The following is a 57,671-nucleotide window of genomic DNA, read 5'->3' on the forward strand; positions in this document are numbered from 1 at the left end:
ACAATTTTTCAAGAGTTCCGTCTTTGTAGAGTTCTTGGATACGTTTGTCTACAAATGTTTTCAACTCATCTTGACCTTTAGCAAGAAGTGGGTAAACGTAAGGTTGTTGGTCGCTTGGAAGATCGATGACTTTCAAGTTGTCCAATCCTTGGTTCTTGATGACTGTTTCAACAGTGATTTTATCAAAAATCTTGTAGTCAAACTGACCATCGCTCAAGTGGCCCATGATTTGTTGTAAGTTTGCTTTAGTATAGTTAAGGATAGTTGGGTTATCTGAGTGTTGTTTGTTGTAGTCTTCTAACTGTTTCGCAGATGTTGTTCCTTGAACAACTTCTGTTGATTTTCCACCAACATCATCAAGCGATTTGATGCTAGAATCGTCTTTCTTGACTACAAGAACGTTAGGGTCTTTAACAGTTGGGGCTGCATAAAGGTATTTTTCAGCACGTTCTTTAGTGTAGCTGATGTTGTTAACGGCCATTTGGTAACGGTCAGCGTCAAGTCCTGCAAAGACTCCTGACCACTCTGTCTTCTCAAACTTGACATCATACTTGTCAGAGTCTTTAAAGATAGCGCGAACCACTTCAATTTCATAACCAGTCAATTCGCCATTTTCTTCATAGTTGAATGGTTTTGGTGAAGAATTAGTTGCAACAATAATTTCTTTCTTGCTAGCTGCTTCTCCTTCTTTCTTAGCACCACCTGAGCAAGCTGCTAGCACACTTGCAGCAACAAGCCCTAGGGCAGCAAGAGAGGAGTATTTAACGATTTTTTTCATGTCATTTCCTCCAAAATAGAATACCTTATAATCTTAACAGAAAAAAATCATTTACACCATTATATGATAACTATCTCTGTGATAGGTTTTCTTTATGGCTGATTTAAAAGACCAAACGCAAGACTGCAATCAAGACTACTTCAAAGAGAACCGTTCCGACTAGATTGCGGTAGCGAACTGAAAAATCACCCATCTGAATCAGAATGGATGATTTCAAGAAATTATTTAATATCTGCTTCTGCTGGTAGATAAGTATCGCCGAAGAATTGTTTAGACAGTTTTTCAAGAGTTCCGTCTTTGTAGAGTTCTTGGATGCGTTTGTCCACAAATGTTTTCAACTCATCTTGACCTTTGGCAAGAAGTGGGTAAACGTAAGGTTGTTGGTCGCTTGGAAGTTCAATGACTTTCAAGTTGTCCAATCCTTGGTTCTTGATGACTGTTTCAACACCGATTTTATCAAAAATCTTGTAGTCAAACTGACCATCGCTCAAGCGTCCCATGATTTGTTGGAAGTCTGCTCTAGTGTAGTTAAGGACAGTTGGATTATCTGAATGTTGTTTGTTGTAGTCTTCTAACTGTTTAGCAGATGTTGTCCCTTGAACAACTTCTGTTGATTTTCCACCGATATCATCAAGTGATTTGATGCTAGAGTCGTCCTTCTTCACTACAAGAACGTTAGGGTTTTTAGCAGTTGGGGCTGCGTAAAGGTATTTTTCAGCACGTTCTTTAGTGTAGCTGATGTTGTTAACGGCCATTTGGTAACGGTCAGCATCAAGTCCTGCAAAGACTCCTGACCATTCTGTCTTCTCAAACTTGACATCATACTTGTCAGAGTCTTTAAAGATAGCGCGAACCACTTCAATTTCATAACCAGTCAATTCACCATTTTCTTCATAGTTGAATGGTTTTGGTGAAGCATTGGTTGCAACGATAATTTCTTTCTTGCTAGCCGCTTCTCCTTCTTTCTTAGCACCACCTGAGCAAGCTGCTAGCACACCTGCAGCAACAAGCCCTAGGGCAGCAAGAGATGAGTATTTAACGATTTTTTTCATGTCATTTCCTCCAAAATAAAATACCTTATAATCTTAACAGAAAAAAAACATTTGCGCCATTATATGATATCTATCTCTGTGATAGGTTTTCTTTATGGGTAATTTAAAAGACCAAACGCAAGACTGCAATCAAGACCACTCCAAAGAGAACTGTTCCGACTAGATTGCGGTAGCGAAAGGCTACCCAAGCCGTTGGAAAGACGGCTAAGAAGTCTAGCCATTTAATTTGAGGAAGGCTCCCAACCTTACCTGTCACTACGCTTGAAAGAATCAAGGCAAAGATAATAGAAACGGGCAAGAACTTCAAAAAACGTTCAACAATCGCAGGCAAGCCCTTATACTTGACCAAGATGAAGGGAATCATACGGGGAATCCAGGTCACCAAACCAGAGAAAATAACTGCTAATAAAAGATACTTACTGACCATCTAAAACCACCCCCATTGTACAACCTAGCAAGGTCGCAGACAGAACAGCTAGTGACTGAGACACTACTGTCAAGAGCAAAAAGAAGGACACCGCAACAACTGCTAGGATAATGAGCAGATTGCGGACAGGAATCCGTCTTTGCATAATCTGGAATTGCGAAGCAAAAATTCCGATAAACATCCCAACCAGGGCAAAGTCTAAACCAAAAATTTCTGGATTTGGCAGCAGGCCACCTAGAGCCGTTCCGACAACTGTTCCCACAAACCAAGCCACATAGCTGTTGAGATTATTTCCGTGCATCCACATAGGATTGACCTTGTCTGCATGGGCCAATTCACCCATCAAAACGCCGTAGGTCTCGTCCGTCAAAAGACTAGACATACCGATATTTTGCCAGAGACTGGTATGACGGAAATAAGTTGACGCATGCAAACTCAATAAAAAGAGACGCAAATTAATCAAAAAAACCGTCATAGCAATAGCTGCCACAGGTGCTTGAACCGCAATCAGTGCCAACATGGCAAACTGGGCACTCCCAGCATAAACAAAGAGGCTCATCAATCCCATCTCAACAGGTGTCACATAGGGCGCACCGATAATCCCACAGGCAAGGCCAATACTGACATAACCAAGGGCCGTTGGCATGGCTGCCTGCGCTCCCTCCCAAAATCCTTTTTCTCTCATCTTTCTCCTCATATTGTCTTAATAGGTGGACTGAATCGGTTCCAGCCACAGCATGGACTATTATAACACATTCAGGAAAGAGAAAAAAGTCTGCTGATTGTGGCCATCATAAAAGACTGGCAATCCAGTCTCAAACATATATTATAGAAATTATCCGCTAAATGTTTTCACGAATATCAAAGAACATGAAAAGGCAACTAGAAGAAATAGCAATAAAACAAAGTTAGTAGCAATAGTTACTAAAACTAAGATCATTTTTATGAAAAGGATACCTAAAAATGCGATTACAAACAAATATAAGAGTATTCAGTAAGGAAATAAACTAAATGGGTAGAATACCTAGAACACTCTTCCTAAAATATTACTAAGCAAATGAAATTACAGCAACGGTAAAATTTGACCAATACCATTGTAGACTATATGCAGCCCAATAGGCCAATAAATGGACTTGGTTACTCTAAACAAGACTGCAAATATGAGACCGCCACCCATATAGACGAAAAAGTCTGTCAAGACCCAACCGTGATTACTAATGTGTAAGATTCCAAATAATATAGCTGAGCCAAGCACATCCAGTCCCCATTTCTTTCCTTTTTCCAGAGCTGTCATCACCAATCCACGATAAATCATGTCTTCAAAAATGGGACCTGCAATCACAGGATAGAAAAAATACATCAAAAATGCTGTAGCTCCTGTAAAAGTAGGAACATCCAGTTGATAAGAAATTGCATTTTTGGTAGGCGGAAAAAGAAAAAAGGTGACGAAATTCCAAACAACAAAAGCAAGAAGAGCTAGGAAGGAATAGAAAAGATAGGAACCTTTAAATTTTCTACTGTTAATTTTCTGCCATTTTCCTGACCAAACCATAACAATAAAAGCAAGCAGAACCACAAGAAAATTTAACAGCATATCCGACAAATAATAGGCAAAGTCGGATAAACCAGCAGCAAGATCGCTATGTAAAACTAGAACACTGAACTTCTGGTCAGCAACAACTAGTAGAATAGCTATAATAAAGTAGTAGCGTGAGATTATCTTTTTCATCCTATTTTCTCCTATATTACGAAATAAAGAAAGCCCTAACCCAAACAAAGGCAAGGGCTTTAAATATCAACGACGACGATTAACAGTGGAAGAATCATGGTTAAAATTTTTCTCCCAGAAATTAGTGATTGACCAAGGTGTCCCGAACCCTCCCCATGCACCGCTTGGGATATTGCCAAGATACACAAGATCTCCTCCTCTAACATCTTGCAACTCAGCTTCTGTTAGTTCCATCGTTTCTGCAAATTGTAAATTTAACATCTTTTACACTCCTTTAATTATCTTCATTTGTAAACCACTTCTGCGACCTAGGATTTGCTTTAAGTACTTTACATGGACAGTATAACACAGAAATTGGCTTATTTTAGAAAATCGCATATTTGATATTTTTTCTTATAGAAATTTCAGATTTGCGATTTTGGTAGATTTGATTATTTCACTGGTATAATAAAGTTACTACTAACAAGGAGGGATATAATGATGAAGAAAAGAAAAATCCAACTGATACTCCTGCTTATTTCGGAGTGGGTGATTGTCTTCCCGTTTCTAATTAATCGATAAGTTCTTTGTATTGCTGAAAACGCAATTCGAAGAGGGCTGTTAATTGTGGATTTTCTAATACTTGCAGAGATTGGATAAAGTGTTCAATCTCTTTTTGATTGCTTCCTTTGGTTTGAAGAAAGACACTCATTTTCTTTAAAAATTGCCACGATACTTTCTCAAAAACATCGTACGGACGCAACATGCTCTCCAACTCGGCTTCGAAGATTGGGATGTATGAGAAAAGTTTTCGCTCCATGAGTTCTGATAAGATATTTAAGAGTCCTTGCTTCATATACAATCGATTGTGTATTAACTCTTTAAATTCCTTGGATTTTTCAAGTAAAGAGGTTGATAAAAATATCAAATCTTGATTACTCAAGAAGGGCATGGTATTGCAAAAAAGATAGAGTTCAAACCAGGTCCAAGACTCAATAGCATAGAGATAGATAGTCAAAAACTCGCTATCTTCTTTTACCAATGGATAGTTCTTATCTAAGGAATGGAGTGCGTTTTTAATTACAATAGCATTCAAACGACGATAGGTCTGCGCCATCTGTTCTTGCTCGACTTCCTCCAACAGTTGCTCTAAGCCAGCAATATCTTGATGGGCAAACCGATCCACAACCTTTCTACCAATTCGCATATGTGGAGATTCTTGATAATTGTTGAGCTTATGACCAAACTCATCGAAGGTCACATTGATTCCTTGGATGGCTAAGAGCAGCTTGTCCGCAGATAGCATAGACTGTCCTAGTTCAAACTTAGACAACTGAGAAGCTGTTAGTCCAGCACAAGCCACATCTGACTGCTTGAGCTTTCTTGCCAAGCGCAATTCCTTGTAAAATTCTCCCAATTCCATTCTCTCAATCATCTGACCACCTCCTATTTTTTATATAGTATATCATTATTTACAATCATTTGTCAAAATATTCTGACATTTAAGAGAACAAAAAAGCCAGCCTTAAGCTGACTCCTTATTCCATAGTATCAAAAGCGAGACTTGGCTTGGCATTGAGATCCAAGTCTGCAAAATTTTCTTTGTTCCACTCGCTGACGCTGGCATAGGCAATCATGCCTGCATTGTCTCCACAGAGACGCAGAGGGGGGATGATGACCTTAACATCGGTAATTTCGTCTGCTAGGCTTTCTCTGAGACCTTTATTAGCTGCCACACCACCTGCCACGACAAGGGTTTTAACAGGGTATTTCTCCAAAGCCTTCTTAGTTTTTGCCATAAGAATATCCAAGACAGCTGCTTGGAAGGACGCACACAAGTCCTCTGTAGATAGGCTTTCTCCCTTTTGTTCGGAATTGTGGTGAAGATTGATAAAGGCAGATTTCAAACCTGAGAATGAAAACTCCAGATTATCTTCCTTAATCATGGCACGAGGGAAATCATAAATATCCTGTCCCTGATGAGCTAGCTCGTCAATCTCACGACCTGCAGGATAGGTCAAGCCCATGACACGGCCTACCTTATCATAGGCTTCCCCAACCGCGTCATCTCGCGTTTCCCCAACAATCTTGTAGTCACCAGCCTCAGAAACATAAACCAACTCTGTGTGCCCGCCACTTACTAAAAGTGCTAACAAGGGAAAGTCCAAAGGCTCCACACTTTGAGCTGCCATGAGGTGACCAGCCATGTGGTTAACAGGAATCAGTGGAAGTCCATGTGCCCAAGCAAAGGCCTTGGCAGCTGACAAACCAACTAGCAAGGCTCCAACCAAGCCTGGTCCATAGGTAACAGCCACAGCTGTTACATCGTCTTCGGTAATCCCTGCTTCTGCCAGAGCCTCCTCGATACAGGCTGTAATGACCTCGACATGGTGACGGCTAGCTACTTCTGGTACTACGCCCCCAAAACGTTTGTGGCTCTCAATTTGACTAGCAATGACATTGGACAAGAGCTCATCGTCGTTTTTTAAGATGGCGACACTGGTCTCATCACAGGATGTCTCAAATGCTAAAATATATCTATCCTTCATCTATTTCTCTCTTCATGATAATGGCGTCCTCGACTGGGTCATGGTAGTAGGCCTTTCGCTCAGCGATGACTGCCATCTTTTCTTTCTTGTAAAATGCTTGCGCTCGTTGATTTGACTTTCTGACTTCGAGGAAAATCTCCTTGTCTGTCGGCAATTGAGCAAACAAGGCTGATGCAATTCCCTGACCCTGATAGGTTTGTTTGACAGCGATTTGCAGGACTTCTGCTTCAAAAAGATTCTCCTGCACAGCTAGAAATCCAATCACTTCGTCCCCATCATAAGCCAGAGCATACCAAGTCTGGTCTTGAGCCAGGTCTGCTTGGATTTGTTCCAGCGTCCAAGGACTGACTGAGTAAACAGTTATCATAACAGCGTAGATGGCTTGAGCCAGATCAGATTGCTGTTGAGTTCGTTTGATTTCTATCATAGGCGTTTAATGTAGGACTCACCATACTCGGTGTGGTTCTTGAGCCAGTTTTCCTCAGCCTCGACACGCTTGAGGTAGTTAGGCACAAAGTCGTGCAAGGAGTCTGCTTCCTTGTCCCAAGCCAAAAGAGCAAGATTGGCTGCATTAGGTAAGGTTTCTTTGTAATTAGTCCTTGGCAAGTGTTCTTGAATCTGCTCCACAAAGGGGGCAACTTCTCCGACAAAGGTAACCTGACTAGCACCCTTAACTTTTTCTAACACCTCTTCAAAAGATAGGTGCGCTTCCGGCATGACAGGTTTAGCATTTTCATAAAATCCTGCATAAACATTGTTGCGACGAGCATCCATCAAGGGGATAAACAAACCTTCTTGTTGGTAGGGCACCAGAGCCAAGAGGCTAGACATACCAACTAACTCAATGTTCAGAGTATGAGCCAAAGTCTTGGCAGTTGCTACCGCGATTCGCAAGCCTGTGTAGCTACCTGGCCCTTCAGCCACCACGATTCGATCCAAATCCTTGGGCGTCCAGTCCACACTCGCCATCAAAAAATCGATGGCTGGCATGAGGGTAATACTGTGATTTTTCTTAATATTAATCGTCGTCTCGGCAAGAACCTGCTTATCCTCTAAAATAGCGAGAGAAAGAGCCTTGCTGGACGTATCAAAAGCTAATACTTTCATAACACATTCCTATCTTTTGGTCTGCTTACTATTATACTACAAAAGCTGGCACATGGGAATTTTCTTTACCCCCAAACAAAAAAGCCTACACTTAACTAAAAAACAATTCGCAAATAAAATTCAAAAAAATGCTCACTTTTCTTTTACTTTACGAATATAAAAGTGAACAAGAAAATTGAAAGGATCTTCGTAAAAAGTTTGGTAAGTCATGCTAGATAAAAAACACATTTTTAGAAGAATGAATTTTATTATCTTTATCTCTTACAGTTTCCTCAGCATTCTCAATGATTTAAACATTACTACTATCCCTTTACCATTCGATTTATCTGTTTGTATTGTTTTATTTTTATGCTTCAACTCTATTTTTGAGCAGAGTAATGACCACCATAAAAATAATAAGCTCTGAAAATTCCATTGTCATATCATTTTAGAAAAATGCAAAGACCACCTCATCTTGATAGAAGGGGTGGAATTTTCGTGTCATGAATTTACTATCTTTTGCCCCAAACAAAAAAGCCCCAGCATAAGCAGAGCATCTAAGCATTTAATCCAAAGTAAAAGACAAACCAAACGACATAGGTTACGAGGAGGAGAAAGATCGAGTAGAGAGTCACAAAGGTAATTTTCCACAAGAACTTGGTTTATCGTCGTTCCAGTTTGGCAAATAGAAGATTCCCCGCATAAACGCAAGCAACAAAAACAATAAAAGCTACCAAACGAGCTCCGATAGCAAAAGCAAATAAGTTATACATAGGGCAACCTCCTTGACTTAAAAACTATAGGGAATTGTGACAAGCGATAAATTCCACTTCCATTATCAAGATAGCATATTTTCTTTGTTTTTGCAAACGCTTCCTAACGAGTGACTCTATGACTTTCTCGTTCCCGTCTTTTACTAATTTTTCATTTTGTGGTATAATTGAAATAATTGTAACGAATCAAGGTCAATCTAGACACAAAATGGAATGAAATCAAGCAAATCTCTGCTAAAAGTTTGGAATAAGCTGACCTGTAAATAGAAAGGAACTATATGATTTACAAAGTTTTTTATCAAGAAACAAAAGAACGTAGCCCACGTCGTGAAACTACACGCGCACTTTACCTAGACATCGATGCCAGCTCAGAACTTGAGGGCCGTATCGCTGCTCGCCAACTTGTCGAAGAAAATCGCCCAGAGTACAATATCGAGTATATCGAACTCTTGTCTGACAAATTGCTAGATTACGAAAAAGAAACTGGCGCCTTCGAAATCACGGAGTTCTAATATGGCCTATACTCTTAAACCTGAAGAAGTCGGCGTTTTTGCCATCGGTGGTCTGGGAGAAATCGGGAAAAACACTTACGGAATTGAATACCAAGATGAGATTATCATCGTCGATGCTGGGATTAAATTCCCAGAAGATGACTTGCTTGGTATCGACTATGTCATTCCTGACTACTCTTACATTGTGGACAATATCGACCGCGTCAAGGCTATCTTAATCACACACGGACACGAGGACCACATTGGTGGGATTCCTTTCCTGCTCAAGCAAGCAAATGTCCCTATCTATGCTGGACCGCTTGCCTTGGCTTTGATCCGTGGTAAACTCGAAGAACACGGCCTCTTGCGCAACGCCAAACTTTACGAAATCAACCACAACACTGAGTTGACCTTTAAAAATCTCAAGGCCACTTTCTTTAGAACGACTCACTCTATTCCAGAGCCTTTGGGGATTGTCATTCATACTCCTCAAGGGAAAATTGTCTGTACAGGTGACTTCAAGTTCGACTTTACTCCAGTCGGAGAACCTGCGGACTTGCACCGTATGGCTGCGCTTGGTGAAGAAGGTGTTCTCTGTCTTCTCTCTGACTCAACAAATGCGGAAGTGCCAACCTTTACCAACTCTGAAAAAGTCGTTGGTCAGTCCATCATGAAGATTATCCAAGGCATTGAAGGACGTATCATCTTTGCATCCTTTGCCTCAAATATCTTCCGTCTCCAGCAAGCAACAGATGCTGCTGTTAAGACTGGACGTAAGATTGCGGTCTTTGGTCGCTCTATGGAAAAGGCCATTGTCAACGGAATCGAGCTTGGCTACATCAAAGCTCCTAAGGGAACCTTTATCGAGCCAAATGAAATCAAAGACTACCCTGCAGGCGAGGTTCTGATCCTCTGTACAGGTAGTCAGGGTGAGCCGATGGCGGCCCTCTCTCGTATCGCAAACGGAACCCACCGTCAAGTGCAACTCCAACCTGGCGATACGGTTATCTTCTCTTCAAGCCCAATCCCTGGAAACACTACTAGCGTCAACAAGCTGATTAACATCATTTCTGAAGCTGGTGTCGAAGTTATCCACGGTAAGGTTAACAATATCCATACATCTGGACACGGTGGTCAGCAAGAGCAAAAACTTATGCTCCGCTTGATTAAACCAAAATACTTCATGCCTGTCCACGGTGAATACCGCATGCAAAAAGTCCATGCTGGACTTGCGGTGGATACTGGTGTTGAGAAGGACAATATCTTTATCATGAGCAACGGTGATGTGCTTGCCCTTACTGCAAACTCTGCCCGTATCGCAGGTCATTTCAATGCTCAGGATATCTACGTCGATGGAAATCGTATCGGCGAAATCGGTGCAGCTGTGCTCAAAGATCGTCGCGATCTATCTGAAGATGGTGTTGTACTAGCTGTCGCAACCGTTGACTTCAAGTCTCAGATGATCCTATCTGGACCAGATATTCTCAGCCGTGGATTTGTCTACATGAGAGAGTCTGGCGACTTGATTCGCCAAAGCCAACGCATCCTTTTCAATGCTATTCGTATCGCTTTGAAAAACAAAGATGCCAGCGTCCAATCTGTCAATGGTGCCATTGTCAACGCTATTCGCCCCTTCCTTTATGAAAATACAGAACGTGAACCGATTATCATCCCGATGATCCTCACACCAGATGAAGAATAATACTCTTCGAAAATCTCTTCAAACCACGTCAGCTTCGCCTTGCCGTATATATGTTACTGACTTCGTCAGTTCTATCTACAACCTCAAAGCAGTGCTTTGAGCAACCTACGGCTAGCTTCCTAGTTTGCTCTTTGATTTTCATTGAATACAAGTCAACAAAACAGCCCCGATTTTTCGGAGCTGTTTTTCTCTATGCTTTCTTTTGAGATTCAAACTCAATAAAAATCAAAATCAGACTAGAAGGCTAGGCGAAAGCATAACTTGAGTTAGCTCCCATAGTTCGGGGAACTATGGGAGGCTGGAGATGAATCAAAGCCAAGCTTTGAACTCATTCGTAAGAAGCCGACGACGTATTATTTTGATTTTTGAAGAGTTTTAGAAATACTACGATTTTTACCTTCAAGATACACCATCAAAATAGAAATATCTGCTGGGTTTACTCCTGAGATACGGCTGGCTTGGCCGATGGTTTCTGGATTGATCAGTTTGAACTTCTGACGGGCTTCTGTTGCAATAGAATCAATATCATCCCAATCAATATTGGCTGGAATGCGTTTTTCTTCCATGCGTTTCATCTTGGCTACCTGATCCATAGCTTTGGAAATATAGCCTTCGTACTTGATTTCTGTTTCAATCAATTCGATAATCTTATCATCCAAGTCCTCTGCAGCTGGTCCGATGAAGGCTACCACATCTTGATAAGAGACTTCTGGACGGCGAAGGAATTCCTTGGCTGTCACTGCATCTGTCAACGGCTTGAAGCCCATCTCCTCAACCTTAGCATTAGTTTCCTTGACTGGCTTAAGTTTGATGCTGTCTAGGCGCTTCATCTCATTGTCAAATTGATTTTTCTTGATTTCAAAGCGAGCCCAGCGTTCATCGTCCACAAGTCCAATCTCGCGTCCCATCTCTGTCAAACGCATATCAGCATTGTCATGGCGGAGAATGAGGCGGTATTCAGCACGACTGGTCAAGAGACGATAGGGTTCAATAGTTCCCTTGGTCACCAAGTCATCAATCATGACCCCGATATAACCGTCACTGCGCTTCAAAATCAATTCAGGCTTGCCTTGGATTTTCAGAGCCGCATTGATCCCAGCGATAATCCCTTGGCCTGCTGCCTCTTCGTAACCTGACGTTCCATTTGTCTGACCAGCAGTGAAAAGACCTGAGATTTTCTTGGTTTCCAGAGTCGCACGCAACTGATGAGGCAAGACCATATCATACTCAATGGCATAACCTGTTCGCATCATCTCTGCATTTTCCAAACCTTTGATGGAATGAACCAAATCACGCTGGACATCCTCAGGCAGACTGGTTGAAAGTCCTTGAACATAGACTTCCTCAGTATTGCGCCCTTCTGGCTCAAGGAAGAGTTGGTGACGTTCCTTGTCCGCAAAGCGCACAATCTTATCCTCAATCGACGGGCAGTAACGAGGTCCCACTCCCTTGACCACACCTGTAAACATAGGCGCACGGTGGAGGTTATTTTGGATAATTTCATGACTGGTACCATTGGTATAGGTCAACCAGCATGGCACCTGATCCTTGACATAATCCTCATCACGTGAAGTATAAGAGAAGTGATTAGGCGCTTCGTCTCCTGGCTGAATCTCTGTCACATCGTAATTGATAGAAGAAGCCTTGACACGTGGAGGTGTTCCTGTCTTGAAACGACCGATTTCGAGGCCCAATTCCTTAAGATTATCAGCAAGGTTAATAGAAGCTAGGCTGTGGTTAGGACCTGATGAATACTTAAGGTCTCCAATGATAATTTCCCCACGGAGGGCCGTCCCTGTCGTCACGATAACAGCCTTAGCAGCATACTCTTGATGGGTCGCTGTACGAACACCGACAACCTTACCATCTTCCACTAAAATCTCATCAATCATGGTCTGACGAAGGGTCAGATTCTCTTGATTTTCAACCGTCTTGCGCATCTCCTTAGAGTAAAGCTCCTTGTCAGCCTGCGCACGAAGGGCACGGACAGCTGGCCCCTTCCCTGTGTTGAGCATCTTCATCTGGATGTAAGTCTTGTCAATGGTTTTGGCCATCTCGCCACCGAGGGCATCGACTTCACGCACAACAATCCCTTTGGCAGAACCACCGATAGAGGGGTTACAAGGCATGAAAGCCAGCATTTCAATGTTGATAGTCGCAAGTAAGACCTTACAGCCCATACGGCTAGCGGCCAAGGAAGCCTCGACCCCAGCGTGTCCTGCACCAATTACAATAATATCGTATTCTTCAGTAAAATTATATGTCATCTCTTAACCTTTCAAAAATTTCTCGCAAATAAGGAACTAACTTCTCCTCCTCTAGAGCTTGATCCATAGTAACCCATTTAAAGTGTGTATGCTCTTCAGGATCTAATCTGATAATTGGCTTCTCCCCAACCCACTCTGCTTTATAAACTAAGCGAGTAAAGACAGTATCCTTAGAGGTATCCAGTTGACTATCTTCGTGAAGAAGTTTGAGCGAACTGCTATCTAGCCTAACTCCCGCTTCTTCAATGCATTCTCTAAGAGCTCCATCTCGCGGAAGTTCACCCTTTTCAACCCCGCCACCAGGAATATCCCAGTAAGTTGGATAAACATTGGAGAAGCCTCTTTTTATCTCAGAACGTTTAAGGAGTAAATAGTCATCTCCACTCTGAATAAGCACATGGGCAATGAGCCTGACCGTCATGTTTTTCTCCTATTCCTCAAGATGGATGTGTCTTAGTTGGCCGTCCCAATCTGGCAGGGCTGTTTTTAAAAAGGCTGGAACTAGATTGATACCCTCAAGCTTGTCTATGTCAATCCATTCACAGGGTTGCCTTTTCTCATCTTCCTGCATGGTCAATGGGGCATCTTCAAGCAAATCCACCAGATAATGAAACTCGATGTTGTGATAGGAAATACCGTCCTGTTCAAAACGATTTTCAACTATGAAAGCTAGCTGCCCAGCTTGAGCTTTGACACCCAGTTCTTCCCTCACTTCACGGACTACCGCGTCTTCCGTGCTTTCATTGACTTGAATCGCACCGCCAATAGTGTAATACTTACCCTTATCTTTGGTGACTAGAAGCTTGCGATTTTGAAGAATCAAGGCTGTCGCCCGAACACCAAAAACCGTATTGTCTACTTTTGTCCGAAAGTCTTGTTGAGTCATTTTTATCCTTTCCCTTAAACGACACAAAAACAGTCAAAACTCCAAAGAAGTGCAGGACAAAAAAGCCTGCAACATCCATGAGCTTTGACCATCATTTCTATTGCTTTTATTATTGTAGCAAATTGAGAAAATTTGTCAATCTAAATGTACTGACAAACTTGTCCATCACGGTAAGCATTGTCAATCAAACCGCCACCTAGACACTCATCGCCATCATAAAAGACAACTGCTTGTCCTGGTGTGATTGCCCGCTGTGCCTCTGCAAAGATGACCTCTGCCTTGTCTCCTTTAACATGGACGGTTACTTTAGAATCAGGCTGACGGTAGCGGAATTTGGCTGTGCATTCTAGCGTGAATTCCTCTGGCATGTCACGAGTAAAGTGGACTTGGCTAGCCTCTAGGCTGGTTGACATGAGCGAGTCATGGTAGAAACCTTGGCCAACATAGAGGATATTCTTGCTTAGGTCTTTTCCGACAACAAACCAAGGGGCATTGTCACCGCCGTGTTGCCCACCGATACCGAGACCACCACGCTGACCAATCGTATAATACATGAGACCTGCATGCTCACCCATATCGCGACCATCCACAGTCATCATGCGACCAGGCTGAGCTGGCAGATAGTTACTGAGAAAATTTTTAAAGTTCTTTTCTCCAATAAAGCAAATCCCTGTCGAGTCTTTCTTCTTAGCAGTGGCAAGCCCTGCTTCTTCTGCTAGTCTGCGAACTTCAGGCTTTTCCAAATGTCCCAATGGGAACATGGTTTTTTGAAGTTGTTCTTGCGAAAGTTGGCTGAGGAAGTAGGTCTGGTCCTTGCCATTGTCCACGCCACGAAGCATGTGAACTGTTCCATCCTCATCACGCGCTACACGGGCATAGTGCCCAGTCGCTACATAGTCTGCCCCCAAGGTCATGGCATAGTCCAAAAAAGCCTTGAACTTGATTTCCTTGTTGCACATAACATCTGGATTTGGCGTACGTCCTGCACGGTATTCCGCTAGGAAATACTCGAAAACGCGGTCCCAGTACTCTTTTTCAAAGTTGACAGAGTAGTAGGGAATGCCAATCTGATCTGCCACCGCAGCCACATCCTTGTAATCTTCGGTCGCCGTACAGACGCCGTTTTCATCTGTGTCATCCCAGTTCTTCATGAAGATACCGATCACATCGTAACCCTGCTCCTTGAGAAGAAGAGCCGTCACCGACGAATCAACACCACCACTCATCCCCACAACAACACGTGTTTTAGAGTTCTCACTCATGGTAAGTCTCCCATCTATTCGTTTATTCACGATTGAAGGTCGTGTGTGCTTTAACGATTGAAGGTCGCTTGAGCAGTATTCATTATAACACGCTTGGTTGGAGAAGACAAGAAAGAGGCTGATAATCTGCAAGCCTCTCTGTAAATACATATATAATTGTTTAAAAAGAGTGTAATTTATAGCTTAATCCCTCTACTGCTTATTATCTTATTTATAAAATAAACTAAAAATGATATACTGTAATGAGGAGGAATACGTACATGATCTCTTAAAGATACTACCATCCATGTACGTAGAACGATTGTGAAAAACTACAAAGATATTCTAAAATCAAAAAACACCATTTTTACTATTATCATTGTCGCAAGTCTTGGACTTTTAATAGGTTTAGTCATTCATCAAGAAAACATCTTAACAGAAAGAGGCAATATTGCTTTCATCAAACGGCAAAAAAATGAACAAGATGTCGAACAAGTAAAAAAAGCCATCAAAGATTTTAATATCGATTCTGAAACGATTATAGAGGATTGGAAAAAAATTCGAGAATTAAAACCAACCACTGACGAAGGCAAGCAAACATTAGCAGACTTTCTTGCTACTACTGCCGATAAAATCACCAATCATTATAGCGAAAAAGCTTTAAAATTAGATGTAAAGGAATCTGATAGCCAGTTTGAAGATAAACAAACACTTGAAACAGCCATCACTTCCTTACAAAAAATACTAGAGATTATTAAAAGTGTCAATTCCACAAGCAAACAAGCCACTATTGATGAAAAAATAAAACCAATTCAAGAACTGATTTCTAAATTCCAAAAGCAAGTTGAAGTCTTGACCAAAAAAGAAGGACAAAGGAACGACAAAAAAGAAACAGGAACGACTAGTAGCGAAGGGGAAAGGGAAACCTATTCTTCAGAAGGAGGGAGCTACACTCCAACCTATACTGAGTCAAATAGGAGCAGATACAGTTCACAAGCGCCTGCAAGCGAACAACCTTCATCTGATAGTGCTGGCAGCAGCGGAAATGATGTGGCAAATACACAAAATCAAACAACTAATACTTCAGAAGCTCGAGCAGAGACTAATACCAATAGTAACAATGCTGAAGTTCCCACAATAAATAGTGATGATCTCGCTAGTTTAGGTGGCGGAGTTACATCATTCGGTCAGCGTTAATCCTTAGCCAAAAAAGCTTTGAAATCAGAAAAACGCATAGTATCAGGTAGGCAAAAACCTTGATAATATGCGTTTTATTGTGGAAAGATTTACTTCATTTCTTCTGAAATTGAGTTTATATCCATCCTACATAGTAGACAAAAAATCATTACAAAACGGATAAAAATCACAAAATAAAGGCTCACACTGCCTTATTATGAAAATAAGCTTGCGCCTTTATTTTTACTGCTTATCAACTTTTTAAATCTTTATTCGCTTTCTTAGCGACTGCAATTTGGTATTTCACTTGGTCAAATCCTGTACCTCCCAAGGAATTTCGTCTTTGAACCGCAGTTTTAGGTTGCAAGTAGACATAAATATCCTCGGAAATAAGAGAATGATAGGCTTGCAATTCCTCCAAAGTCCAATCTTGAATATTTTTAGCACACTTGATAGAGTCTAGCACTAATCTTCCTACAACCTCATGAGCTTCTCTAAATGGCAAGCCTTTCCCTGCCAAATAATCTGCCAACTCAGTCGCATTTGAAAAGTCCTTCTCTGTTGATTCTTGCATTTTTTCCTTGTTTACCTGCAAACTAGATAACATACCTGCCAATACATCGAGGGAATTTAAAATCGTTTCGACCGTATCAAACATCCCTTCCTTATCCTCTTGCAAATCCTTATTATAAGCTAAAGGCAAGGACTTCATGACTGTCAATAGTCCAAACAGATTCCCATAAACTCGACCAGTCTTTCCTCGAATCAACTCAGCCATATCTGGATTTTTCTTTTGGGGCATAATAGAGGAACCTGTTGTAAACGTATCTGACAAGGTAATAAATTGGTACTCAAAGCTACACCAATTGATTATTTCTTCACAAAAACGGCTCATATGCATCATGAGTATGCTGGCATTGGACAGAAATTCTAAGATAAAATCGCGGTCACTAACAGCATCCAAAGAATTTGTATAAGGTTGCTTAAACTTCAGCAAATCGCTGGACAACTGACGATCAATGGGGAAAGTCGTCCCTGCCAAAGCTGCCGCACCTAGAGGGCATAGGTCTGTATGCTGCTGGTTAAATTCAAAACGTTCACTGTCTCTTTGAAACATATTGTAGTAAGCCATCAGGTGGTGGGCAAAACTAATAGGCTGGGCATGTTGCAGATGGGTATAGCCCGGCATGATCGTCTTCACATGATTTTCCGCCAAGTCTAATAAAACACCCTTGAGATGAGCCAGTTTACCTAGGACATGGTCTAGCTGTTCCTTGAGATATAAGTGTATATCTGTCGCAACTTGGTCATTTCGAGAACGAGCCGTATGTAACTTCCCTGCAAGGGGACCAATTTTTTCTGTCAGCAACACTTCCATATTCATATGAATATCTTCGTTTGCGATATCAAAGTCAAGTTGGCCTGCCTCTAGCTCTTCTAAAAGCTCTTTCAAGCCTGCTTGAATCTTTTCTGACTCCTTCAAACTCAAAATGCCCGTCTGACCCAACATCTGAACGTGGGCTAAAGAACCAATCAAATCAAATTTAGCTAATTTCTGGTCAAAAGATATACTCGCACCAAAGCGCTCTACCCAGTCTTCGACAGTACCTTCAAAGCGACCACCCCATAATTTTGTATTCTTAGCCATATCACATCCACCTCTCTATCCAATCGCCCTATTTGGCGATTTTTTGAACCTCAGAATGAACCTTGGTTGGAAGTCCCCACAACTTAATAAAGCCAACAGCCGCATCTTGGTCAAAGGTATCTGCACTAGTATACGTCGCCAAATTTTCATCGTAAAGTGAATTTGGTGATTTCCTAGCCACGACCTGAGCGCTCCCCTTATATAGTTTAACTTTTGCAGTCCCATTGACAACTTTTTGAGTCTCTTTAATATAAGCAATCAAGGCTTGTGTAGCTGGACTAAACCACAAAGCATTATAAATGAGATTTGATAATTCATTTTCTATGATTGGTTTAAAATGAGCCACTTCTCTCACAAGCGTCAAGTCCTCAATTTCCTTATGAGCTGTCAGCAAGGTCACTGCACCTGGACACTCATAGATTTCTCTTGATTTAATCCCAACCAAACGATTTTCCACGTGGTCAATCCGTCCGACCCCATGTTTTCCAGCTATTTCATTGAGTTTTTGAATCAAATCTGCCAATTTTAACCCTTCTCCATTGAGGGAAACTGGAACACCTTCACTAAACTCAATATCAATGTATTCTGGTATATCTGGAGCTTGCTCTGGAGAAGTTGTGATGCCAAAGGCTTCTTCTGGAGCCTGATTCCATGGATTTTCCAAAATACCACACTCATTGGCACGTCCCCAAAGATTTTGGTCAACAGAGTAGGGATTGTCAAGATCAGCAGGAACAGGCACCCCATTTTCCTTAGCATAATGAATTTCTTCCTCCCGAGACCATTTCCATTCACGAACTGGCGCAATCACTTTTAAATTGGGATCCAAGGCTGCAATCGATACTTCAAAACGTACTTGGTCATTCCCCTTACCGGTACAACCATGAGCAATTGTAGTCGCTCCTGTCTGATGCGCTATTTCAACCAATTTTTTAGAAATAAGAGGGCGGCTCAAGGCAGATACCAAGGGATACTTTTGTTCATAATAAGCATGTGACTGAAGAGCCACTAGCACATAATCTGTAGCAAATTCGTCCTTAACATCAATGACATAAGATTCGACTGCCCCAACCTTGAGAGCCTTATCATGGATGAAATCTAAGTCTTTCCCTTCACCCACATCCATACAAACTGCAACAACATCATAGTCTTTCTTCAGCCAGGTAATAGCAACTGATGTGTCTAAACCGCCAGAATAGGCCAAAATTACTTTTTCTTTACTCATGTTCTTTTCCTTCTTTCTATTTTTCAATGGACGCTTTAAATGCATCCTCAATGAGTTTGTCTAATTCTCCAGAATCCTTCAACTTTTGAATGGTTCTATCGACTGCCTCTTTCAATTCCTTGCTATCTTTTTTCATGGCGACCGCATAAGAATCATCTTGCTCTTTTTCAAAATTGAGTTCTGCGATTGCTAAATCAGGATTATTTTCCACAAATCCCTTGGCAACAGGTTCTTCAAAGATAACGGCATCCACTTGTCCTGATTTTAAATCTGTAATTAAATTCCCATTTTTAGGCAGAGATACGAGGGAAGAATTTTGTAGCAAATCTTTCGCCATCGTTTCTTGAATCGAACCTTTCTGCGCTCCGACCTTCTTCTGCGCCAGGTCGTTTACAGACTGATAAGTGGCCAAGTCAGATTTTTTGACAATAAGCTTATTTTTTGAAGTATAGTAAGGAATTGAAAAGTCAAACACCTTGCTCCGTTCATCTGTCTTAGAAACACCAGATATGGCAAGGTCAGCTTTTCCTGATTGAACACTAGCCAGTACATTGTCAAAACTCATGGGAGATAGTTCCAATTCGACACCTAGTTCTGTTGCGATAGCCTTGGCTAATTCGATATCTGAACCCACAATCTGATTTTTTCCATCAACCACTTTTTGGTATTCAAATGGAGCAAAATCTGGATTGAGGGCTACAACCAATTTTCCTTTGGACTTGATAGCTTCAATTCCAGCCGATTGATTGTTACTACAAGCAAATAGTAGGGGGAGCATCACTAAACCAAACATCGTCATCAACACCTTCTTCATCTTATTCATAACAAAGCCTCCTTTATGTTTATTCTTTTTGGTTGTATAAATAATACTCCTATACTCATCGTTTGTCAAGCCTAAATTGAAAAAATTTTCAATTTGAAACAAAAAAACCTAGAAATACTACATAAAAATGTCATTCTTAGGCGTATTTATGCTATTCTCTCTGGAAAACATGAGTATTCAGTCATTCAAAAGGAGCTAAACGAACTCATTCCCCCTCTCCCAATTCAATGATTCGATGACATTGTTGGGCTACATAAGCATCGTGGATCATAATTAGGAAAAACTAACTTCTAAATAAAACCACACTGTCATTCCAATCTTGAACACAATCAAATTGAAAGGGATACTGTGTGGTTTTTGAATGTTTAGAGATTCATTTTTGGATAATTGTCAATCAGAATGTTCTTTTATCTGTCAATAACCCTAGAAAATCTTGTCGTTTCAAGTCTGAGAAGTGTTTGGTAGAAAGACTTCCTTTTTGAAGTCCATCATCTCTAACCTGTAAATAATAGCTGTTGGTTTGTTTTGATTGTCAAAAAATCGCCCAATACAAAAATTTTTTTCCAGTTACGAATCTCAAATTCTTTCATCTCTGATTTTGGAATGCGGATAAGTCCTTGCCGCAAATCGCGATGGTGCTCACTTGTGAAAGTCATCCCATTTCCAAGATTTCTTATCAGCAGTTCATCTGGAGTCACCATCACCAGCGCTATTTTAGTTAAGAAAACTTCAACTGTTGGAGGTAAAATAGCCAAATTAAACCAAGGATGTAGGTAGCGATAAGCTAAGAAATAGTGAGACTCCTCACCCAAGCCTAGTTGTTTATACAAGTTCTTGACCTCACTATCTAACCTCGCTTCAAAAGACACATCCGAATGCTCTGCTTCCTTCTTCTGATTAAAATAACTCATCCAAACTAGGAAGCCTATAAAGACTATGATAAATATTCCTGATAAGATATATTTTAAATTGTAGTTCATCACTTAACCTCCTGATTCACTACTCCGCCTAAAGCAGAGGCTTATCTATTTTGAAAATAGTTCCATAACAACTTTAAATAAGACGGGTGTCATTAAAATGAGGATAATTCCTATCACAAATATCATGACTACTCGAAAAAGTTCCTTATTTTTAAACATTTTTCCACCCCTTTTCTAGCTACATCATAGTACTCGTTAAACCCATTTTAAAATTACACCAAGCTTATTTTAGTTTTCTTTTCTACTTTTTATATTACTATGATACAATATTTTTAATAGGATTTTATTATTTGTTAACTTTTTTCACGAAAAGGAGTCAATCATGCGTTATGATTTTGGAAAGGTCTATAAAGAAATACGTGAGTCAAAAGGATTGACTCAAGAAGAGGTCTGCGGAGATGTCCTTTCAAGAACTAGCCTATCAAAGATTGAAAGTGGCAAGGTAACTCCCAAATATGAAAACATGGAATTTCTTCTCCGACAGATTAATATGAGTTTTGAAGAATTTGACTACATCTGCCATCTCTATCAGCCGAGCCAACGGACAGAAATCATGCAAACTTATCTCAATATGAATTCCATTATTGGTAGTAATAGTCTAGTTCATTTTTTTGAAACATGCCAAAACTATCTCAAGACCCATCACGACCTGCCTATAGAAGAAATCCGGGATATGCTTGAAGTTGTCATTCATATCCGTCAGCATGGTGCAGAGCAACTGTCAGACCAAGTGAAACAGACTATCCAAAAGCTGTGGGAAAAAATTGAAAAACAAGATACATGGTATGAAAGTGACCTAAAAATCCTCAATACTATTCTTTTCAGCTTTCCAATTGAGCACCTCCATCTCATCACTGGAAAAATCTTGCAACGCTTAGAAGTCTATAAAAACTATCAACATTTATATGACTTGCGAATGACAATCCTACTCAACCTTTCCACCATTTACTTATACCATCAAGACAAAAACATGTGTCAACAAATCTGCTATACTTTACTAGAGGATGCCAAGAACAAGAAAAGCTACGATATGCTTGCTATCTGCTATGTCCGTATTGGGATTTGTAGGAATGATGCTAAACTTATCCAAAAAGGGTTCTCCCTTCTAGAGCTGACCGAGGAAACTTCTATGCTGTCTCATCTCAAAAAAGAAGTGGAGACCTATTATCAACCGAAGAAAATATAAAAAAGCCGAGGGGTTTCCTCGACTTTTCATATTATTCTGTTCGTTATTTCTTAATACCAACCATTGTTAAGCCAGAAGTTTTTAGCAGCTGACCATGAACCGTAACGTCCTGCAACGTAGGCATCTGCTACACGTTCTTGGTTAGCAGCTGAGTAGTCACCGTTCAAGTATGAATCTGTCAATTGGTAACGTCCGATGTATTGGCCGTTTGTAGCTGTGTAGCTACCACCTGATTCTTTTTGAGCAATCCATTCTTTAGCTTCTGCTTCAGATCCGCTTACAGTTGCAGCTGGTACTGGCGCTGAAGTTTCTGTTGTAGCAACAGTTTCTTCTGCTACAGATGCGCTTGCCACTGGAGCTGTTTCTTCTGTTACTTCTTTAGTTTCTGCTGCTGGGGCTAAAACAGTTTCATCCTGAGCTGCTGGTGCCGCATAAGTAGTTGGTGCTGGTGTTGCGACAGGCGCTACAGGGCCATCGATAACCAACTCTTGACCGACATAAATCATATGGACGTTGTCAATGTGGTTGTTTTCTGCCAATTTCTCAACAGTTGTGTTGTGAGTTTCAGCGATTTCTGAAAGTGTGTCACCTTCTTTAACAGTGTAAGTTGATGATTCTTGAGCAGATACAAATGATGGAGCAAATACTGCAAACAAGGCAGCTACTCCTGCAAGAGTTGTTTTAATCTTTTTAGTTGTTGATTTCATATTTGAAAATTCTCCTTCTTTCTATAGTTCTATGATACCCTTTAAATATTACCGTTTCTTGACGCTTTTATGTAGAAATATTACAAAATTATTTTTTATTTCCCTAAATAAGCTATTTTTTGTTACAAAAGATGCTTTTTTATGCTATTTGTAGCATTAAAAAGGTTTTCATCCACAATTAAAGCCAAGCCCCTCATTCTTTGATATAATAGAGATAAGAATTTTTATAAGGGGAAACTGATGAAATCACTTCGTTTTCAATCTGTCTTTGATATCATCGGACCAGTTATGATTGGCCCATCTAGTAGTCATACCGCTGGTGCTGTTCGTATTGGGAAGATTGTCTCTTCCATTTTTGATGATACTCCGACAGAAGTCGAATTCCAACTATTTAACTCATTTGCCAAGACCTATCGTGGTCACGGAACAGACCTAGCCCTTGTTGCAGGTATTTTGGGCATGGATACAGATGATCCTGAAATCCCAAACAGTCTGGAAATTGCCCACAAGCGTGGTATCAAGATTGTCTGGACCATTCAGAAAGACAGCAATGCTCCTCACCCAAACACTACTAAAATTACCGTTAAAAATGCCCATAAAACCATCAGCGTAACTGGTATTTCTATCGGTGGAGGAAATATTCAGGTCACCGAACTCAATGGCTTTGCCGTCTCTCTCAATATGAATACACCAACTATCATCATTGTTCATCAAGATATTCCAGGTATGATTGCCCTCGTAACAGAGGCTCTTTCACGCTATGGTATCAATATCGCCCAGATGAATGTCACTCGTGAAAAAGCTGGTGAAAAAGCCATTATGATTATCGAAGTTGACAGTCGCAACTGTGATGAGGCCATCGAAGAAATTCGAAAAATCCCTCATCTCCACAATGTCAATTTCTTTAAATAGGAGGAAGCATGTTTTATTCTATCAAAGAATTGGTCGAGCAAGCAGATCTGGACTTTCAAGGAAATGTCGCAGAACTCATGATTACAACAGAGTTTGAATTGACCGGTCGCGAACGTGAAGAAGTCTTCCTTCTCATGGAACGTAATCTGGAAGTCATGAAAGCCTCTGTCCAACTCGGCCTCAATGAAAATAAATCTCGTAGTGGCCTGACAGGTGGAGATGCTGCCAAATTGGATCACTACATCAAAAACGGAAAAACTCTATCAGATTACACAATTCTCTCTGCTGCCCGAAATGCCATCGCAGTCAATGAACACAATGCCAAAATGGGCTTGGTTTGTGCCACTCCGACCGCAGGAAGTGCCGGCTGTCTCCCTTCTGTTCTCACTGCTGCTATTGAAAAATTAGACCTCAGCCACGAGCAACAACTGGATTTCCTCTTTGCTGCGGGTGCCTTTGGACTAGTCATCGCAAACAATGCCTCTATCTCAGGTGCTGAGGGCGGTTGCCAAGCTGAGGTTGGTTCAGCATCTGCTATGAGCGCTGCCGCCTTGACTCTAGCTGCAGGCGGAACACCTTATCAGGCCAGTCAGGCCATTGCCTTTGTCATTAAAAATATGCTAGGCCTCATCTGTGACCCTGTTGCCGGCTTGGTCGAAGTTCCCTGTGTCAAACGCAATGCCATGGGAGCCAGCTTTGCCTTCATCGCAGCAGACATGGCCTTGGCAGGTATCGAATCTAAAATTCCTGTGGATGAAGTTATCGATGCCATGTACCAAGTAGGAGCAAGCATGCCAACTGCCTTTCGTGAAACAGCTGAAGGTGGACTCGCTGCCACCCCTACTGGTCGTCGCCTCCAAAAAGAAATTTTCGGAGAATAAGTTTATCAAATAGGAGAAACCATGACCTCTATCACAGCGATTTTTTTCGATCTGGATGGAACCCTCGTCGACAGTTCTATCGGGATTCACAATGCCTTTACCCATACCTTTAAGGAGCTGGGGGTGCCTAGCCCTGATGCCAAAACTATTCGTGGTTTTATGGGGCCGCCCCTCGAAAGTAGTTTTGCGACTTGCCTTCCCAAAGACCAAATCTCTGACGCCGTGCAGATATACCGTTCGTACTATAAGGAGAAAGGCATCCATGAAGCTCAGCTCTTCCCTCAGATTGTAGAATTACTTCAAGAACTATCCAAGAATTATCCTCTCTACATCACCACTACAAAGAATACACCTACTGCTCAAGACATGACTAAAAACTTGGGAATCCATCATTTCTTTGATGGCATTTATGGTTCCAGCCCTGAAGCACCCCATAAGGCAGATGTCATTCGCCAAGCCTTACAGACACATCAACTAGCACCAGAACAAGCCATCATCATCGGAGATACCAAGTTTGATATGCTTGGAGCTCAAGAAACAGGCATTCAGAAATTGGCCGTCACTTGGGGATTTGGAGAACAAGCAGATCTACTAAACTATCAGCCTGATTATATCGCTCACAAACCCATAGAAGTTTTGAGGTATTTTCAATAACATAGACTGGGCGACAACTCTATTTCAGAAGAAAATGAAGTAAGTCTCTACATAACAAAACGCATATTACCAAGGTTCTTTGAACTGATAATATGCGTTTTTCTTTTTTATTCAACGTGGGTTGTTTGATTGGCAAAGGCGATAATGGCTTGCTTCAACTCATCTCCACTAAGAGTGCGGAACTCTTCAATTTTTTGATCGATGGCTTCTAGAGGCATGATATTAACCTTACCAACGAAAATCTTATCCATAACCTGATTATCAACCAGTTCGGTTGATACCAAGAGTTCTTCGTAAAGTTTTTCGCCTGGGCGGATTCCAACTTCAACGATTGGAATTTCGCTTTCGGTGTGTCCACTTAGAAGGACCATTTTCTTGGCCAAGTCATAAATCTTGACTGGTTTGCCCATATCAAGGATAAAGACTTCTCCATCCTTGGCATAGGCACCAGCATGGATAACCAAACGGCTAGCTTCTGGAATGGTCATAAAGTAACGGGTCATGCGGAAGTCTGTGACCGTCACAGGCCCTCCTTCAGCAATCTGACGCTCAAAGACTGGAATCACACTACCACGACTACCAAGAACATTTCCAAAACGAACTGCACAGTAGGTTGATTGGCTACGTTGGTTAAAGCCAGTGACAATCAACTCAGCCACGCGCTTGGTTGCTCCCATAACATTTGGTGGATTAACCGCCTTATCCGTCGAAATCATAACCATCTTAGGTACTTTAGCTTCATCAACAGCCTTAGCAACGTTGTAAGTTCCACGGATATTGTTTTTGAAGGCTTCTTTTGGATTGCGCTCCATCATAGGAACGTGCTTGTGGGCAGCCGCATGATAAACAATAGCTGGCTTGTACTGCTCAAAGACTTGCAACAAACGGTCATAGTCTTGAATATCGGCAATAACTGGTACATAATCAATCCCTTGGAACTTGCGAATCAATTCATGATAAACAAGGTAGATTGAATTTTCCCCATGACCGAGCAAAACGATGCGTTCAGGATTGAAACGACTAACTTGGCGACAGATTTCAGAACCGATTGAGCCACCAGCACCTGTAACCAAGATTGTCTTACCTGTCAGTTCTGCGCCCAGACGCGATTCATCAAGACGAATTTCCTGACGTCCCAAAAGGTCTGTGATATCAATCTTCTGGAATCCTCCACCTGCTTGGTGAAGTCCCTGAACAACGGTTTCAACCTTAGGCATCTTGTAACATTTGACACCCAACTTATTACACATCTGCAAGATACGTTCATATTCTGACGGGTCAAGCGATGGAATCGCAACGATGACACGCTCGATTTGATGGCGTTTGGCTAATTCAGGCAGATCATCATATGAACCCAAAACAGGAATTCCACCAAGTTTTTGGCCCTTTTTCTTAGAATCCTTGTCCAAAATACCGACAAGTTCTAATTCACTAGTTGGATGTTGGTAACTATCCATAAAGAGAGCTCCACCATCACCGGCACCAATCAAGAAAGTCCGACGGTGTTCTCCATCACCACTTCCCTTTTTGCGTTTAGAGTAGATTAACTGCCAAGTAATCCGTGGCAATAAAATCAAGAAAGTACTCAACAAGATAAAGAGCACGATAAAACGGATAGAGAAGAGAGGCAAGAAGGCATAGCAGATACTATATGACAAGATACTGCTAGCAGTCACACCAAAAAAGATTTTCATGAAATCCGTAATCTTGCTGTAACGACTAATACTAGCGTTCAACCCCCAAAATCCAATCATCAATTGATAGAACAGGAAGGCCAAACTCGTATAGATAATGTAGTCAACAGGTGCTGGATTAATCAAGCCGTAGAATAAAATATAAGATACAATGATGGAAACCACCATACTCAAAATATCAAATATTCCCCAGAAAACCTGTTTTTGTTGTTTATTTAAAATTTCCACCAGATCAATCACATAATCTGTGAGTTTTTTATTCATAGAAATTTACTCCTCCTTAAAAGAGCTGGATATTTATATTGTTATTATAACACTTTTTATCCAGTTTACGATTTGCTACAATCTTTTAATTGCTTTTTCTTAACAGTTTCATAAAAATAAACTGTCGGACAAATCCGGGACAAAGGGCAACAATCATCTGAATGGCAACACTCTTGGCATACTCCATGTAAGAAATTTGCCCTCTCTTCAGCATGCGCTGACGAGCCTGACGATAGAGTTTAAGGTAACGCAGTCCCCCACGACGCTCAAACATCCCTGCTCCGACACGAACCTTACACAAGATTTGATCCAGATTTCCAGTCTTGGCTCCTGCAGCGATCATATTGAGCCAGAGGAGGTCATCCTCCATATAGAGGCCATCCTCATAGTTGCCTGCCTTGAGAACCATGTCCTTCTTGAACATGACAGTCATGTGGTTAAAGGCACTTCTCATCCTTTGATAAGCTACAATATCTGCATGCTGGGTTGGAACACGACGGTAAGAAACAATCTCATCAGGATTGTCAATAAACTCTGCAATATGTCCACCTAATAGGTCGAGCTTGTCCTTCTCCATTAGCTGAACCTGTTTCTCAAAACGGTCTGGAACAGCTATATCATCCGTATCCATACGGGCAATAATATCATACTGACACTGCAAAACACCCTGTCGAAGAGCCAGACCCAAACCTTGATTCTGCTCAAGAGGATAGCGTTTCACTGGAATATCAGACTCAGCTTCAAGCTGGTCTAATACCTGATAGAGCTCAGGTGTCAAAGGCCCATCCTCAACCAGAACCAATTCGCTCGGTTTCAGAGTCTGATTTTGAACACTCTCAATAGCATCCTTTAAAAATGTCGGATTTTCCTTAATATAGACCGACATCAATACGCTGATTTTTTGCTTTTCAGACACAGTTTTTCTCCAATGTATAGATTTCCTTCCACTATTTTATCATAATTTTCAAGACTTTCCCATTTTTATCTTGAAAGCCCAAAACCTTACTTGACATTATAAGGAAAAAACCTTAAAATAAGCTGTTATTAAAATCAGCTAGAAGAGGTAATATATGAAAAAGCAATCACTCTTTTTTGTTCCAGGTATTATCCTGATTGGTGTTTCCTTGCGGACTCCTTTTACTGTTTTACCCATTATATTGGGAGATATTTCGCAAGGGTTGGGAGTAGAAGTTAGTTCGCTTGGTGTCTTGACTAGCCTTCCTCTCCTCATGTTTACCCTCTTCTCACTCTTTTCTACCCGACTGGCTCAGAAAATCGGCTTGGAGCATCTCTTCACCTACAGCCTTTTCTTCTTGACCATCGGTTCTCTCATTCGACTAATCAATCTGCCCCTGCTCTATCTAGGAACCTTGATGGTTGGTGCAAGTATCGCAGTCATCAATGTTCTGCTTCCTAGTCTCATCCAAGCCAATCAACCAAAGAAAATTGGTTTTCTGACCACCTTATATGTAACCTCTATGGGAATTGCGACGGCTCTGGCCTCCTATCTAGCCGTGCCTATTACACAAGCCAGTTCTTGGAAAGGGCTTATCATCCTCCTCACCCTGCTCTGTCTAGCAACTTTTTTGGTCTGGCTACCTAATCACCGCTATAATCACAGACTGGCTCCACAAACCAAACAAAAAAGCAAAGCAAAGGTCATGCATAATAAACAGGTCTGGGCAGTGATTGTCTTTGCAGGTTTTCAATCCTTGCTCTTTTACACCGCTATGACCTGGCTACCTACCATGGCTATCCATGCAGGCCTATCCAGTCACGAAGCTGGCTTACTGACTTCTATCTTCTCTCTGATTAGCATTCCTTTTTCAATGACCATCCCAAGCCTGACAACCAGCTTGTCTACTCGCAACCGTCAGCTTATGCTCACTTTGGTTTCAATAGCTGGTGTTATCGGCATTTCCATGCTCTTTTTCCCTGTTAGTAATTTCTTTTACTGGCTTGCCATCCATCTTCTCATCGGAACTGCGACCAGCGCCCTCTTCCCTTATCTCATGGTCAACTTTTCACTCAAGACCAGCGCCCCTGAAAAGACTGCCCAATTGTCTGGTTTATCTCAAACAGGAGGCTATATCCTAGCAGCCTTTGGACCAACCCTCTTTGGTTACAGTTTTGACCTTTTCCACTCTTGGGTACCAGCTGTAGCTGCCCTCTTACTCGTCGATATCCTGATGACTGTGGCCCTCTTTACAGTGGACAGAGCTGATAAAATCCTCTAAACTTCTAGTTTCTCCTAGAAGTTTTTTATATATAAAAATTTTACACATTTCTCTTGACAGGGCTTTCTTTTAGATGTACAATGTATGTGTAGAAAAATTATATATAAAAATCTTACACATTAGAAAAGGAGGTTCCCCATGTACTTTCCAACATCCTCTGCCTTGATTGAATTTCTCATCTTGGCCGTACTGGAGCAGGATGATTCTTATGGTTATGAGATTAGCCAAACCATTAAGCTGATCGCTAATATCAAAGAATCTACACTCTATCCTATCCTAAAAAAATTGGAAGGCAATAGCTTTCTGACAACCTATTCTAGAGAGTTCCAAGGTCGCATGCGCAAATACTACTCCTTGACAAATGGTGGTATAGAACAGCTCGTGACCCTAAAAGATGAATGGGCACTCTATACAGACACCATCAATGGCATCATAGAAGGGAGTATCCGCCATGACAAGAACTGAATACCTGACTCAGCTAGAACTTTATCTCAAAAAACTACCTCAGGCTGACCAAATTGAAGCCATGGACTATTTCAGGGAACTCTTTGACGATGCTGGAGTCGAGGGAGAAAAAGAACTCATCGCTAGCTTGGGAACTCCTAAGGAAGCAGCCCACGAAGTCCTCTCCAATCTCCTCGATAAAAAAATCAATGAGGCACCCGCTCAAAAGAATAACCGACAAATTTTGCATATCGCCTTGTTAGCCCTACTTGCAGCACCCATCGGTATTCCTTTAGGAATCGCCATTCTCTTGGCTCTTTTCGCAATCCTTGTGGCCGCTTCGAGCGTCATCTTGGCTTTCTTTGTAGTTTCCATACTTGGTATCATCGGCGGATTCCTATTTTTAGTTGAAAGTTTCACTGTCCTAGCCCAAGCTAAATCAGCCTTTATCTTGATTTTCGGTTCTGGTTTACTAGCCATCGGTGCTTCTTCACTAGTCTTACTAGGTATCTCCTATGTAGCTCGTTTCTTCGGTCTACTCATTGTTCGCCTGGTACAATTTGTTCTCAAAAAAGGAAAGAGAGGTGACCAGCATGCGTAAATTGACAAAAGGATTTCTCATTTTTGGTGTGGTGACTACCGTTATCGGATTTATCCTGCTCTTTGTAGGTATCCAATCTGACGGAATCAAGAGCCTACTTGCCATGTCCAAGGAGCCGGTCTATGATAGTCGGATGGAAGAGCTAACCTATGGCAAGGAAGTCGAAAACATAGAAATTACTCTCCACCAACACGCGCTCACCATCACCGACTCTTTGGATGATCAAATCCATATTTCTTATCATCCATCTATTTCTGCTAACCAAGATCTTATCACAAATCAAAACGACAAAACTCTAAGCCTCATTGATAAGAAACTGTCTGAAACTCCATTTCTCTCTTCTGGAATTGGCGGGATTCTCCATATCGCAAGTAGCTACTCTAGTCGTTTTAATGAAGTTATTCTCCAAGTTCCAAAGGGAAGAAGTCTAAAAGGGATCAACATCTCAGCAAATCGCGGTCAAACCAGTATCACCAATGCCAGTCTTGAAAATGCGACCATCAATACCAATAATAGCTATCTCCTCCGAATTGAAGGAAGTCGTATCAAAAACAGTAAACTCACAACACCAAATATTATCAATATCTTTGATACAGACCTTACAGATAGTCAGCTAGAGTCAACAAAACATCACATCCACGCTGAAAACATCCAAGTACACGGTAAGCTGGAATTGGTAGCGAAAACAGACCTAAAACTGCTACTTTCTGAAGAAGAAAAACAAAGAATCAACTTAGATCTTTCAACAAAACATGGTTCTATTCTTCATTTTTTAAGAGAAGGAAGACATTCATTTAACAACAAAGAAAACAAAGATGAACGATTAAGCAATCCTTATAAAACAGAAAAAGCAGATGCAAAAGATCAACTCATGGCAAGAGCAGAACAGGATATCTATCTACTCAAATCAGAGGAACACGAGTCTTCTTCTAGAAATCATTGACAAAAGCGCTTACATCTGCTACTATGGAAGCATATTTATCTAACTAAAAAGGAGGTTCTACCATGAAACAAGAATGGTTTGAAAGTAATGATTTTGTAAAAACAACAAGTAAGAACAAGCCTGATGAACAAGCCCAAGATGTTGCAAACAAGGCTGAAGAAACGATAACCGATCTCGATACGCCAATTGAAGAAAATACTCAGTTAGAGGAGGAAGTCTCTCAAGCTGAAGTCGAACTGGAGAGCCAACAAGAAGAGAAAATTGAAACTCCTGAAGACAGTGAAGCGAAAACAGAAATAGAAGAAAAGAAAGCATTAGATTCTACTGAAGAAGAGCAAGACCTTTCTAAAGAAACAGAAAAAGTCACTATAGCTGAAGAGAGTCAAGAAGCACTTCCTCAGCAAAAAACAATCTTGAAAGAGACACTTCTTATCAGTCAATCCTTAGAAAGTCCCTATATCCCCGACCAAGTTCCAAAATCTACGGATAAATGGAAAGAGCAAGCGCTTGATTTTTGGTCTTGGCTAGTGGAAGCAATCAAATCTCCTACGAGCAATCTTGAAACAAGTAGCACACACAGTTATACAGCCTTCCTCTTGCTCATTCTGTTTTCTGCATCTTCCTTTTTCTTTAGTATCTACCACATCAAACATGCTTACTATGGACATATAGCAAATATGCATAATCACTTCCCTGAACAATTTGCTTCATTAAATCTCTTTTCGATTATCTCTATCCTAGTAGCAACAACACTCTTCTTCTTTTCATTCCTCTTGGGTAGTTTCGTTGTGAGACGATTTATCCACCAGGAAAAAGACTGGACGCTAGAAAAGGTTGTCCAACAATATAGTCAACTCTTAGCAATTCCAATCTTCCTCACTGCCATTGCTAGTTTCTTTGCCTTCTTTGACAGCCTGCGATTTACAGCCCTCTTGTGTGTGATTAGCATTGGAATCATTCTGCTTGCTAGTCTCCATATCATTACAAGACCTAGTCAAGCAAGTGAAACCGACTCCTTCTATCAATTATTCTTATCTGTCCTTGTGAACGGAGTTATTATCCTCCTCTTCTTTGTAGCTGAAATGGCACTGATTGGAGATTATCTCCGTATCTTGGCCTTTCTTTAAACTTCATACTCTTCGAAAATCTCTTCAAACCAAGTCAGCTTCGCCTTACCGTAGATATATGTTCCTGACTTTGTCAGTCTTATCTACAACCTCAAAACAGTGTTTTGAGCAGCCTGCGGCTAGCTTCCTAGTTTGCTCTTTGATTTTCATTGAGTAGCAATCCTGTCTTCCATGGCAGGATTTTTTATATGCCAAAAAGCAAGTCGATTGACCTGCTTCTGCTTTACTCTTCTTGTGCTAATATTTTAAAATCTTTGTCTAAGATGGGTTGTACTTCTAATTGATTGGCGTCTAGTTGGTGGTAAGATACTGATGGTAATACCTCTAGGAATTTTGCATAGTCCAAGCGGGCAATGGCTTCATAGTCTTCTGGTTTAGAGCCATCTCCTGTGATTTGAACCAAGTCAATCTCCCACTGAACTTCCTTATCCACCAATTGCTCAATATAGGAAGCAGGTACAAATGGTTCTATCGGTAAAACAGTCTTGACTCCTTGAGCCAGATGGTAAATACCGTGAACTTGGCCTTCTCCATCCTGATAGAAGGAAACTCTTGCAAAGTAGGCATCTGTCTCTTGAACTGCACGTACACGCGCTTCAAACTGAGCCAAACCATCTTCCTCTAAAAAGCTTTTCAAATCTTCATGACTAAAGAAAACAGGATTAAAAATTCCTTGGCAAATCGTAAAACGAGTTGCAGTGTCTGCCAGATAGGCTTGAATACTTGCTTGGAAATAGGCTTCAAAGTCAAAACTATTGAGCCCTTCAATCTCAGTTCCTGTATAAGCAAGCAGGGCATCTAAAAATGCTTTGATAATCTGCCAGTCTGTCTTCGTGAGTAGGTCAGGAAGATCGACACGGTAAGCCTTTTGACCATCAACATAACTGACCTTAAAGAGAAATTGCGATTGCCCCACTATCGCACACTCGATATACTCAAGACGGTTAAGAGGCTGACGGAGATAGACTGCATCATAGCTATGTGACTCCAAACCATCTACCAAGGTCAAGATAGACTTGGCAGTCAAAATTTCCTGTTCTCCTAAAATGCTCTGTTTATTTGGAATAAAAAATGTTTTCGTCATAACTAGACTCCTTTGAAATCGTTTACATATAGTATACCCTATTTTTCTGAAAGATACAAAAACAAACTTTATACTCTTCGAAAATCAAATTCAAACCGCGTCAGCTTCGCCTTGCCGTACTCAAGTACAGCCTGCGGCTAGCTTCCTAGTTCGCTCTTTGATTTTCATTGAGTATTAGATTTTTGAGTAAAAAGCATAGAAAAAACAGCCCCTAAGGACTGTTTAATCTTATACAGTAGCTGCTTGATCCAAGCTTTCACCGATAGCGGCTAGGCGCTCGACAACTTCAGCTTGTGTCAATTCATGTTCTGAAACATAGCGGTTACGTGGGTGAACACGGCACTCGTGTGAGCATCCACGAAGGTACTTGTCTTCATTTTCTTCTGATGTCAAGATACGACGGTTACAGAATGGATTTCCACAGTTGACATAACGTTCACATGGTGTTCCATCAAACCAGTCTTTCCCTACGATAGTTGGGTTAACATGGTTGACATCAACGGCGATACGCTCGTCAAAGACATACATTTTTCCATCCCAAAGCTCACCTTGAACTTCTGGGTCTTTACCGTAAGTTGCAATTCCTCCGTGCAATTGGCCGACATCTTTGTAGCCTTCACGGACCATCCAGCCTGAGAATTTCTCACAGCGAACGCCACCTGTACAGTAAACCACGACACGCTTGTCCATGAATTTTTCCTTGTTATCACGAACCCATTGTGGCAACTCACGGAAGTTGCGGATATCTGGACGGATAGCCCCACGGAAATGTCCTAGGTCGTACTCGTAATCGTTACGTGTATCAAGGACAACGGTATCTTCGTCAAGAAGGGCTTCTTTGAACTCTTTTGGAGACAAGTAAGCACCTGTTGTTTCAAGTGGGTTGATGTCATTGTCAAAGTCGTTGTCTTCCAAACCAAGGTGGACAATCTCTTTCTTGTAGCGAACAAACATCTTCTTGAAGGCTTGTTCACTTTCTTCGTCAATCTTGAACCAGAGATCTTCCATGCCTGGGAGGCTGTGAACGTAGTCCATGTATTTTTGAGTTGTTTCATAATCCCCTGAAACTGTTCCGTTAATTCCCTCGTCAGCGACTAGGATACGGCCTTTAAGACCGATTGATTTACAGAAAGCCAAGTGGTCTGCAGCAAATTGCTCTGCATTTTCAATTGGAGTGTAAAGGTAGTAAAGTAAGACACGAATATCTTTTGCCATAAGATTTGTTCTCTTTTCTATTCTTAAATTTTCAGAATTTTTCATCTAACTATACTAGTATACCTGCTTGAGAAAGCGAATGCAATTTATTTGACTGGAAATTGTAGAAAGGTGCTTATCCCTGCACTTCATCAGTAACCATAGCGAATCGCAGATAGTTCTCTCAATTTTTTGATCTGCTCAGCTTGACTTTCTGACAAACTTAGCTTGTTATCAATCAATACGCGCGCAAGGTCAACGTTCATTTGACTCAGAATAAATGGAGTAGAGGTCCCATCGTCCTCTAATCGTCTTTTATAACTCACTAACTGATTTTTCAAGGGAGTCAGTTGAGGCGTATCCTTTATATCTTCCAATAGATGATTTATGATAGTCATGGCTTCACAACGTCTTTCGCTTCCTCCAGCAAACCATTTTAATGGTGTCATACTTATTTTCCTCCTTAAGTTGCAAAGCTATCATTCCTAACTCTCGCGCCAGTATTTACCCAAACACCCTCTGTAAAAAAGTCAGCAAAAATGGTAATGTTGCGAAAATATTATTAATCACATGCACCGCATAGGATGGATAAATGCTCTTGGTATAGCGGGTCAAACTAGCAAAGATGATGCCAGATGTTGCAAAGACGAAGATATCTAACAAACTAGGCAGGCTTGAAAAATGAGGAAGAGCAAATAAAATTGACGGAAGAAGCAAATCAAGGCCAAATCTCGAATGCTTAAAAAAGGCGTGTTGCAGTAATCCTCTATAGATTAGCTCTTCCATAAGTGGAGTCAGGAAAAACAAAGTTATATAGATACCTAGCTCAGCAAAGTTGGTCCCACTATAACCGATCAATACAGCCCAACCTTCAGCAGTTGACTGAACATGTTTAGCTGTCTGAACGTTAAAAGAGATCTGGAGCACTACCACTAATACTGTCAAAATCGAATACCAAAGCCATTTTTTTCTTGGAATGCGAAAGAGATAGCCATGGCCTGTCTTAACCAGAATCCAAATCATGACTCCGCTAAATAGCAAACTCAAGAGATTTTGAATCCAGACGAAATTGCCAATCTGGGAAGAAAATTGCCAATAATTTTGAACAATAAGCGTCAGCTGAGAAAGACCAAATACGAAAAATAGGTAAGAGAAAACTGCACTAATTTTGAATAGAAGTTGATACTTCTTCATATGAACTCTCCTTTGTAAACTCGAGACATCTCTAATATAAGCTATATTTTCCTAAATCCTTACTCTAAATCCTAAATAGTGCTTGAGATTTCCTGAATGGTTACAATAAGGGAAATGAGAAAACAGGAATATCTATGTCTTTATTTCAAAAAATCACTGCCTCCCCCAGATAAGCCTGAGGAAAACAGTGATTCAGTTTTTAGGAATTAGGAATGAATACACGAAATAAATTGATCTTATGATTTTTTGTTTTTTAAGAATTCATCGTATTGTTTTTGCATTTCGTTCAATACTTTATCGTAGGCACCTTCAGATTTCAATTTTTCCATCAATTCTGGAATAGCTTTGTCTGGGTCTACAGTACCAGTGTTGATAGCTGTATCGAATTGTTGCATTGTGTTAGAGATTGCTGAGATTTCAGATTTCACATTGTCAGTGTTAAAGATGAATCCAAGTGCTGGAGATTCTTTAGCTTCTGCCAATTGTTTCTTAGAATCTTCGATTTGTTGGTCTGTAACGTTTTCGTTGATGTAAAGGATCCAGTTGTTACCTGTATTCCATCCACCCATGTGAGTGTTTCCTTTATAGCCATCAAGGACTTTAACACGGTTTTCTTTACCTGCAATTTTTTCCCAGTTCTTGCCTTCTGGGCCATAAACAAGACCGTTCAAGAGTTCTGGGTTAGTATTCAAGAGGTTCAACACTTCCATTGATTTTTCTTTGTTCTTAGAGTTGTTTGAGATTACAAAGTTAGCAACTTGTGTTGTTTGGTTTTTCTTAATGAAGTTAGTGATTGGTTTGATTTGGATATCTTTATTCGCAACACGTGAAAGCAAGCTGTTACCATAGTCAGCTGGTCCTACTGTTTCTTCACGAACGAACCAAGTATCTTGTTGAAGGTCAAATGAAGTATCGCTTGTTGCTACGTCTTTTGGAATGTATCCAGCTTCATAGAATTTGTGAAGAGTCTTCAAGTGTTCTTTGAAACGAGGCACTTCGTAACGGTTTACGATCTTAGTAGTGTCCCCTTCAAGGTCGATAACGAATGGAAGTCCATTTGGAACTGGGTAGTCAAAGTTATCAGACGGGATGAAGTTCTTAGTAACCGCAAATGGCACTACATCTGGAGCTTTTTCTTTGATTTGTTTCAAGACTGGTTCAAGTGTTTCATATGAAGTGACACCTGAAATATCGATACCGTATTTAGCAAGAAGAGTTCCGTTGAAGGCGAAGTTTTGAGATGATGCAACGTTGGCTGCAACTGGAACTGCGTAAATTTTACCGTTAATGCTGTTACCTTTGATGTAAGCTGGGTCAAGTGCTTTATAAAGCTCTGCCCCTTCTTTCTTATACAAGTCAGTCAAGTCAGCATAGGCACCTTTTTGAGCATTTACAACATAGTTAGATGCAAAGGCGATATCGTAGTTTTCACCAGATGATGTGATAACTGACATTTTCTTATCATAGTCACCCCATCCAAGATATTGGATATCCAATTTAGCACCAACTTTTTCACCGATGATTTTGTTGGCATTTTCTAGCAATTCATCCAAGTTATCTGGTTTGTCACCGATTTGGTACATTTTGATAACAGTTTTTTCACCTGAAGCTGAGTCAGCAGCTTTTTTGTTACCTGAAAGGTTTCCACAAGCAGCAAGACCAGCAGCCAAAGCGACTACGCTAGCAGATGCAAAAGCATATTTTTTCCAGTTTTTCATGACAAAAACTCCTTTTTTTATTTTAAACTTATAAACAATGTAATGATCTTAACTTCACGCAAGGGAAGTTTGGAAATGAGAAATGATTTTTCTCGACAAGTACTATTCTTTCACACCACCGATAGTCAAACCTTTTACAAAGTAGCGTTGGAAGAATGGATACAGAATCGCGATTGGAAGGGTTGCGACCACAACCATGGCCATACGACCTGTTTCTTTTGGAAGAGCAACTCCCAGTTGACCAGATAGGCCGACTGCTTTGGCGATGTAGTCCATATTTTGCTGGATTTGCATGAGCAAATATTGCAATGGATACAAGTTGTCACTCTTGATATAAAGAAGGGCGTTGAACCAGTCATTCCAGAAACCAAGAGCTGTTAAGAGCGTGATGGTTGCGATACCTGGTAGTGACAATGGCAAACAGATTTGGAAGAAGATCCGGGCCTCACTAGCACCATCGATACGAGCGGATTCTAGAATAGCTTCTGGAATGGTCTTCTTGAAGAAGGAACGCATCAGGATGATGTTAAATGGTGAGAGAAGCATTGGAACAATCAAGGCCCAAACTGTATCACCAAGTTGAAGTAAACGAGTTACCACGATATAGCCCGGTACCAAACCCGCGTTAAACAACATACTAAGAAGGGCAAAGATCGTAAAGAATCTGCGATACTTAAAGGTTGTCCGTGAAATAGCGTAGGCATAAGTTGTTGTGATAAAAACGTTTGTGATAGTCCCCACCACTGTTACAAAGACTGAGATGAAGAGGGCTTGGAGAATTTTATCCTTAAACTGTGCCAAAAACTCAAAACCGTCTAATCCAAATTGGGATGGGAAGAAGCTATATCCATTTTGGAGGATACTCTTTTCATCTGTCACCGAAATAACGATAACGAATACAAAGGGTAGGATACAAGAGAGGGCAACCAAACCAGAAATGGTACTGAAGAAGATATCTGCTTTCTTACTGAAGGAGTGAATGCCGACATTATCAATTTTTTCTTTTTAATTTTCTTTTCTGCCATATTCTCCTCCTTTCTAGAACAAGGCTGAGTTTGGATCAACTCGTCTTGCAAGTAAGTTTGATAGGATAACCAGAATCAAGCCGACAACTGATTGGTAGAGACCTGCCGCTGAAGCCATCCCGATATCCGCTGTCTGAGTCAAACCGTTATAAACATATACGTCCAAGACGTTGGTTACATTATAAAGCTGACCAGCATTGTGGGGGATTTGGTAGAAGAGACCAAAGTCTGCACGGAAGATGTTTCCGACTGCAAGGATGGTCAATACAGTTACCAATGGTGTCAACTGCGGAATAGTTACATTGCGAATTCGTTGCCATTTGCTAGCCCCATCCACTGTTGCTGCTTCGTAGTAGGTTGGATCAATTCCCATGATTGTCGCATAGTACATGACACTGCTATATCCAAAGCCTTTCCAAATACCAAGGAAAAGTAGGAGATAAGGCCAGATACCCAAGTCAGCGTAGAAGTTGATTTCCTTCATTCCGATAGACTCTAGGAAATGGTTGAAGACCCCTTTGTCAATGTTTAGGAAGGCATCTGTAAAGAAACTGATGATAACCCAAGACAAGAAGTAAGGGAACAACATGGAAGTTTGGAAAATCTTAACCATTCTCTTAGAACGGAGTTCACTGAGGATGATAGCAATCCCTACTGATACAATCAAACCGATAAAGATAAAGCCTAGATTGTAGAGGACAGTATTTCGTGTGATAATAAAGGCGTCTTTTGAACTAAACAAGAATCTGAAATTATCGAGTCCGACCCATTTACTATTCACGATACTATCTATAAATCCATTACTGGTCATGTGGTAGTCTTTAAAGGCAACCACGTTCCCAAATACTGGAATGTAGAAGAATAGAATCAACCAGAGTGCCCCTGGCAAAACCATTAAGAGAAAGATCCAGTTGTCTCTCAAGGTTTTTGAAAACTTATTCATAATTTCCTCCCTTTTTTATTTTGATATCCATCTAAAAATTCCTTTTTAGACTTTTGATAACGATTACATTATTAGTATACTCCTATTTGCAGGTTAGGTTAAACTACTAATTATAGAAAAAACTCCACAAATTATTTTATGTGGAGTACTTTTGAAGAAAGGGATGTTTCACGAGAAACACCCTGCTCAAGGCAAGGTGTTCTTGTTTTTAGGTCGTGTAGATGGTTGAAGCTGTCGCAATAGTATGCCACTGGTTGGCTGTTGTGGCTGCGAAGTCCTTATCTGCGTAGAAGTCTGTAAATGGCAGAATTTCTACTTCCAGCTCGTCGATGCGGTCAAGCTGACCAGCTAGATAAGCCTCGATGCGGCTTTCTGCTCGTTTGATGCGTTGCAAGAGTCCGCCCATACGGATATCAACTGTATCCAAGCCAAAGACCTTGTTTTCTCTCATCCATTGGTGGCTAAAGAGAGCATGGAAGTCTTCAATTCGGCTTCTGAGTTTTGGTAATTCTTGTCTGGCGATTTCTTGCAGGCTTTCTTTATCACCTTCTTGGTAAGCCTGACGAATGCGTCGTCCCACGTCCACTTTGCTACTTAAAATCTGGTTCAACTGGGTCTGCGTTTCAAAGAGGTAGGCATAGTTACCAGCTTTTTCTTTAATGTCAGCAAGAATCTCAGCTGCCTGAGCGAAGTGCGGTTTGTCCTGTTCAGGTGTCATGTGTCGGTCAAGGAGCGGACAGAGAATATCCTGATAAAAGACATAGCGGTTAGGATTGATCCCGCTGAGATTGCCTGGTAGGTCTGGCAAGAGGTTAGCAAGGTCAATCTGCATGAAATCCTCAACTGATAGGCCTGTATTGGTCTGGAAATGAGCAGACAAACGGTCTAGGTCATTGCGGTAGCTGAGTTCTGCCCAGATTTGCAAGCTTGGGAGAATAGAAAACTGAGCTGTTTCCCCACCATTGTCCCCCCAACCCGTCACGATGACCTCTTTGATGTCATTGGCACGACAGGCCTTATTGGCTTCAAGAGCGATAAGACGACTAAAATGGTTATTGGGTGTGAAACCAATCCACTTCCAAGCACCACCTGCAAAGGCAAGGTCATGGCTAATCTTGTGATGGTTGCGGAAATTGCGATTGTATTTTTCCTCGCTATCCTGATAATAGTCCCAGTAAACCAAGGTCACACGGTCTTTGAGACGATCTAGGTAGACACGCGTTTCCTCTGGAATTTCCACATCACGGTCGTACTGGCCATCTGCTGACATAAGTTTAAAGAACATATCGCTCCACATTTGGCAGTGGAAACCATATTTATCAGCAATATCCAGCACGCGCTCCAAGTGTTGGCACATGAGGAGACTACGGTCCACAACACCGTTCAGAATCAAGTAGCGTCCTAAACCAACCAAGTGGGCTTCGTCCATCCCGATATTGACCTTGCGAGTCTGCAGTTTAGATAGCGTCGCAAACATGCCATCAATCAGGTCGTAAACCTTTTCTTCGCCGATAAGGAGGATATCCTCCACATCACGGAGCTCCTGGACTTCTTTGACACCCCATTTGACGAAGGCTGACAAGTGGGCCAAGGTCTGAATACAAGGCACAAAGGTCATGTCAAACTGCTGGGCATAGGCTTCGATTTCCTGCAATTCCTTAGCTGAGTAGGCTCCACGGAAATAGCCAAAGTAAGGCTGCCCTTCAATCTGGTAGGTATCTTCCATGTAGAGCTCAAAGGTTGAGTAGCCCATGAGAGCCAAGACCTCAATCATCTGCTTGGCAGAAGCCACATTCAGCACCGCATTTCGAGAACAGTCTGCCATATAGGCTAAATCTTCATAAGCTGCTTGTTCCTCAATCTCTACCTTGTCACCTTCTGCTAGGGATGTTGCCAACAGGGACAAGGCACGATAAAGTTGGTGGAGTTTGCGGTAAGTTAATTGATAGTGGCCACCCTCACCCTTGATAGAGATAGAGGCTTGGTCAGACTGAGCGACAGCTACCTCTACATCTGGTAGAGAAATGTGCTTTGTCAGCAAGTCGATTGCCTGAGTTTGTTTGGAACTAAGTCCTGTAAATCTTACCATTGGTTTTCCTCCTGCAACCAGTTGACAAGGGCACCATAGAGATTGGCATCTGCATGATAGGTACAAGCTTGGATAACTGGTGCGACCGTGTATTCTTCGTAGGTTTCGACAAAAGCATCAACAGCTTTTTTGATGCCTTGGATGAAATCTGGATTTTGACTGATAGAGCCTCCCAGACTAATGACATCTGGATCGATAAGATATTGGATATTGAGCAAGCCTTGAGCCAGATTACGGTTCATGCGCTCAATGGCTTCTTGGCAAAGGGTATTTCCTGCTGCGGCCTCTTGGTAAATCTTGCGACCGTCCCAATCAGTCTGACCAGATTTTTCAATCACGTAGCGTACCATATTTCCAGTTGACGCTAGTTGCGACCAGTTGTTGAGCTTTTCAGCAGGGGCAAGGGTGGTCATGTAGCCAAATTCTCCACCCAGGCCGTGGCGACCTCGATGAAGTCTACCATTGATAATCATGGCTCCGCCAATCCCTGTCCCAATCACGACACAGGCTGCATTTTCAAGTTCTGGATGGGCCAGTAATTCACTGAGTCCAACGCAGTTGGCATCATTTTCCAGATGGACAGGAATCTGATAAGAGCTAAGCGCCTCATACCAAGAAAATCCGTGAATGTAGGGCACCGCACTGAAGCCATCAATCACACCTGTCTCTTGATTGACCGCACCTGGAACGCTCATAGCAATCCCGCTATAATCCTCTTCTGACAAGCGTTGGTCTAGCCAAGCTAGTAAATCTTCCAAGTTTTCTGGTGTTGGGATACTTGTCTTATCTAGTATTTTCCCATCAGGAGTCAGACTGGCAAACTTAATCCCAGTCCCTCCGATATCAATCGTTGCAATAGTCATTGTTTTTACCATAAAAGGGGCGAATCAGCAGTTAGTTCTTACCTTTTCGCCTCTCCTTTCTCTTTTATGTTTACTTTTTGAAATTAAATTCCTTCTTTTTGATGAATTCTGTACGAATCTCTTGTGGTAAAATGAGGTCTCTATGAACTGGGTATGGTCGTTCCAGTAGGTCCAGGAAGAGATGTTGACTTTCCGGTACACGCACATTTTCACTACACATATTGTAGTAACGAAGGACATAGCCTTCTTCATTTTCAGCTACCTTAAAGGCTGTTGGACAGATTTGCGGTATGCTGAGAACGGAATGGCTCAAGAGGCTACCAGTCGCAGCCACGCTTCCTTCCTGTCTAGCAAGCTGAAGGCTGGTAAACGGTGTCTGCAAAGCTTTAGCACGACGATAGGCTGAGAAGCGTTCTTGAGCTTGGTGGCATTCAAGCGCAAACTCGACTTCAAACTCACGCAAGCATTGTGCTTCTGGTGTTGGGAAGTAACCCCAGTCACCTAACTCACCTGACGCACGCAAAATAGTCACTGCAATAGTGTCGTCTCCAAGGATTTCGTATTCATTCAATCCCTTGTTGGATACAGTCACACCTTTTTCATCGTCATACAGACTAACAAAGGCTTGTTGGTGTTGAGGATTTTCAGGATTTTCCCATGAAGCTGCTGGTTTGTTTGGTCGTGTCACCACCTCATAGATGCTTTCAGAATCATTGCTTGGACGAGTATTATGAGTCTTGACCAAGAGACGGATACGGTGGTCTTTGGCAGTGTTAGTAAAGCGAGTCTTAAATCGGATTTGTGGATTATCAACAAAGACAGTCAACTCAGTTTCCAGAGGAATGCTTGTCAACTCTTCTGAACGTCCAGCTTCACGCTTCATAAACTCGATGATGCCTTTTTGCTCTTCTTCTAGCTTTTCATCTGCACTGACAGGCACTGTCAATTCATGTTTGAGCAAAATCTTAGCGTAGCGAGCTGTGTTTTCCAAGACCTCGTAGCCCTTAAGCTCTGCATAGATTGGCTCTGTGCCTTTTGGTTGGAAATAGATATACTCGTTTCCGATGTCACCACGGTCTTCGAAGCGGATAAAATCTTCATAGGCTTCATGAGTTGTCTTATCATAGACTGTGATGTTGTCATCCACACTCACCGTTACAAATGGCGTATCAATCATTCCGTTTTGGTAAATACCCTCACGGTGTTCTTGCTCTCCTTCCAGCAATTGGAAGGTTGTCCAAGAAAGTGGTGCTAGGTGAACTGGAATGGTCACGCGCACTTGGCGAGCGATACGAGCTTGGCGGAACTTGTCTTTTGGTAAATCATACTCAAAATTAGCCCCAAGGTCTTCGATTTTAGCCTCTACAGGACGCCCATCCAAGTCCTCCACACGGTAACTTGGCAAGGTAAGAGCAACCATCTTCTTGTAGCCTTCTGTTGGGTGCAATTCCTTGAATTCACAAGTCGCAACATCAATTACTGTGCTGACAGTATCGACCTTATCATGCAAACCTGTGTTAATGACAGTAAAGAGACAGTCACTTTGAGCCTTAGCTGTAGCGATTTTTCCCTTCCACTCATTCAGAAGATTACTCTTAACAAAGTTTCCTACTTGATGGACCTTAGCAAAACGTGTCTCCATCTCACGGTGAACTTCGTCCACGCTACAGCCACAGATGCTATCATGCGGCGCGTTCTGCAAGAGTGTTTTCCAAGCATAGGTCAACTGATCCTTGTGGTTGTGCCCCCCAGTGATAATCGTCAAGGGTTCTACAACTTGCTCTAGGAGGTTGCTATTTTCTTGGAAGGCTTGTTTGAGATAAATACGAGATGAAGAAGTGTTGGCAAGTGTGTACCAGCCATCTGTTTCCTGACTGGTCAACTCACCTGTAACTGTTGATAATTGCTCAGGAAGGGCACCTTCCACAGCTTGAACATATTCATCAAAAGAACTATGAACAAAGGTCATATCTGGGAAGAGTTCATTTGCCACACGAATGGCTTCGCTTAGATTTTTCTGAACAGGCTGATGGTCACAGCCATTCATCATCAACCATTGGTTGGTCGAAGCATAGGCACGCACATCTGACAATTTTTGTTTCCAGAAGGTCAAGGCCTCATCTTTGTCAACTGGGATTTCATTCCCGTTACTATACCAGTTGGCAAAGAGAATACCCAAAACACGACTACCATCCGCACCCTGCCAGTACATTTCTGAAAACTGGGATGTAAACTGCTCATCTTCAAGGACTTGGTTATCAAATCCAATCGGCTTCACACCACGACCAAAGGCTGCCACGTGAATGCCTGATTTTTGAAGAATTTGAGGCGCTTGTCCCATATTTCCAAAGGTATCTGGGAAGTAACCAATTTGAGTAGATTTGCCCCATTTGGCAGCTTCTTGCTGACCAATAAGAGTATTGCGGACATTGGCTTCACTTGAAATCAAGTAATCATCCTGCAAAATGTAAAAGGGACCAATTTTCAATTTTCCTTCGTCAATGTAGCGTTGAACTTTGTCACGATTTTCAGGGCGAATTTGCAAGTAGTCGTCAAGGACAATAGTTTGTCCATCCAAGTGGAAACTCTTGAACTCAGGGTCATTTTCAAAGAGATCAAAGAGATTGTCAAACAATTCCACCAACTGCATACGGTGGCTTTCAAAAGGCAAGTACCACTCACGGTCCCAGTGACTATGTGAGATAATATGTACGACAACATTTTCCATGAAGTAAAACCTCATTCTAAATTTAAATTTTTATTGTTAACGTTAAATGTAAATTTGTGATTCTTTCCAAGAATCAGTTGCGCTAAAGCGTATTCCTTATACTCAATGAAAATCAAAGAGCAAACTAGGAAGCTAGCCGCAGGTTGCTCAAAGCACAGCTTTGAGGTTGCAGATAAAGCTGACGTGGTTTGAAGAGATTTTCGAAGAGTATTAGCGGATATCCAAGTAATCCAAGACCAATTCACAGAACATCATGTTGGCCCAAGAGAACCATTCACGAGAATAAAGAGTTGGGTCATCCACGTGGAAGCTTTCGTGCATGACACCTGTACCACCATCGCAAGCAACCAGCTGATCCAGCAAGAATTTTTTCTCAGCTTTATCTGTAGCTGTCAAGCCTTGGATAGATAGGGCAATGGGCCAGATGTAGCGATAGAAGGTATGAGAACTTCCGAGACCGCTAGCGTATTCTCCTTGGTAGAAGTATGGATTTTCAGGGCTCAGAATGGTACGACGAGTTGCTTGATAAACTTCATCATCGACCGAACAGTAACCCAGATAAGGTGCAGCCAGCAGACTTGGTACGTTTGGATCATCCATGATGCTGGCATTTCCCAAACCGTCTACTTCAAAGGCATAAATCTTTTCGCCCTTGCTGTTGGTGGTGTAAGCATAGTTTTCGATTCCTTCTTTGATTTCAGCCTGAAGACGCTTAGCGTCTGTGATAACACTCTGGCTATCAGCTAGATTTAATGCTGCGAAGATCTCTTGCACATAACCCAAAACTACTACAGCAAACATATTGGACGGAATCAAGTAACTATACTGACAGCAATCATCACTCGGACGAAAGGCTGACCAAGTCATACCTGTCACTGCAAAATCAGGTCCAAAGCCATCATTTACCAAGGTGTCTTCCTTACGGTCCGTATCTCGGACAAAACGATAAGGAGAGTTCTTGTGGTCTTGTTCCACTGTCCAAAGATGGAGAATTTCCTTAGTCGCTGCGACAAAAGTCTCATCAAACTGGCTAGTCTCGCCAGTCTCTTTCCAGAGGAGATAAGCCAACTGCAAAGGATAGCAAAGCGAGTCTACCTCGTACTTGCGTTCCCAAATCCAGCCGTTAAGGTCGGTGTGGTCGGTCTCGTGATGCCCCTTCCAGTTTTCCTCAATGTTGAAGGAGTTGGCATAAGGATCCTTGAGCACCAAGGTCATCTGACGTTTGACCAAACCTGCAATGGTCTGGCGCAGGAGGGCATCTCTTTTAGCCACCTGCAGGTAGGGTCTGAGTTGGGCTGTCGAATCTCGAAGCCACATAGCAGGAATATCTCCTGTGAGCACAAAGGTTGAACCATCTTCTAGGATTTCAACCGTATTGTCCAAGGTGTCTGTGTAGCAACGCTCGAAAACATCCACCCACTCTGGATGGTCCTTAGCCCGCTCTGCCACTTCATCTAGCCATTCTCTAACAATTTCTTTTGAATAAATCATCGTGCAGTATCCTCTTTCAAACAAGTTTCATTTTCAGTATATAGCTTTTGAGACAGAAAATACATACACAAATGATAGTCATTTTTCTACAAAATTACTTTCTTTTGAACCCCATATCTAAAGTCCCTGTTTTTCTGATATAATGTAGAAAAACAGCTAAAGGAAAGACTATGAAACCACTACTTGAAACCATCGATACCCGATTTGGAACTGCCAGCAAGCATGCCTTTTCTTGGGGAAATACCCTGCCATACACAGGCGTTCCTTTTGGGATGAATTACTTTGTACCCCAGACCAGTGACCAGGATGGATCTTGGTTTTTTGATCCACATCTGCCTATCTTTCAGGGGATTCGTTTAACCCACCAGCCCAGCCCTTGGATTGGCGACTACTCTTGGCTCCTCCTGACACCTGTCACAGGCCAGCTAGGTGGAGACAGCCTCTTTCACCGTCAGTCTTCCTATGATATGGATAAAGCCTCTTTCCAACCTCATTATCTGAAAATTTTCTCCCTGCGCTATCAGATTGAAAGCCAGCTCACACCGACTCGCTACGGTGCTTCTATTCGTTTGGAACAAAAGCAAGGCAAAGCCCTCTCCCTCTATCTTCACGCGGCAGATGAACTGACAATAGAGCAAGTAGATAAGAGAAATCTTGCCCTGCGACAAGAAGGAAAAACTGAGACCAACAAAAATCCACTAACTATGTTCACTGCTCTGCAAATGAATACGGATATTCTTGCTATCAGCCAAGAAGGTGGAGACTGGCGAATCGACTTAGCAAGTAGCCATGCTGAAATTCAGCTAGCGACTTCTTTCATCTCTCCTTCTCAAGCACTGCTTAATCTACCTCAAGAAGATTTTGATAGCTGTAAATCGAATGCACAAGCGGACTGGGAAAATCTCCTCCATCGTTTTGATGTTATAGAGACAGGAGAGGCTGACCGGACCTTCTTTGATCACTGCCTTTACAGACTCTTCCTCTTCCCACAGACTTTTTATGAGGTTGATGAATCAGGGCAAGCCATCCACAAAGATCTGGCTACTGGAACTGTCAAGCCTGGTGTCCTCTTCAGCAACAATGGTTTCTGGGATACCTTCCGTACCACCTTCCCCCTCTTTGCCCTTATCATACCTGAACACTATCACCGCTTTTTAGAAGGTTTCCTCAATAACTACCGCGATACTGGTTTTCTTCCAAAATGGCTGGCTCCAGATGAACGGGGTATGATGCCAGGTACACTTTTAGACGGTATTATCGCCGATAGCGCCTGCAAGGACATGGCCCCCGACCTAGAAGAAGAACTCCTCCAAGCCATGCTTGAAACAGCCAGCAAGTCCGACCCTCTCGGTATCAATGGTCGTCACGGACTAGCCCAATACCAAGAACTAGGCTACCTCTCTACCGACCACCACGAAAGCGTCAGCCACACCCTAGACTATGCCTATAGTGACTTTTGTATCGCTAACTGTGCTGAAAAACTAGGGAAAATAGAAATCGCTGAAACCTACAAGGCCGCATCACAAAATTACCGCCATCTATTTGACGCTAAGACAGGTTATATGCGAGCGCGTGATAGTCAAGGCAACTTCCGTCCTGACTTCTCTCCTTATAGTTGGGGACGCGACTATGCCGAATGCTCTGCCATCCAAGCAACTTTAGGCGTCCTCCACGACATTCCAGACTTAATCCAGCTTATGGGTGGAAAAGAAGCCTTTAGCAACTATCTTTTGAAGACCTGTCAGGAGGCCCCCCTCTTTGAGACAACAGGTTATGGTTACGAGATTCACGAAATGAGCGAGATGGCTACTGCTCCTTTTGGACAACTCGCCATTTCCAACCAGCCAAGCTTCCACATTCCTTATCTCTTCCGCTACAGCAACTACCCTGACTACACTGCCCTTCTCATCAAGACTCTCCGTCAGAAGGCCTTTCACCCAAGTTGGGAAGCCTATCCTGGCGATGAAGACAATGGCAGTCTCTCAGCCTGGTACATCTGGTCAGCTCTCGGATTTTATCCGACCTGTCCAGGCAAACCAAACTATGACCTCGGAATTCCTCTCTTTGACCATCTCCGAGTCTATCTTGCCAAAGAAGATAAATGGCTAGATATTCATGCTGAGCAAAACCACAGCCATTTCAACTTTGTAAAAAAATGCCGACTGGATAAAACACTCGTATCAACTATTCAACACCAAAACCTCTTAAAAGCTGAACAACTAACCTTCACCCTCAGCTGGTTACCAAGTCACTAGCTAGTAGACAGAAGAACCTTTGTATCGTGCAAAGGCTCTTTTATTTTATGAAACTTGTACTTGAAGTTGATCAACAAGTTGTCCATCAACAGTCAGAGTCAGATAGAAATCCAAAGTCTTGTCAGCAGCAAAGTGCAGGGTTGGTAGATGCAAATCTTTTTTGCATTCCCCAGCTTGGAATTGAAGGACTTGAATTTCGTCCTGATAGGCGACACCATGGACACCTGTCCCCGGTTGAATCGAAATCTTAGCCTCTAAAGGAGTATTACTTTCGCTACGTTCAATCCTAAAATGAAGAGTCTCTCCCTTTGTCACAGCTAGACTTTTTTCTGCAAATGCTAGTCCCTGAACAACTTCTTTTTGTAATAAGCTAGGAGTTTTATAAAGGGAAATCTTGGTCAATACAGGTAAATCCTGTGACTCTGTAATCATCACGCACACCTTCTGTGCCTCTACTAGCGAACCTCGCAAGAGGCGCTTATAACCAACTGTAAAGCCTGTACCAAATTCTTGCCAGACACCATCCACCTCTACTTGCACATGAAAAGCAGCGATTCGTTGCCCTAGCTTCAAATCTTCTCTTAACTCAATTACATCAAAAGTTTTAGGTGACCCTAAGTCGAGTTCTAGCTGGATGGGCAAGCCCGCATCGCTTGCCCAAGAGCTACTTTCAAGGCCATCTGTCAGATGGTGACAGGCAAAGTCTGCGGAAAGAGCAGGACCAGATACCTTAGCTCCCAGAGCCAAATCCTCTTTATAGAGCTCATTGCGATAGGCCGTAAATTCATAGAGCCGTTTGATATCCTTCTCATCAAAGAGACCATCTTGATTCGGCGGAATATTAAGTAGGAGCGGGGTTCCTCTCCCCACTGAGTGAAAATAGATTTCGACCAACTCCTCAAGAGACTTAGGATCCTGCTCTTCATGGTAAAACCAGCCCGGCCGAATAGAGACATCTGCCTCACCGATTGAAAAAATAGTGCCTGAAGAATCTCCATGCTGAAGATAATCCAGCGCTGCTTCTGTTCCTAGCTTGTCAGGATTCACCTTTTGCCATAGGGGATCACCTGCATACCCTCGTTCATTGCCAATCCAGCGTATACTGGTGCCTTCTGTTGAAAAAATTAAGCAATCTCCCTGCAGTTCATGAATGGTTTCAAACCATTTTTCAAATTCATAATTGACCTTTTGAGCGCCCTCTCCTCTGGCACCATCCATCCAAACCTCAGCAAATTTCCCTTCATTTCCATAGGCGGGATTTGATAAGATTTCCTTCAACTGTGCCAGATAATAAGCATTATAGTCCGCTTCTCGCTCCACATGATAGAGAGGACTGTGAGCATCCCAAGGCGATAGGTAGACCCCCATATCCATATCAAACTCTGTGGCAGCTTGGGATACTTCAAGGAGCAAATCCCCCTCTCCATTCCTCCAAGGACTGGACTTGACCGAATAATCCGTGTGAACTGTCGGATAAAGGACAAAGCCATCGTGGTGCTTGACCACCAAAATCAACTTTTTGAAGCTCGTTTCCTTGAGCACACGAACCCACTCACGCGCATCTAACCTTATCGGATTAAAGCGTTCAGAATCCTCCTGACCTGTCCCCCATTCCTGATCATAAAAGGTATTGGGACCAAAATGAATAAAGGCTGCTAGTTCATCCTCTAAATACGCTAGCTGGGCCTGACTAGGCAAGGGGCCATGCGGTTTTATTTCTCTTACCATACTACTTCCTATCTACATTTTTCTTTACTTTTTTGGCATGTACTTGCAATTCTGTTAACGCTAGTGGATTTTCCAAGTTTTCAAATCGAAGACGAAGGGCATAGGTTTCCACCTTGTCAAATTCAAAACGAAGCTCCTCATCCTTGTCGCTTGACACTTTTCGGATAACTGATACAGGGCGCCAATTCTGCTCTTGTTTGAGCAGAGAATCCTTATCCAAATGATTTGGAGTCCGAGGTAAGCTAGGCTCATTCCCTATGTAATAATCAATAAAGGTCGGATCAACAGCCACATATTCTTGATTCTCAACATAATACAAGGTCACGTTATCCACAAATCGCGGTTTTAAAATCCCTGCATCTCCAAAAAGAATGCCCACGCTGGCTTGCTCGGACTTAGCAATCCAAGTATTTGCTGTCGATTTCTTTCGAGCAATGACCTTGTCATTGAGGTAAGAGGCTGGGTGATTCAGCTCTGAGTGAGAAGCAAAAACCAGAGGCAGGTTGGACCCTGTCCACTGATTAGAAATAACTTCCCCATCTACACTGACATCTGTCACATGAATGGTGACTGTTGCTGGCAACTCACAGCCCGCTACTTGTCCTGTGAGCACACTTTCTCCTACCTGAGCATAGACTTGAGGATCGAGTTCATCCCAAGTCACCTTGGCCGTATCTCGTCTACTATCTGATAAGACTAGCTTGACTCGGTCTGGTAAGTGTGGGGCTTCCTTGACAAGCGTCCAAACCTTTTCAGGCTCAATAGCGCAAATTCCTTGGACACAAACCTGAGCAGAAGCCTTTAAATCCAACCCCTCTAGCTGACCAGATACCGTAAATGTATGAAAGCTTGCTATATCTTCTTCGGATATTGCCTCCCAAACAACCTTGACTCGTTTTGCACTACCGGACTCATAGTCCACCAAAACTGAAGATGGCAGCTGTGGATAAGTTCCCTTAGCTGTATACAAGCGAAGTGGTCGTACAGAAACTGCCTTCCCTAGTGAGGTATTTTCTGCGACCTGCAAGTGAGTTTGATAGGTCTTACCTTGATACATGTCTCGGATAGCCAAGTCCCCTGCAGACAAGCAGTGAAGCACTCCCTGATTGATAATGGCGTGGGCACCACCACTCGTCTCCCAAATCACTTCACTATTCCCCACCTTGTTCACAGGGTTATCCACAATTTGTGGATAAAGTCCAATAGCTGGGGAATCTCCTTCTTGTAATCCGGCCTGATTGTCCACTCGAATCTCAAATAAGCGCTGATTTTTCACTGGATGGCAATCAAAAACCTCTCCCACTAAGAGATCAAAACTTGCTGGCTCTAGCCCTCTAGCACTAGCTTTTACTCTGACTAGACCTGCCTGCTCCAAGCTCTGAACTAAGAGGACACCTCTGCCATGAAAGGCTTTCCTCTTAAAACGACCATTTTTCTGAGCCTTGTAACGTTCACGACTGGCCTGCCTACCATTATCCACACCCACAATGCAAGCAGGGCCCTCAATTTTAAAATGAAGCTGATTGGAAGCAGTCGGCACCCAATTTCCATCCTTGTCCAATACATCAAAATAGAGATAGAGGAGATCTTGCCCATCTGGCTCCAGTTGTGTTTTCTCGGCATGTAACCCGATTTTGGCTGGCTTACCTGCAGTCACCACCCTATCTTCTGCCACAAGCTGACCTTGACAGTCATAGGCCACAGCACGCAATTCTCCCGGTTGATAAGCCAAACACCATTCGAGATAGAGTTGGTCAGAACCTTGTCCCTCTTGGTATTTTCTACCGCCTGAAATCCATTTTTCCTGAAAGGTCTTCCTACCTTGGGATTTTCCATTGAGAAATAGCTCTACAGAACGGGCATTTGAATACACTCTAACAGGGATATCCCCATACTTATCCACAACTTGTTGATAACTCTTGTGAATTTCCCAATTCCAGTGGGGCAGTATATGAACTATGGGATGCTGATCTAGGTCCACCCACTGACTTTGATAGAGATAATAGTCATTTTTAGGAATCCCTGCTGTGTCCACAATCCCAAAATAGGAACTCTTTACAGGCGTGTCATTTTGATTGTGCCAAGGAGTCGGCTCACCGATATAGTCCACTCCTGTCCAGATAAATTGACCTGCATAGTCTAGCCGATTTCTATCTGCTATCCAAGAAGCCGTCGCTGTCTTCCCCCAAGGAACTCGATCATTGCCATAGTCTGACTGTTCAAAATTCCGCACGCGGCGATTATCCCCAACCCATTCCTTAGCTGGGCGAAAATAGCTATCACGCGTCCGTGTAGCCGATGAGGTTTCAGATCCGTAAAGTCGCCACTTGGGATGTCTTTTACGAATCGCGTCAATATTGTCTTCTGAGTAATTCAAGCCCACCACATCCAGCAAATCAGCAATCTTTTCATGACCTCCAGAACCATCTCCAAAGCGGAACTGATCCATTCCCATGGTCATAAAACGACTATCATCAACCTCCTTGACCCTTCCCAGCAAGCGTTTGATAGTCTTCAATGAATGAGCATCGCCATTTGCTTCGCTGACTTCATTTCCCAAGGACCACATAAAAATCGCTGGATTGTTCTTACCACGCTCAATCATAGTGCGCAAATCATAATCTGACCAGAAATCGCCTGCTTTCGCTTCTGGATGAGTCGCTTCTTCCTCAAAAAAGCGACCATAATCATATTCTTTCTTGCCTCCATACCAGGTATCAAAGGCTTCTTCTTGGATGAGTAAACCCATTTTGGCAGCCACATCCAGCAAAATACTACTGGCTGGATTATGGGTGATTCGGATTGCATTGACCCCCATTTCCTTCATCTGGCGCAATCGTCTCTCGGCAGCTGACCTGTTTTCCACAGCTCCCAGCGCTCCATAGTCATGGTGCAGACAAACCCCATGAATCTTCAACCAGCGACCATTGAGAAAGAAGCCCTTATCCGCTTGCCAATTCATATAGCGGTAACCAAAAGTCTCCTCTTCTTCATCAACCAAAATACCATTTTTGTAAAGGCGAGTCTTCAATTGGTAAAGGTGAGGATAATCAATATCCCAAAGCAAGGGTTGAAAAATTGATATGGCTTGTTGGAAAGAATATTTGTCCCCAGCTTCAATCATTACAGAATCTGTCGCCTGCCAGTCTGACAGTTGCTGCCCTTCATACCAGATACTCTGTTCCAAATATACTGACACAGACTGAGGACCATCATTTGAAACCTTACTTGTAAGCTGAGTTTCCACCCATCCATCTCTTTGCTCCTTGAGCTTGGGACTTTTTATCTTACTCCCATACAAATCCAGATGTACCGAATCCGTAATCAACAATTTCACTTCTCGGTAAATACCGCTACCAGAGTACCAACGACTGCTAGGTTGCTGATTTTCCACAAAAACCGCAAGCTGGTTGGCCGTCCCATCATTTCTTAGATAAGGCGTAATATCATAAGAAAAGGGTGTGTAGCCATTGGGATAATAACCCAGCACTTGCCCGTTGATATAAACTTGGGCATTCATGTAAACACCGTCAAAGAGCAAACGCACCGATACAAGACTGGCATCTTCTTCCAAGTAAAACTGCGTCCGGTACCAAGCCTGACCCCCGTTTAACTGGCCACCCTCATTTTGCGCTGGCGAATACTGGTCAAAATCATTGTAAATACTCCAGTCATGTGGCACTTGAATGGCCTGCCAATTTCCCCTCTGAAAATCCGATGCCAAGGCCTCTTCTTTCCCCACCTCCTGGCTAAAAAACCAGTAATTTCGTAAAACTTCTTCTCTTCTCATGCAAGCATTCCTCGTTAAACAAGTCTATTGACTTGACTATAGCACAAAACAAAAGCGCCTTCAAGACTTCCTCCATCATTCCCTAAATACTCAGAAAAGATTCTATAATTTGTGGAGGAGGATTTAGTCCTCAAAGCTACAAGGGTAATACAAAAAGAGCCTGTTGCCAAGCTCTTTAATCTATTATTTCTTCTCAGCGCGAAGGGCTGACAAGATTTGTGTACGGATATCATCCACACCATTTGGAGTATTTGGTAAAAAGATAGTTTGGTTTCCTTTAGAGGCAAAGGTATTCAAGGTATCCAAATACTGGTTGGTCAAGAGGATAGACATGATTTGTTCTTCTGTCATGCCAACATTGGCTTCCTTGAGTTCTGTGATAGACTCTGCCAATCCATCCACAATCGCCTTACGTTGTTGGGCAATCCCCACACCATGGAGGCGGTCTTTTTCTGCTTCGGCTTCAGCTGCAGTGACGATTTTAATCTTGTCGGCTTCCGCCAATTCTTGCGCTGCGACCCGCTTGCGTTGCGCCGCATTGATTTCATTCATGGATTGCTTAACTTCTGCATCTGGTTCGACCTTGGTAATCAAGGTTTTCACGATAATATAGCCGTAAGTTGTCATTTCTTCTGCTACTTGATGTTGAACCTCGAGGGCAATCTCATCTTTTTTCTCAAACAATTCATCCAAGGTTAATTTTGGAACAGAAGAGCGAAGGGCGTCTTCGATATAAGATTTAATCTGAGATTCTGGACGCATGAGTTTATAATAGGCATCTGTCACGCTCTGCTCATTGACACGGTACTGGGTTGCCACATTCATCATAACGAACACATTGTCCTTGGTCTTAGTCTCAACCACAATATCGCTTTGCAACAAGCGTAACTGGATTCGTGCTGCAATCGAGTCAATCCCAAAAGGCAATCGAATATGAATACCGCTATTGGCAACCTTTTGGTATTTCCCAAAGCGTTCAATAATCGCCACCGACTGCTGACGAACCACATAAACTGTACTCAGTGTGACTATCACCAATAGGAGCACACAAACCACCACAAAAATCATCAAAAATGTTGTTATCATCGCGACGACCTCCATCATTATTTTTTCCTGTATTATAGCACATTTAAAGAAGGCTGTGCAGTTTTTACTGCGATTTTTCCTGAAATGTCAATAATTAGAGGTGAAACTACATTTCAAGTTAATAATCGTTTTTTTTTATTACATTATCTTCATCCATATTCAGGGAATAGCTTGCCTTAACTTTTCCCTCGTGATATACTATTTATTGAAATGAATAAATAGGAGATATTTCATGAAAACAGCAAAAACTACTGTTACAATCCTTTCTACACTTGCTTCTGTCGTCTTATTGGCTAGTTGTACAACAAAGTCTACAGAAACACAGACAAGCAATAATAGCTCATCTGATAATCAGATTACAATGACATATGACCAACTACGGTCGAGAGAAAACACTATGTCAACCCTTTGGTATCAAAAATCAGCTGAAACCAAAGCTTTATACATACAGGGTTATAACGTTGCAACAAATCACCTAAAGGAATTGCTCAAAACAGAATCAGACAAACCTTACTCTATCGTTTTAGACTTGGATGAAACTGTCCTAGATAATAGCCCTTATCAAGTACAAAATGTCAAAGACGGTACAGCATTCACACCCGAAAATTGGGATGTTTGGGTTCAAAAAGCTTCAGCAAAAGCTGTCCCAGGTGCCAAAGATTTTCTTCAGTTTGCTGATCAAAACGGTGTCCAAATCTACTATATTTCTGACCGCTCAGCTAATCAAGTAGATGCTACCATTAAAAATCTTGAAAGTGAAGGAATTCCTGTTCAAGGACGTGATCATCTCATGTTCTTAGAAAGCGGTGTAAAATCCAAAGAAGGTCGTCGCCAAAAAGTTCAAGAAAAAACAAACCTTATCTTATTATTTGGTGATAACCTCGTAGACTTTGCAGATTTTTCTAAGACTTCTGAATCTGACCGTGATAAACAACTTGAAGAATTGCAAAAAGAATTCGGTGAAAAATTCATCATCTTCCCAAATCCAATGTACGGATCATGGGAATCAGCTGTATACGCTGGTAATAAACTAGATGCTAAAGGTCAAGTAGAAGAACGCCAAAAAGCCTTGCAAGGTTTTGACAAATAAGCTGATTCTATATAAAATAAAGCTAACTTACAATCTTCAAAAAGTGGATAGGAAGGAATTCTGATAATCAGAAAACTTTCCTATCCACTTTTATGATTGATATAACATCAAGATTTTATAAATCTGATACTATACGTTTTCTGATTTTAAAGACTTTTTGCCTATCCCCGATATCTCAAGAATTTTATTCATTGTTCAAAGTTCCTTAGGTATCTGAAAGGTCTATAATGAAGCTAGCTATCTAGTATCCAAAAACCGACTAGCTCCTATGATCTAGTCGGTTTCTCATCAATGCGCCAACATTTCTTGGGCGATTTCTTGGCCAGATAGATTTTCTGGGTAGTAGGTTGGCCAGTTATCCATTTCTTTAAAGAGGGCTTCTTGGCTTGTGCCTCCAAAGAAGATATGGAAATGTTCTGCCTTAACTGGGGCGATATTGTGGTCACTAAACTGAACATACTTGAACTGTCCAGCGTCTGCATCTGTGGCTTCAAAGAGGAAGCGCACGCCACGATTGCCTTTCTTGTAAGTCAAGATTTTCTTACCAACATACTTGTAAGTATATTTCTTGCTTTGTCCACCTTGAACAAATTCCATAGTATTATCAGTAATGTTGATCTTAGTGACATCTGTCTGATAGCCTTTTGTATAGTAGGCCTTGTACTCAGCCTGGGTCATCTTACCAGTCAACTTAGCCTTGTAGTCAAAGACTTGGTCAAACGTGCCATCTTCAAGGAAAGGATAAACTGATTGCCAGTTACCTGCATAGTCACTCAAGGTGCGGTCCTTGACATCTGCATCCTCAAAGTAACCATTTTGAACTGTCTTCGTATCCTCTGCTTTTTCAGGCTCGATTGCTGGGCCTTCTTGGTCCGTTGTTTGTTTCAGAGCCTTGAGGTTTTTCTCCATGATAGAGATGTAATTTTCTCCA

General features: G+C 42.0%; 49 protein-coding genes and 2 pseudogenes (2 of these 51 running past the window's edge). 14 read left to right on the forward strand and 37 right to left on the reverse strand.

Annotated features, from left to right (window positions below; all coding sequences use genetic code 11):
• The 11 genes and pseudogenes from SK637_RS09005 to SK637_RS10205 form a co-directional block, all read right to left on the reverse strand.
• Positions 1–778, reverse strand: partial view of an amino acid ABC transporter substrate-binding protein gene (locus SK637_RS09005; RefSeq protein WP_033689480.1) — the 5' portion only. It extends 53 nt beyond the left edge of the window; 778 of the gene's 831 nt are visible here — the first part of the coding sequence; its start codon is at positions 776–778; its stop codon lies off the left edge, out of view.
• Between the two features lie 221 nt (positions 779–999).
• On the reverse strand, positions 1,000–1,830 hold the full coding sequence (locus SK637_RS09010) for an amino acid ABC transporter substrate-binding protein (protein ID WP_020901826.1): 831 nt from the start codon (positions 1,828–1,830) through the stop codon (positions 1,000–1,002).
• Positions 1,831–1,933: 103 nt separating this feature from the next.
• Entirely contained in the window at positions 1,934–2,257 is a 324-nt protein-coding gene (locus SK637_RS09015) for an AzlD domain-containing protein (protein ID WP_000253936.1), read from the reverse strand.
• Entirely contained in the window at positions 2,247–2,942 is a 696-nt protein-coding gene (locus SK637_RS09020; RefSeq protein WP_078352660.1) for an AzlC family ABC transporter permease, read from the reverse strand. Before SK637_RS09020 ends, SK637_RS09015 begins: the two co-directional genes overlap by 11 nt.
• 378 nt (positions 2,943–3,320) lie before the next feature.
• The gene (locus SK637_RS09025) at positions 3,321–3,986 is read right to left on the reverse strand and encodes a CPBP family intramembrane glutamic endopeptidase (protein ID WP_033689483.1); all 666 of its coding nucleotides are present in this window, start codon (positions 3,984–3,986) and stop codon (positions 3,321–3,323) included.
• 66 nt (positions 3,987–4,052) lie between these two features.
• Entirely contained in the window at positions 4,053–4,247 is a 195-nt protein-coding gene (locus tag SK637_RS09030; RefSeq protein WP_033689484.1) for a peptide pheromone VP1, read from the reverse strand.
• Positions 4,248–4,536: 289 nt separating this feature from the next.
• Positions 4,537–5,400: an XRE/MutR family transcriptional regulator gene (locus SK637_RS09035; RefSeq protein ID WP_033689485.1), complete on the reverse strand. Its 864-nt coding sequence runs from the start codon at positions 5,398–5,400 to the stop codon at positions 4,537–4,539.
• A gap of 103 nt (positions 5,401–5,503) precedes the next feature.
• Positions 5,504–6,514, reverse strand: coding sequence for a tRNA (adenosine(37)-N6)-threonylcarbamoyltransferase complex transferase subunit TsaD (gene tsaD / locus SK637_RS09040; RefSeq protein WP_033689486.1), 1,011 nt, complete (start codon positions 6,512–6,514; stop codon positions 5,504–5,506).
• Positions 6,504–6,941 (reverse strand): ribosomal protein S18-alanine N-acetyltransferase, encoded by a 438-nt coding sequence (gene rimI, locus SK637_RS09045; RefSeq protein ID WP_033689487.1) that lies wholly within the window; start codon positions 6,939–6,941, stop codon positions 6,504–6,506. The genes tsaD and rimI overlap by 11 nt, the downstream gene beginning before the upstream one ends.
• Positions 6,938–7,621, reverse strand: coding sequence for a tRNA (adenosine(37)-N6)-threonylcarbamoyltransferase complex dimerization subunit type 1 TsaB (tsaB, locus tag SK637_RS09050; RefSeq protein WP_033689488.1), 684 nt, complete (start codon positions 7,619–7,621; stop codon positions 6,938–6,940). The genes rimI and tsaB overlap by 4 nt, the downstream gene beginning before the upstream one ends.
• 536 nt (positions 7,622–8,157) lie before the next feature.
• Positions 8,158–8,373, reverse strand: a pseudogene (locus SK637_RS10205) (hypothetical protein).
• Between the two features lie 278 nt (positions 8,374–8,651).
• Between SK637_RS10205 and SK637_RS09065 the strand changes: the two are divergent.
• Positions 8,652–8,885, forward strand: coding sequence for a DNA-dependent RNA polymerase subunit epsilon (locus tag SK637_RS09065; RefSeq protein WP_000639572.1), 234 nt, complete (start codon positions 8,652–8,654; stop codon positions 8,883–8,885).
• Between the two features lies 1 nt (position 8,886).
• Positions 8,887–10,566: a ribonuclease J1 gene (gene rnjA, locus SK637_RS09070; RefSeq protein ID WP_033689489.1), complete on the forward strand. Its 1,680-nt coding sequence runs from the start codon at positions 8,887–8,889 to the stop codon at positions 10,564–10,566.
• Positions 10,567–10,919: 353 nt separating this feature from the next.
• On the opposite strand, the gene mnmG is transcribed toward rnjA, so the two are convergent.
• From mnmG to mnmA, 4 genes are all read right to left on the reverse strand, one after another.
• Positions 10,920–12,833 (reverse strand): tRNA uridine-5-carboxymethylaminomethyl(34) synthesis enzyme MnmG, encoded by a 1,914-nt coding sequence (gene mnmG, locus SK637_RS09075; RefSeq protein WP_000221904.1) that lies wholly within the window; start codon positions 12,831–12,833, stop codon positions 10,920–10,922.
• Entirely contained in the window at positions 12,823–13,254 is a 432-nt protein-coding gene (locus SK637_RS09080; RefSeq protein WP_033689491.1) for an NUDIX hydrolase, read from the reverse strand. The genes mnmG and SK637_RS09080 overlap by 11 nt, the downstream gene beginning before the upstream one ends.
• 9 nt (positions 13,255–13,263) lie before the next feature.
• Entirely contained in the window at positions 13,264–13,719 is a 456-nt protein-coding gene (locus SK637_RS09085) for an NUDIX hydrolase (protein WP_033689495.1), read from the reverse strand.
• A 140-nt stretch (positions 13,720–13,859) separates the two neighbouring features.
• A complete protein-coding gene (mnmA, locus tag SK637_RS09090; RefSeq protein ID WP_033689497.1) occupies positions 13,860–14,981 on the reverse strand; it encodes a tRNA 2-thiouridine(34) synthase MnmA in 1,122 nt (373 codons plus the stop codon).
• Between the two features lie 303 nt (positions 14,982–15,284).
• On the opposite strand from mnmA, the gene SK637_RS09095 reads away from it, so the two are divergent.
• On the forward strand, positions 15,285–16,157 hold the full coding sequence (locus SK637_RS09095; RefSeq protein ID WP_033689499.1) for a hypothetical protein: 873 nt from the start codon (positions 15,285–15,287) through the stop codon (positions 16,155–16,157).
• 232 nt (positions 16,158–16,389) lie between these two features.
• Here SK637_RS09095 and argH read toward each other — a convergent pair whose 3' ends face one another.
• The 4 genes and pseudogenes from argH to SK637_RS09120 all read right to left on the reverse strand — a co-directional run bounded on the left by argH (position 16,390) and on the right by SK637_RS09120 (position 20,812).
• On the reverse strand, positions 16,390–17,784 hold the full coding sequence (argH, locus tag SK637_RS09100) for an argininosuccinate lyase (protein ID WP_033689500.1): 1,395 nt from the start codon (positions 17,782–17,784) through the stop codon (positions 16,390–16,392).
• Positions 17,785–17,812: 28 nt separating this feature from the next.
• Positions 17,813–19,009: an argininosuccinate synthase gene (locus SK637_RS09105; RefSeq protein ID WP_033689501.1), complete on the reverse strand. Its 1,197-nt coding sequence runs from the start codon at positions 19,007–19,009 to the stop codon at positions 17,813–17,815.
• 16 nt (positions 19,010–19,025) lie between these two features.
• Positions 19,026–19,832, reverse strand: coding sequence for an ABC transporter substrate-binding protein (locus SK637_RS09110; protein ID WP_033689502.1), 807 nt, complete (start codon positions 19,830–19,832; stop codon positions 19,026–19,028).
• 394 nt (positions 19,833–20,226) lie between these two features.
• Positions 20,227–20,812, reverse strand: a pseudogene (locus tag SK637_RS09120) (hypothetical protein).
• 322 nt (positions 20,813–21,134) lie between these two features.
• Here SK637_RS09120 and SK637_RS09125 point away from each other — a divergent pair.
• The gene (locus tag SK637_RS09125) at positions 21,135–21,998 is read left to right on the forward strand and encodes a helix-turn-helix domain-containing protein (protein ID WP_033689505.1); all 864 of its coding nucleotides are present in this window, start codon (positions 21,135–21,137) and stop codon (positions 21,996–21,998) included.
• 50 nt (positions 21,999–22,048) lie between these two features.
• On the opposite strand, the gene apf is transcribed toward SK637_RS09125, so the two are convergent.
• On the reverse strand, positions 22,049–22,705 hold the full coding sequence (gene apf / locus SK637_RS09130) for an aggregation-promoting factor (protein ID WP_033689506.1): 657 nt from the start codon (positions 22,703–22,705) through the stop codon (positions 22,049–22,051).
• Positions 22,706–22,945: 240 nt separating this feature from the next.
• On the opposite strand from apf, the gene sdaAB reads away from it, so the two are divergent.
• Genes sdaAB through SK637_RS09145 form a run of 3 tightly spaced genes read left to right on the forward strand, consistent with a single transcriptional unit; the run spans position 22,946 to position 25,152 of the window.
• Positions 22,946–23,617, forward strand: a complete 672-nt coding sequence (sdaAB, locus tag SK637_RS09135; RefSeq protein ID WP_000838912.1) for an L-serine ammonia-lyase, iron-sulfur-dependent subunit beta — start codon at positions 22,946–22,948, stop codon at positions 23,615–23,617.
• Positions 23,618–23,625: 8 nt separating this feature from the next.
• Complete coding sequence (gene sdaAA, locus SK637_RS09140) at positions 23,626–24,498, forward strand: L-serine ammonia-lyase, iron-sulfur-dependent, subunit alpha (protein ID WP_000500041.1); 873 nt, start codon at positions 23,626–23,628, stop codon at positions 24,496–24,498.
• Positions 24,499–24,519: 21 nt separating this feature from the next.
• Positions 24,520–25,152, forward strand: a complete 633-nt coding sequence (locus SK637_RS09145; protein ID WP_033689507.1) for an HAD family hydrolase — start codon at positions 24,520–24,522, stop codon at positions 25,150–25,152.
• Between the two features lie 107 nt (positions 25,153–25,259).
• On the opposite strand, the gene SK637_RS09150 is transcribed toward SK637_RS09145, so the two are convergent.
• Complete coding sequence (locus SK637_RS09150; protein WP_033689508.1) at positions 25,260–27,110, reverse strand: polysaccharide biosynthesis protein; 1,851 nt, start codon at positions 27,108–27,110, stop codon at positions 25,260–25,262.
• 85 nt (positions 27,111–27,195) lie between these two features.
• Complete coding sequence (locus SK637_RS09155; RefSeq protein WP_033689509.1) at positions 27,196–28,026, reverse strand: glycosyltransferase; 831 nt, start codon at positions 28,024–28,026, stop codon at positions 27,196–27,198.
• 154 nt (positions 28,027–28,180) lie between these two features.
• On the opposite strand from SK637_RS09155, the gene SK637_RS09160 reads away from it, so the two are divergent.
• The 5 genes from SK637_RS09160 (at position 28,181) to SK637_RS09180 (ending at position 32,462) form a co-directional block, all read left to right on the forward strand.
• Positions 28,181–29,347: a CynX/NimT family MFS transporter gene (locus SK637_RS09160; protein WP_033689510.1), complete on the forward strand. Its 1,167-nt coding sequence runs from the start codon at positions 28,181–28,183 to the stop codon at positions 29,345–29,347.
• Positions 29,348–29,485: 138 nt separating this feature from the next.
• On the forward strand, positions 29,486–29,812 hold the full coding sequence (locus SK637_RS09165) for a PadR family transcriptional regulator (RefSeq protein ID WP_000273858.1): 327 nt from the start codon (positions 29,486–29,488) through the stop codon (positions 29,810–29,812).
• A complete protein-coding gene (locus SK637_RS09170; RefSeq protein ID WP_033689511.1) occupies positions 29,799–30,392 on the forward strand; it encodes a DUF1700 domain-containing protein in 594 nt (197 codons plus the stop codon). The genes SK637_RS09165 and SK637_RS09170 overlap by 14 nt, the downstream gene beginning before the upstream one ends.
• Positions 30,385–31,335 carry a DUF4097 family beta strand repeat-containing protein gene (locus SK637_RS09175; RefSeq protein ID WP_033689512.1) on the forward strand — a complete coding sequence of 317 codons (951 nt, stop codon included), beginning with the start codon at positions 30,385–30,387 and terminating at the stop codon, positions 31,333–31,335. The genes SK637_RS09170 and SK637_RS09175 overlap by 8 nt, the downstream gene beginning before the upstream one ends.
• A gap of 62 nt (positions 31,336–31,397) precedes the next feature.
• On the forward strand, positions 31,398–32,462 hold the full coding sequence (locus tag SK637_RS09180) for a DUF6574 domain-containing protein (protein ID WP_033689513.1): 1,065 nt from the start codon (positions 31,398–31,400) through the stop codon (positions 32,460–32,462).
• A 223-nt stretch (positions 32,463–32,685) separates the two neighbouring features.
• Here the strand turns inward: SK637_RS09180 and SK637_RS09185 are convergent, their stop codons facing one another.
• From SK637_RS09185 to SK637_RS09235, 11 genes are all read right to left on the reverse strand, one after another.
• Entirely contained in the window at positions 32,686–33,546 is an 861-nt protein-coding gene (locus SK637_RS09185; protein ID WP_033689514.1) for a DUF4299 family protein, read from the reverse strand.
• A 228-nt stretch (positions 33,547–33,774) separates the two neighbouring features.
• Positions 33,775–34,761: an oxygen-dependent tRNA uridine(34) hydroxylase TrhO gene (gene trhO / locus SK637_RS09190; RefSeq protein WP_001030020.1), complete on the reverse strand. Its 987-nt coding sequence runs from the start codon at positions 34,759–34,761 to the stop codon at positions 33,775–33,777.
• A 131-nt stretch (positions 34,762–34,892) separates the two neighbouring features.
• Positions 34,893–35,189: a bacteriocin immunity protein gene (locus SK637_RS09195; protein WP_033689515.1), complete on the reverse strand. Its 297-nt coding sequence runs from the start codon at positions 35,187–35,189 to the stop codon at positions 34,893–34,895.
• A 55-nt stretch (positions 35,190–35,244) separates the two neighbouring features.
• On the reverse strand, positions 35,245–35,934 hold the full coding sequence (locus SK637_RS09200; RefSeq protein ID WP_023947356.1) for a CPBP family intramembrane glutamic endopeptidase: 690 nt from the start codon (positions 35,932–35,934) through the stop codon (positions 35,245–35,247).
• 236 nt (positions 35,935–36,170) lie between these two features.
• Complete coding sequence (locus SK637_RS09205; protein WP_000800385.1) at positions 36,171–37,652, reverse strand: ABC transporter substrate-binding protein; 1,482 nt, start codon at positions 37,650–37,652, stop codon at positions 36,171–36,173.
• A gap of 102 nt (positions 37,653–37,754) precedes the next feature.
• The gene (locus SK637_RS09210) at positions 37,755–38,648 is read right to left on the reverse strand and encodes a carbohydrate ABC transporter permease (protein ID WP_033680876.1); all 894 of its coding nucleotides are present in this window, start codon (positions 38,646–38,648) and stop codon (positions 37,755–37,757) included.
• Between the two features lie 42 nt (positions 38,649–38,690).
• The gene (locus SK637_RS09215; protein WP_001032152.1) at positions 38,691–39,620 is read right to left on the reverse strand and encodes an ABC transporter permease; all 930 of its coding nucleotides are present in this window, start codon (positions 39,618–39,620) and stop codon (positions 38,691–38,693) included.
• A 208-nt stretch (positions 39,621–39,828) separates the two neighbouring features.
• A complete protein-coding gene (locus tag SK637_RS09220; RefSeq protein WP_033689516.1) occupies positions 39,829–41,709 on the reverse strand; it encodes a beta-N-acetylhexosaminidase in 1,881 nt (626 codons plus the stop codon).
• The gene (locus SK637_RS09225) at positions 41,703–42,572 is read right to left on the reverse strand and encodes an ROK family protein (RefSeq protein ID WP_033689667.1); all 870 of its coding nucleotides are present in this window, start codon (positions 42,570–42,572) and stop codon (positions 41,703–41,705) included. The genes SK637_RS09220 and SK637_RS09225 overlap by 7 nt, the downstream gene beginning before the upstream one ends.
• Positions 42,573–42,642: 70 nt before the next feature.
• Positions 42,643–45,300 (reverse strand): alpha-mannosidase, encoded by a 2,658-nt coding sequence (locus tag SK637_RS09230; RefSeq protein ID WP_033689517.1) that lies wholly within the window; start codon positions 45,298–45,300, stop codon positions 42,643–42,645.
• A gap of 210 nt (positions 45,301–45,510) precedes the next feature.
• Positions 45,511–46,791 carry a glycoside hydrolase family 125 protein gene (locus SK637_RS09235; RefSeq protein ID WP_033689518.1) on the reverse strand — a complete coding sequence of 427 codons (1,281 nt, stop codon included), beginning with the start codon at positions 46,789–46,791 and terminating at the stop codon, positions 45,511–45,513.
• 170 nt (positions 46,792–46,961) lie between these two features.
• On the opposite strand from SK637_RS09235, the gene SK637_RS09240 reads away from it, so the two are divergent.
• A complete protein-coding gene (locus tag SK637_RS09240; RefSeq protein ID WP_033689519.1) occupies positions 46,962–49,046 on the forward strand; it encodes a GH92 family glycosyl hydrolase in 2,085 nt (694 codons plus the stop codon).
• Positions 49,047–49,091: 45 nt separating this feature from the next.
• Here SK637_RS09240 and SK637_RS09245 read toward each other — a convergent pair whose 3' ends face one another.
• From SK637_RS09245 to SK637_RS09260, 3 genes are all read right to left on the reverse strand, one after another.
• Positions 49,092–50,774 (reverse strand): alpha-L-fucosidase, encoded by a 1,683-nt coding sequence (locus SK637_RS09245; protein WP_033689520.1) that lies wholly within the window; start codon positions 50,772–50,774, stop codon positions 49,092–49,094.
• A 1-nt stretch (position 50,775) separates the two neighbouring features.
• Positions 50,776–54,564 carry an Ig-like domain-containing protein gene (locus SK637_RS09800; RefSeq protein ID WP_050489885.1) on the reverse strand — a complete coding sequence of 1,263 codons (3,789 nt, stop codon included), beginning with the start codon at positions 54,562–54,564 and terminating at the stop codon, positions 50,776–50,778.
• Positions 54,565–54,747: 183 nt separating this feature from the next.
• Complete coding sequence (locus SK637_RS09260) at positions 54,748–55,632, reverse strand: SPFH domain-containing protein (RefSeq protein WP_004235732.1); 885 nt, start codon at positions 55,630–55,632, stop codon at positions 54,748–54,750.
• Between the two features lie 250 nt (positions 55,633–55,882).
• Here SK637_RS09260 and SK637_RS09265 point away from each other — a divergent pair, with 250 nt between their 5' ends.
• Positions 55,883–56,740 (forward strand): 5'-nucleotidase, lipoprotein e(P4) family, encoded by an 858-nt coding sequence (locus SK637_RS09265; RefSeq protein WP_033689521.1) that lies wholly within the window; start codon positions 55,883–55,885, stop codon positions 56,738–56,740.
• A gap of 288 nt (positions 56,741–57,028) precedes the next feature.
• Here SK637_RS09265 and adcA read toward each other — a convergent pair whose 3' ends face one another.
• On the reverse strand, positions 57,029–57,671 hold the 3' end of the coding sequence (gene adcA / locus SK637_RS09270) for a zinc ABC transporter substrate-binding lipoprotein AdcA (RefSeq protein WP_033689522.1). Its footprint extends 863 nt past the window's final position; 643 of the gene's 1,506 nt are visible here — the last part of the coding sequence; its start codon lies off the right edge, out of view — the gene reads right to left on this strand; its stop codon occupies positions 57,029–57,031.

It is taken from the genome of Streptococcus mitis (assembly GCF_000722765.2).
GTDB lineage: Bacteria > Bacillota > Bacilli > Lactobacillales > Streptococcaceae > Streptococcus > Streptococcus mitis_AQ.

Bases quoted from the DNA above. Each gene is read 5' to 3' on its own strand.
- SK637_RS09035 (WP_033689485.1), bottom strand. From the start codon at position 5,400: ATGATTGAGAGAATGGAATTGGGAGAATTTTACAAGGAATTGCGCTTG.
- SK637_RS09265 (WP_033689521.1), top strand. From the start codon at position 55,883: ATGAAAACAGCAAAAACTACTGTTACAATCCTTTCTACACTTGCTTCT.
- SK637_RS09200 (WP_023947356.1), bottom strand. From the start codon at position 35,934: ATGAAGAAGTATCAACTTCTATTCAAAATTAGTGCAGTTTTCTCTTAC.
- apf (WP_033689506.1), bottom strand. From the start codon at position 22,705: ATGAAATCAACAACTAAAAAGATTAAAACAACTCTTGCAGGAGTAGCT.
- SK637_RS09145 (WP_033689507.1), top strand. From the start codon at position 24,520: ATGACCTCTATCACAGCGATTTTTTTCGATCTGGATGGAACCCTCGTC.
- SK637_RS09240 (WP_033689519.1), top strand. From the start codon at position 46,962: ATGAAACCACTACTTGAAACCATCGATACCCGATTTGGAACTGCCAGC.
- SK637_RS09110 (WP_033689502.1), bottom strand. From the start codon at position 19,832: ATGAATAAGATGAAGAAGGTGTTGATGACGATGTTTGGTTTAGTGATG.
- SK637_RS09800 (WP_050489885.1), bottom strand. From the start codon at position 54,564: ATGAGAAGAGAAGAAGTTTTACGAAATTACTGGTTTTTTAGCCAGGAG.
- SK637_RS09085 (WP_033689495.1), bottom strand. From the start codon at position 13,719: ATGACTCAACAAGACTTTCGGACAAAAGTAGACAATACGGTTTTTGGT.
- SK637_RS09080 (WP_033689491.1), bottom strand. From the start codon at position 13,254: ATGACGGTCAGGCTCATTGCCCATGTGCTTATTCAGAGTGGAGATGAC.
- SK637_RS09015 (WP_000253936.1), bottom strand. From the start codon at position 2,257: ATGGTCAGTAAGTATCTTTTATTAGCAGTTATTTTCTCTGGTTTGGTG.
- rimI (WP_033689487.1), bottom strand. From the start codon at position 6,941: ATGATAGAAATCAAACGAACTCAACAGCAATCTGATCTGGCTCAAGCC.
- SK637_RS09065 (WP_000639572.1), top strand. From the start codon at position 8,652: ATGATTTACAAAGTTTTTTATCAAGAAACAAAAGAACGTAGCCCACGT.
- SK637_RS09010 (WP_020901826.1), bottom strand. From the start codon at position 1,830: ATGAAAAAAATCGTTAAATACTCATCTCTTGCTGCCCTAGGGCTTGTT.
- sdaAB (WP_000838912.1), top strand. From the start codon at position 22,946: ATGAAATCACTTCGTTTTCAATCTGTCTTTGATATCATCGGACCAGTT.
- SK637_RS09235 (WP_033689518.1), bottom strand. From the start codon at position 46,791: ATGATTTATTCAAAAGAAATTGTTAGAGAATGGCTAGATGAAGTGGCA.
- SK637_RS09030 (WP_033689484.1), bottom strand. From the start codon at position 4,247: ATGTTAAATTTACAATTTGCAGAAACGATGGAACTAACAGAAGCTGAG.
- tsaB (WP_033689488.1), bottom strand. From the start codon at position 7,621: ATGAAAGTATTAGCTTTTGATACGTCCAGCAAGGCTCTTTCTCTCGCT.
- mnmA (WP_033689497.1), bottom strand. From the start codon at position 14,981: ATGAGTGAGAACTCTAAAACACGTGTTGTTGTGGGGATGAGTGGTGGT.
- SK637_RS09230 (WP_033689517.1), bottom strand. From the start codon at position 45,300: ATGGAAAATGTTGTCGTACATATTATCTCACATAGTCACTGGGACCGT.
- SK637_RS09180 (WP_033689513.1), top strand. From the start codon at position 31,398: ATGAAACAAGAATGGTTTGAAAGTAATGATTTTGTAAAAACAACAAGT.
- mnmG (WP_000221904.1), bottom strand. From the start codon at position 12,833: ATGACATATAATTTTACTGAAGAATACGATATTATTGTAATTGGTGCA.
- SK637_RS09150 (WP_033689508.1), bottom strand. From the start codon at position 27,110: ATGAATAAAAAACTCACAGATTATGTGATTGATCTGGTGGAAATTTTA.
- SK637_RS09125 (WP_033689505.1), top strand. From the start codon at position 21,135: ATGCGTTATGATTTTGGAAAGGTCTATAAAGAAATACGTGAGTCAAAA.
- SK637_RS09020 (WP_078352660.1), bottom strand. From the start codon at position 2,942: ATGAGAGAAAAAGGATTTTGGGAGGGAGCGCAGGCAGCCATGCCAACG.
- rnjA (WP_033689489.1), top strand. From the start codon at position 8,887: ATGGCCTATACTCTTAAACCTGAAGAAGTCGGCGTTTTTGCCATCGGT.
- SK637_RS09220 (WP_033689516.1), bottom strand. From the start codon at position 41,709: ATGGTAAGATTTACAGGACTTAGTTCCAAACAAACTCAGGCAATCGAC.
- SK637_RS09245 (WP_033689520.1), bottom strand. From the start codon at position 50,774: ATGGTAAGAGAAATAAAACCGCATGGCCCCTTGCCTAGTCAGGCCCAG.
- sdaAA (WP_000500041.1), top strand. From the start codon at position 23,626: ATGTTTTATTCTATCAAAGAATTGGTCGAGCAAGCAGATCTGGACTTT.
- SK637_RS09105 (WP_033689501.1), bottom strand. From the start codon at position 19,009: ATGAGTAAAGAAAAAGTAATTTTGGCCTATTCTGGCGGTTTAGACACA.
- SK637_RS09185 (WP_033689514.1), bottom strand. From the start codon at position 33,546: ATGACGAAAACATTTTTTATTCCAAATAAACAGAGCATTTTAGGAGAA.
- SK637_RS09165 (WP_000273858.1), top strand. From the start codon at position 29,486: ATGTACTTTCCAACATCCTCTGCCTTGATTGAATTTCTCATCTTGGCC.
- SK637_RS09170 (WP_033689511.1), top strand. From the start codon at position 29,799: ATGACAAGAACTGAATACCTGACTCAGCTAGAACTTTATCTCAAAAAA.
- SK637_RS09260 (WP_004235732.1), bottom strand. From the start codon at position 55,632: ATGATTTTTGTGGTGGTTTGTGTGCTCCTATTGGTGATAGTCACACTG.
- SK637_RS09195 (WP_033689515.1), bottom strand. From the start codon at position 35,189: ATGACACCATTAAAATGGTTTGCTGGAGGAAGCGAAAGACGTTGTGAA.
- SK637_RS09025 (WP_033689483.1), bottom strand. From the start codon at position 3,986: ATGAAAAAGATAATCTCACGCTACTACTTTATTATAGCTATTCTACTA.
- SK637_RS09160 (WP_033689510.1), top strand. From the start codon at position 28,181: ATGAAAAAGCAATCACTCTTTTTTGTTCCAGGTATTATCCTGATTGGT.
- trhO (WP_001030020.1), bottom strand. From the start codon at position 34,761: ATGGCAAAAGATATTCGTGTCTTACTTTACTACCTTTACACTCCAATT.
- tsaD (WP_033689486.1), bottom strand. From the start codon at position 6,514: ATGAAGGATAGATATATTTTAGCATTTGAGACATCCTGTGATGAGACC.
- SK637_RS09215 (WP_001032152.1), bottom strand. From the start codon at position 39,620: ATGAATAAGTTTTCAAAAACCTTGAGAGACAACTGGATCTTTCTCTTA.
- SK637_RS09175 (WP_033689512.1), top strand. From the start codon at position 30,385: ATGCGTAAATTGACAAAAGGATTTCTCATTTTTGGTGTGGTGACTACC.
- SK637_RS09225 (WP_033689667.1), bottom strand. From the start codon at position 42,572: ATGACTATTGCAACGATTGATATCGGAGGGACTGGGATTAAGTTTGCC.
- argH (WP_033689500.1), bottom strand. From the start codon at position 17,784: ATGGCTAAGAATACAAAATTATGGGGTGGTCGCTTTGAAGGTACTGTC.
- SK637_RS09205 (WP_000800385.1), bottom strand. From the start codon at position 37,652: ATGAAAAACTGGAAAAAATATGCTTTTGCATCTGCTAGCGTAGTCGCT.